Source organism: Variovorax sp. CAN15 (assembly GCF_030462475.1).
Lineage (GTDB): Bacteria > Pseudomonadota > Gammaproteobacteria > Burkholderiales > Burkholderiaceae_C > Variovorax.
In genome coordinates this window covers 1-42910 of the sequence record NZ_JASMRZ010000045.1, presented here as the reverse complement: position 1 = coordinate 42910, position 42910 = coordinate 1, and the positions used below count along the sequence as shown (strand labels likewise).

General features: G+C 68.0%; 39 protein-coding genes and 2 pseudogenes. 33 read left to right on the top strand and 8 right to left on the bottom strand.

Annotated features, from left to right (window positions below; all coding sequences use genetic code 11):
- Positions 1–177 (bottom strand): helix-turn-helix domain-containing protein (locus QMO14_RS22540; RefSeq protein ID WP_301509860.1); only part of this gene is annotated, 177 nt, incomplete at its 3' end.
- A 177-nt stretch (positions 178–354) separates the two neighbouring features.
- Between QMO14_RS22540 and QMO14_RS22535 the strand changes: the two genes are divergently transcribed.
- From QMO14_RS22535 to QMO14_RS22525, 3 genes are all read left to right on the top strand, one after another.
- Positions 355–1047, top strand: a complete 693-nt coding sequence (locus QMO14_RS22535; RefSeq protein ID WP_301509857.1) for an HAD family phosphatase — start codon at positions 355–357, stop codon at positions 1045–1047.
- A gap of 75 nt (positions 1048–1122) precedes the next feature.
- A complete protein-coding gene (locus QMO14_RS22530; protein ID WP_301509856.1) occupies positions 1123–1449 on the top strand; it encodes a thioredoxin family protein in 327 nt (108 codons plus the stop codon).
- 45 nt (positions 1450–1494) lie between these two features.
- Entirely contained in the window at positions 1495–1968 is a 474-nt protein-coding gene (locus tag QMO14_RS22525) for a hypothetical protein (protein ID WP_301509855.1), read from the top strand.
- A 21-nt stretch (positions 1969–1989) separates the two neighbouring features.
- Here QMO14_RS22525 and QMO14_RS22520 read toward each other — a convergent pair whose 3' ends face one another.
- The gene (locus QMO14_RS22520; RefSeq protein ID WP_301509854.1) at positions 1990–3018 is read right to left on the bottom strand and encodes an AraC family transcriptional regulator; all 1029 of its coding nucleotides are present in this window, start codon (positions 3016–3018) and stop codon (positions 1990–1992) included.
- A 141-nt stretch (positions 3019–3159) separates the two neighbouring features.
- Between QMO14_RS22520 and QMO14_RS22515 the strand changes: the two genes are divergently transcribed.
- The 8 genes from QMO14_RS22515 (at position 3160) to yfcF (ending at position 13030) form a co-directional block, all read left to right on the top strand.
- Positions 3160–4332, top strand: coding sequence for an isovaleryl-CoA dehydrogenase (locus QMO14_RS22515; protein ID WP_301509853.1), 1173 nt, complete (start codon positions 3160–3162; stop codon positions 4330–4332).
- Between the two features lie 147 nt (positions 4333–4479).
- Positions 4480–6162, top strand: coding sequence for an AMP-binding protein (locus QMO14_RS22510; RefSeq protein ID WP_301509852.1), 1683 nt, complete (start codon positions 4480–4482; stop codon positions 6160–6162).
- Positions 6159–7781, top strand: a complete 1623-nt coding sequence (locus QMO14_RS22505) for a carboxyl transferase domain-containing protein (protein ID WP_301509851.1) — start codon at positions 6159–6161, stop codon at positions 7779–7781. Before QMO14_RS22510 ends, QMO14_RS22505 begins: the two co-directional genes overlap by 4 nt.
- 10 nt (positions 7782–7791) lie before the next feature.
- On the top strand, positions 7792–8592 hold the full coding sequence (locus QMO14_RS22500; protein ID WP_301509850.1) for an enoyl-CoA hydratase/isomerase family protein: 801 nt from the start codon (positions 7792–7794) through the stop codon (positions 8590–8592).
- A gap of 34 nt (positions 8593–8626) precedes the next feature.
- On the top strand, positions 8627–9301 hold the full coding sequence (locus QMO14_RS22495; RefSeq protein ID WP_301509849.1) for a DUF4126 domain-containing protein: 675 nt from the start codon (positions 8627–8629) through the stop codon (positions 9299–9301).
- Entirely contained in the window at positions 9294–11306 is a 2013-nt protein-coding gene (locus QMO14_RS22490) for an acetyl/propionyl/methylcrotonyl-CoA carboxylase subunit alpha (RefSeq protein WP_301509848.1), read from the top strand. Before QMO14_RS22495 ends, QMO14_RS22490 begins: the two co-directional genes overlap by 8 nt.
- 72 nt (positions 11307–11378) lie before the next feature.
- Positions 11379–12317, top strand: a complete 939-nt coding sequence (locus tag QMO14_RS22485; RefSeq protein ID WP_301509847.1) for a DUF4349 domain-containing protein — start codon at positions 11379–11381, stop codon at positions 12315–12317.
- A gap of 83 nt (positions 12318–12400) precedes the next feature.
- The gene (gene yfcF, locus QMO14_RS22480; protein WP_301509846.1) at positions 12401–13030 is read left to right on the top strand and encodes a glutathione transferase; all 630 of its coding nucleotides are present in this window, start codon (positions 12401–12403) and stop codon (positions 13028–13030) included.
- Positions 13031–13051: 21 nt separating this feature from the next.
- Here the strand turns inward: yfcF and QMO14_RS22475 are convergent, their stop codons facing one another.
- Complete coding sequence (locus QMO14_RS22475) at positions 13052–13366, bottom strand: EthD family reductase (protein WP_301509845.1); 315 nt, start codon at positions 13364–13366, stop codon at positions 13052–13054.
- Positions 13367–13461: 95 nt separating this feature from the next.
- Here QMO14_RS22475 and QMO14_RS22470 point away from each other — a divergent pair, with 95 nt between their 5' ends.
- From QMO14_RS22470 to QMO14_RS22405, 14 genes are all read left to right on the top strand, one after another.
- Entirely contained in the window at positions 13462–14382 is a 921-nt protein-coding gene (locus tag QMO14_RS22470) for a glyoxylate/hydroxypyruvate reductase A (protein WP_301509844.1), read from the top strand.
- 96 nt (positions 14383–14478) lie between these two features.
- Positions 14479–15228, top strand: coding sequence for an IclR family transcriptional regulator (locus QMO14_RS22465; protein ID WP_301509843.1), 750 nt, complete (start codon positions 14479–14481; stop codon positions 15226–15228).
- Positions 15225–15620 (top strand): cupin domain-containing protein, encoded by a 396-nt coding sequence (locus tag QMO14_RS22460; RefSeq protein WP_301509842.1) that lies wholly within the window; start codon positions 15225–15227, stop codon positions 15618–15620. The genes QMO14_RS22465 and QMO14_RS22460 overlap by 4 nt, the downstream gene beginning before the upstream one ends.
- 31 nt (positions 15621–15651) lie before the next feature.
- Complete coding sequence (locus QMO14_RS22455) at positions 15652–16668, top strand: tripartite tricarboxylate transporter substrate binding protein (RefSeq protein WP_301509841.1); 1017 nt, start codon at positions 15652–15654, stop codon at positions 16666–16668.
- 187 nt (positions 16669–16855) lie between these two features.
- Positions 16856–18085: a CaiB/BaiF CoA-transferase family protein gene (locus tag QMO14_RS22450; RefSeq protein WP_301509840.1), complete on the top strand. Its 1230-nt coding sequence runs from the start codon at positions 16856–16858 to the stop codon at positions 18083–18085.
- Positions 18082–19251: an acyl-CoA dehydrogenase family protein gene (locus QMO14_RS22445; RefSeq protein WP_301509839.1), complete on the top strand. Its 1170-nt coding sequence runs from the start codon at positions 18082–18084 to the stop codon at positions 19249–19251. The genes QMO14_RS22450 and QMO14_RS22445 overlap by 4 nt, the downstream gene beginning before the upstream one ends.
- A gap of 17 nt (positions 19252–19268) precedes the next feature.
- On the top strand, positions 19269–19565 hold the full coding sequence (locus QMO14_RS22440; RefSeq protein WP_301509838.1) for an acylphosphatase: 297 nt from the start codon (positions 19269–19271) through the stop codon (positions 19563–19565).
- 129 nt (positions 19566–19694) lie between these two features.
- On the top strand, positions 19695–20615 hold the full coding sequence (locus QMO14_RS22435; protein ID WP_301509837.1) for a hydroxymethylglutaryl-CoA lyase: 921 nt from the start codon (positions 19695–19697) through the stop codon (positions 20613–20615).
- Positions 20616–20649: 34 nt separating this feature from the next.
- Entirely contained in the window at positions 20650–21285 is a 636-nt protein-coding gene (locus tag QMO14_RS22430) for a LysE family transporter (protein WP_301509836.1), read from the top strand.
- Positions 21286–21332: 47 nt separating this feature from the next.
- On the top strand, positions 21333–21821 hold the full coding sequence (locus QMO14_RS22425) for a YbaK/EbsC family protein (protein ID WP_126023736.1): 489 nt from the start codon (positions 21333–21335) through the stop codon (positions 21819–21821).
- A gap of 20 nt (positions 21822–21841) precedes the next feature.
- Positions 21842–22096, top strand: coding sequence for a DUF1289 domain-containing protein (locus tag QMO14_RS22420; protein WP_301509859.1), 255 nt, complete (start codon positions 21842–21844; stop codon positions 22094–22096).
- Positions 22093–22740 (top strand): 2-hydroxychromene-2-carboxylate isomerase, encoded by a 648-nt coding sequence (locus QMO14_RS22415; RefSeq protein WP_301509835.1) that lies wholly within the window; start codon positions 22093–22095, stop codon positions 22738–22740. Before QMO14_RS22420 ends, QMO14_RS22415 begins: the two co-directional genes overlap by 4 nt.
- A 191-nt stretch (positions 22741–22931) precedes the next feature.
- Positions 22932–24626 (top strand): MFS transporter, encoded by a 1695-nt coding sequence (locus tag QMO14_RS22410; RefSeq protein ID WP_301509834.1) that lies wholly within the window; start codon positions 22932–22934, stop codon positions 24624–24626.
- Between the two features lie 197 nt (positions 24627–24823).
- Entirely contained in the window at positions 24824–24973 is a 150-nt protein-coding gene (locus QMO14_RS22405) for a hypothetical protein (RefSeq protein ID WP_295977744.1), read from the top strand.
- A gap of 111 nt (positions 24974–25084) precedes the next feature.
- Here the strand turns inward: QMO14_RS22405 and QMO14_RS22400 are convergent, their stop codons facing one another.
- Together QMO14_RS22400 and QMO14_RS22395 are read right to left on the bottom strand one after the other, a co-directional pair.
- On the bottom strand, positions 25085–26197 hold the full coding sequence (locus QMO14_RS22400; protein WP_301509833.1) for an ABC transporter substrate-binding protein: 1113 nt from the start codon (positions 26195–26197) through the stop codon (positions 25085–25087).
- Between the two features lie 180 nt (positions 26198–26377).
- Entirely contained in the window at positions 26378–27490 is a 1113-nt protein-coding gene (locus tag QMO14_RS22395; protein ID WP_301509832.1) for an ABC transporter substrate-binding protein, read from the bottom strand.
- 186 nt (positions 27491–27676) lie between these two features.
- Here QMO14_RS22395 and uvrA point away from each other — a divergent pair, with 186 nt between their 5' ends.
- The gene (uvrA, locus tag QMO14_RS22390) at positions 27677–33673 is read left to right on the top strand and encodes an excinuclease ABC subunit UvrA (RefSeq protein WP_301509858.1); all 5997 of its coding nucleotides are present in this window, start codon (positions 27677–27679) and stop codon (positions 33671–33673) included.
- A 34-nt stretch (positions 33674–33707) separates the two neighbouring features.
- On the opposite strand, the gene QMO14_RS22385 is transcribed toward uvrA, so the two are convergent.
- Entirely contained in the window at positions 33708–34676 is a 969-nt protein-coding gene (locus QMO14_RS22385; protein ID WP_301509831.1) for a LysR family transcriptional regulator, read from the bottom strand.
- 113 nt (positions 34677–34789) lie between these two features.
- Here QMO14_RS22385 and QMO14_RS22380 point away from each other — a divergent pair, with 113 nt between their 5' ends.
- From QMO14_RS22380 to QMO14_RS22360, 5 genes are all read left to right on the top strand, one after another.
- Positions 34790–35776, top strand: a complete 987-nt coding sequence (locus tag QMO14_RS22380; RefSeq protein ID WP_301509830.1) for a tripartite tricarboxylate transporter substrate binding protein — start codon at positions 34790–34792, stop codon at positions 35774–35776.
- Positions 35777–35787: 11 nt separating this feature from the next.
- Positions 35788–36996 carry an amidohydrolase gene (locus QMO14_RS22375; protein WP_301509829.1) on the top strand — a complete coding sequence of 403 codons (1209 nt, stop codon included), beginning with the start codon at positions 35788–35790 and terminating at the stop codon, positions 36994–36996.
- Between the two features lie 147 nt (positions 36997–37143).
- Entirely contained in the window at positions 37144–38193 is a 1050-nt protein-coding gene (locus QMO14_RS22370) for an ornithine cyclodeaminase (protein WP_301509828.1), read from the top strand.
- A gap of 39 nt (positions 38194–38232) precedes the next feature.
- The gene (locus QMO14_RS22365) at positions 38233–39273 is read left to right on the top strand and encodes a histone deacetylase family protein (RefSeq protein WP_301509827.1); all 1041 of its coding nucleotides are present in this window, start codon (positions 38233–38235) and stop codon (positions 39271–39273) included.
- A 132-nt stretch (positions 39274–39405) separates the two neighbouring features.
- Positions 39406–40383, top strand: a complete 978-nt coding sequence (locus tag QMO14_RS22360) for a tripartite tricarboxylate transporter substrate binding protein (protein ID WP_301509826.1) — start codon at positions 39406–39408, stop codon at positions 40381–40383.
- A gap of 6 nt (positions 40384–40389) precedes the next feature.
- Here the strand turns inward: QMO14_RS22360 and QMO14_RS22355 are convergent, their stop codons facing one another.
- Both QMO14_RS22355 and QMO14_RS22350 read right to left on the bottom strand, forming a co-directional pair.
- Positions 40390–41460 carry a Fic family protein gene (locus tag QMO14_RS22355; RefSeq protein WP_301509825.1) on the bottom strand — a complete coding sequence of 357 codons (1071 nt, stop codon included), beginning with the start codon at positions 41458–41460 and terminating at the stop codon, positions 40390–40392.
- A 106-nt stretch (positions 41461–41566) separates the two neighbouring features.
- Positions 41567–42139 (bottom strand): TetR/AcrR family transcriptional regulator, encoded by a 573-nt coding sequence (locus tag QMO14_RS22350; protein WP_301509824.1) that lies wholly within the window; start codon positions 42137–42139, stop codon positions 41567–41569.
- 90 nt (positions 42140–42229) lie between these two features.
- Here QMO14_RS22350 and QMO14_RS22345 point away from each other — a divergent pair.
- Together QMO14_RS22345 and QMO14_RS22340 are read left to right on the top strand one after the other, a co-directional pair.
- Positions 42230–42820, top strand: a pseudogene (locus QMO14_RS22345) (MFS transporter); the annotation flags it as partial.
- Positions 42820–42910 (top strand): annotated as a pseudogene (locus QMO14_RS22340) (tRNA-dihydrouridine synthase); the annotation flags it as partial. The pseudogenes QMO14_RS22345 and QMO14_RS22340, both read left to right, overlap by 1 nt.

Sequence of the window (42910 nt, the reverse complement as noted above, 5' to 3'; positions counted from 1 at the left end):
TCCCATCGTGCCGAGCTCCGCATCGGATTTGAAACCGTTGCGTCGCAACTCCCGCGTGATCGTGCTGGGAGCACGCCGCAAGGTCCGGGAGATCAATCTGGCGCTGCTGCCCTGCAGCTTCATCGCCATGATCATCCCTCGCTCTTCGGCACTCAGCTGTTCGTAACTCCTGGTCATGCAAGCTCTTCCCTTCAGGATCGAGTGTGTTGCACTTCAGAATTGAAACCGCCCTTACTTTTCTTTGGCGAAGCAAAGAAAAGTAGGTCGGCCGCCGGGCCGAGACCCGGCCCCGGAAAGCAAACCCCAAAAGCCGATTGCTACCATCAAGGCAACCCAAGTCAGACCCCAAAAGCAATGCCCCCTTTCCCCTTCTCAGCAGTCCTATTCGACTGCGACGGCGTCCTGGTCGACTCCGAACCCATCACCAACCGCGTCCTGGCACAGATGCTCGGCGAGCTGGGCTGGCAAATCACCACCGAAGAATCAATGAACACCTTCACAGGCAAAGCCGTGAAGGACGAAGCCGCCCTGATCGAACAAAAGACCGGCTTCAAGATCACCGACGATTGGCTGAAAACCTTCCGCGCCCGCCGCAACGAGGCCCTGGAGCGCGACCTGGTCGCCATTCCGCGTGCACCTGAAGCCATCCGCGAAATCCACGCCAGGCTCAAGGGCCGCATTGCCTGCGCATCGGGTGCCGACCGCCACAAGGTCGAGCTGCAGCTCGCCAAGGTCGGCCTGCTCGACTGTTTCCAGGGCCGCATCTTCAGCGGCCACGAGATGCCGCGCTCCAAGCCGCATCCCGACGTGTATCTCGCGGCCGCCGAGGCGCTGGGCGTGGACCCCAGGCGCTGCGCCATCGTGGAAGACACCGTTACCGGCGCGATGGCCGGCGTGGCGGCGGGCGCGACGGTGTTCGGCTACAGCACGGGCGAGTCGGGCCACAGCGGCCCGGGGCCGTTGCTGAGCGTGGGGGCGGTGAGGGTGTTCAGCGACATGGCCGAATTGCCCGCGCTGCTTGCGGGCTACGGGCTGCAGGCGGCCTGAGTTTCTGTTGGAATGCGGGGAGTCGAGCCAATCCCCAAGTCCCAGGCAGGCAGAAGGAAGGAAGCAAGCAACCCCATGACCTCCGAATACAAAACCGAGCAGCCCGACCGCAGCGAGATCGACGCACTCACCGGCCCCGCCGTGGTCGAGTTCGGCACCAACTGGTGCGGCATCTGCAAGGCCGCCCAGCCGAACATCACCGAGGCATTCGCCCGGTTCCCGAACGTGCGCCGCATCAAGGTGGAAGACGGCAGCGGCCGGCCGCTGGGTCGCTCGTTCAACGTGCGGCTGTGGCCCACGCTGGTGTTCATGCGCGACGGCAAGGAAGTCGCGAAGCTGGTGCGGCCGGAGGACAGCAAGTCCATCGCCGACGCGCTGGCGCTGATCGATCAGCCTGCCTGACCGTCCCGGCATGGTGCTTGCCCATCGGCGCGGCGCTGCAAGCTCATGAACACCGAACTGCATCAACTCGCGAAGGCGGCCGATCTCGACTCGGAAGCGCGGCGGCTGCTGCGGCTGCGTTTCGGCTTCGCATGCGTGCAGCGTGTGCGGCACCTGCTGGAGTCGCCGGAGGCCGTGGAGGGGCTGGACACGCTGGGCGCATTTCTCGAAGGCAAGGCCGGTTCCGCCGCTCTGGCGTTGGCCGAGCAGCGGATGGCCGTGGTGGCGGGGAGCCATCCGGGTTCCCGCTCCATCGACGGAACGGCCCATGCGGCGGTCTCCGCGACCTATGCCGTGTACCAGGCCGTTGCCGGCCGCGCACTGCAGGCTGCGGAGTACGCGGCTTACGCAACCGTCTATGCGTACGGCGCCTACGCGATCACCGATCCCGAAGCTTTCGCCGAGGAGTTCGCGTGGCAGGTTTCGGCGCTCGACGGACTGCTGCGCGAAGAGCATCCACTGTCGGCGCGGGCTGGCTGACCCCGCATCCGAACGCAGCGCCTATTTGTCCCGCTGCCTGAAGTCGCGCGGCGCCTGGCCTGTCCATTGCTGGAACGCGCGCGAGAAGCTCTTCTCGTTGCGAAAGCCCACCGCCAGCGCCACCTGCTTGATCGGCCGCGTGGTGCGGCGCAGCTGGTCGACAGCCATCTCGTGGCGCACTTCGTTCTTCAGCGCCTGAAGCGAGGTGCCTTCCTCGTGCAGTTGCCGATGCAGCGTACGGCCCGACACGTTGAGCAGCGCGGCCAGCGCCTCGGCGGTGGTGGCCTCGCCGGCGCGCGAGCGCAGCAGTTCGCGCACGCGCTGGCCCAGCAGGCGGTCGCGGCGGTACTGCAGGATGGTGAGCGGCAGGGCGCGCTTGAGCATGGCGCGCAGCGCGCGCTCGTCGCGCTGCAGCGGCAGCGCGAGGTAGCGCTCGTCGAAGGCGATGCCCGCCTGCGGCGCGCCGAAGCACACGTCGGGCGTGAACATCAGCGGGTAGGCGTCGGCGTGCGGCGGCGCGGCGAACGGAAAGCTCGCATGGCGCAGCGAGATGCGCGAGTCGATGGCCCAGCACATGTAGCCGTGCACGAAGCGCAGGATGGTCACCAGGCAGAACTCGCGGAAGGCGTCGTCCAGCGCCCGGTGCTCGGCGATGCGCAGCGTGGCCACGCCTGCGGCCACGTCGAGCGACAGGCCGATGTCGTCGGTCAGCAGCCGGTGGTGGCGGCACCAGCGCTTGAGCGCCACGCCCAGGTTGGGCGAGCTCAGCGAGGCGCGGCACAGCATGCCGTAGCTGCCCCAGGGCAGGCGGCGGGTGAACCAGCCCAGGGTTTCGTCGTCGAGTTCCTGCATGGCGTGGCCCGACAGTGCCTCGAACTGCGCGGCCGTCACCCGGGCACCTGGCCGCGCCAGTTCGCGCGGCGTGATCTGTGCCGCCTTCAGTGCCTCCGCCGGGTCCTTGCCGTAGCGTTCGTAGGCCTGCGCGATGGCTCTCACGAAGGCCATCGGCGTGACGGCGCGGGTGGGTCGGAGGAACGACGGAGGAGACATGGCTTGGGCGGCAGGTCGTGGCGCAATTTGCAACCATTGTGGCGCCAATTGAGGCACGGCGAAGCGTAAGCTGCGGACTTTCAAGCAAGCGCCATTCCGCGCGGGTAGCTCTGCGCGCCGACCTCAGAGGAGACAAACCCCATGCACGATCCCGGCCTGAACTTCGACCTGGGCGACACCATCGACTCGCTGCGCAGCGCCATCCAGGACTTCGCCGCCAACGAAATCGCGCCGCGCGCCGCCGACATCGACCGCGACAACCTGTTCCCGCACGACCTCTGGAAGAAGCTCGGCGACCTCGGCCTGCACGGCATGACGGTGAAGGAAGAGTACGGCGGCACCGAACTGGGCTACCTGGCCCACATCGTGGCCATGGAGGAAGTCTCGCGCGCTTCGGCCTCGGTGGGCCTGTCGTACGGCGCGCACTCCAACCTGTGCGTGAACCAGATCCACCGCAACGGCAGCGATGCGCAGAAGAAGAAATACCTGCCCAAGCTGGTGAGCGGCGAGCACGTGGGCGCGCTGGCCATGAGCGAGCCCAACGCCGGCTCCGACGTGGTGAGCATGAAGCTCAAGGCCGAGAAGAAGGACGGCTACTACGTGCTCAACGGCGGCAAGATGTGGATCACCAACGGCGGCGACGCCGACACGCTCGTCATCTACGCCAAGACCGAGCCCGAGATGGGCGCGCGCGGCATGACGGCCTTCATCGTCGAGAAGAACTTCAAGGGCTTCTCGGCCGGCACCAAGCTCGACAAGCTGGGCATGCGCGGTTCCAACACCTATCCGCTGTTCTTCGACAACTGCGAGGTGCCGGAAGAGAACGTGCTCGGCGGCGAAGGCCAGGGCGCGAGGGTGCTGATGAGCGGCCTCGACTACGAGCGCGCCGTGCTCTCGGGCGGCCCGCTGGGCATCATGGCGGCGTGCATGGACGCGGTGCTGCCTTTCATCCACGAGCGCAAGCAGTTCGGCCAGAGCATCGGCGAGTTCCAGCTCATGCAGGGCAAGATCGCCGACATGTACTCGACCTGGCAGGCCACGCGCGCCTACGTGTATGCCGTGGGCAAGGCCTGCGACCGCAATGACCATGCGCGCACCTTCCGCAAGGACGCGGCCGGCGCGATTCTTTATTCGGCGGAGAAGGCGACCTGGATGGCCGGCGAGGCGATCCAGGCGCTGGGCGGCGTGGGCTACACCAAGGAATTCCCGGTCGAGCGGCTGTGGCGCGATGCCAAGCTGTACGAGATCGGCGCGGGCACGAGCGAGATCCGGCGCATGCTGATCGGGCGCGAGCTGTTCGCCGAGACGGCCTAGGCTGTTTTTCTCCCTCCCCCTCTGGGGGAGGGCAGGGGTGGGGGCAAGCGGCGTTCGATGAGACCGTGGGCTGAACAAGCGCCGCTTGCCCCCATCCCAACCTTCCCCCGGAAGGGGAAGGAGCAAGACAAGGAGACAAGGAAGGAAATGAACATGACTGCAGCACTGACCGAGAGCTACGGCAAGGGCGCCACCGACATCCCCCTCATCGAACAACCCATCGGCGACTTCTTCGACGACATGGTCGCCAGGCAGCCCGACCGCGAAGCGCTCATCAGCCGCCACGAAGGCCTGCGCTTCACCTACCGTGAACTGCAGACCGAGTCCAACAAGCTCGCCAGCGCGCTGCTCGGCCTCGGGCTGAAGGCCGGCGACCGTGTCGGCATCTGGTCGCACAACAACGTGCCGTGGGTGCTGATGCAGATCGCCACCGCCAAGGTCGGCCTGATCCTCGTCAACATCAACCCGGCCTACCGCACCTCCGAGCTTGAATACGCGCTCAACAAGGTCGGCTGCAAGGCGCTGGTGACGATGGCGCAGTTCAAGACCAGCGACTACCTCGGCATGCTGCGCGAGCTGGGCCCGGCGAAGCTGCCTCAGCTGGCCCACACCTTCTGGATCGACGCGAAGCCGGGCGAGGGCGCCGAGCAGCCGGGCATGCGCCGCTTTTCGCAGCTGCTCGCAAGCGGCGACGCCAACGACCCGCGTGTCGCGCAGGTGCAGAAGACGCTGAAGGCCACCGACCCGATCAACATCCAGTTCACCAGCGGTACCACCGGCTTTCCCAAGGGCGCGACCCTCACGCACCGCAACATCCTGAACAACGGCTTCTTCATCGGCGAGTGCATGAAGCTCACGCCGGCCGACAGGCTGTGCATCCCGGTGCCGCTGTACCACTGCTTCGGCATGGTGCTGGGCAACCTGGCCTGCCTCACGCACGGCTCGGCCATCGTGTATCCGAACGACGGCTTCGATCCGCTCACCGTGCTGGAGACGGTGCAGGCCGAGAAGTGCACCGGCCTGCACGGCGTGCCGACGATGTTCATCGCCGAGCTCGACCATCCGCGCTTCAGGGAGTTCGACCTGTCGACGCTGCGCACCGGCATCATGGCCGGCTCGCCGTGCCCCATCGAGGTGATGAAGCGCGTGGTCAGCGAGATGCACCTGAGCGAGATCACCATCGCCTACGGCATGACCGAGACCAGCCCCGTGAGCTGCCAGAGCAGCACCGACACGCCGCTGGACCGCCGCGTGTCGACCGTTGGAACGGTGCAGCCGCACCTCGAAGTGAAGATCGTCGACCCCGAGACCGGCGCCGTGATGCCGCCGGGCAAGTCGGGCGAGCTCTGCACGCGCGGCTATTCGGTGATGCACGGCTACTGGGACGACGAGGCCAAGACCCGCGAGGCCATTGACCCGGAGCACTGGATGCACACGGGTGACCTCGCCACCATGGACGCCGAGGGCTACGTCAACATCGTCGGGCGAATCAAGGACATGGTGATCCGCGGCGGCGAGAACATCTACCCGCGCGAGATCGAGGAGTTCCTGTACCGCCATCCGAAGGTGCAGGACGTGCAGGTGGTCGGCCTGCCCGACCGCAAGTACGGCGAGGAGCTGTGCGCCTGGATCATCGTCAAGCCCGGCCAGAGCGCCACCGAAGAAGAAGTGCGCGAGTTCTGCAAGGGCCAGATCGCGCACTACAAGGTGCCGAAGTACATCCGCTTCGTCGCCGAGTTCCCGATGACGGTGACCGGCAAGATCCAGAAATTCAAGATCCGCGACGCCATGACCGAGCAACTCGGCCTGAGCCAGGAAAAGACAGCATGAGCCAACTCGAAACCAAACTCAACGCCCGCTCGGCGGACTTCCAGGCCAATGCCGCCGCCATGCGCGCGCTGGTCGATGACCTGCGCACGCAGTTCGCGAAGGTAGAGCAGGGCGGCGGCGAGGCCGCGCGTGCCAAGCACGCCGCACGCGGCAAGCTGCTGCCGCGCGACCGTGTGGCCGAGCTGCTGGACCCGGGCACGCCCTTCCTCGAGATCGCGCCGTTGGCCGCGCATGCGATGTACCTCGACGGCAAGGGCGCGGAGTCGGCACCGGGCGCCGGCATCATCACCGGCATCGGCCGGGTGAACGGCGTGGACTGCATGATCGTGTGCAACGACGCCACGGTGAAGGGCGGCACCTACTACCCGATGACGGTGAAGAAGCACCTGCGCGCGCAGGAGATCGCCGAGCAGAACCGCCTGCCGTGCATCTACCTGGTTGACTCGGGCGGCGCCAACCTGCCGAACCAGGACGAGGTGTTTCCCGACCGCGAGCACTTCGGCCGCATCTTCTATAACCAGGCCAACATGAGCGCACAGGGCATTCCGCAGATCGCGGTGGTCATGGGCTCGTGCACGGCCGGCGGCGCGTACGTGCCGGCGATGAGCGACGAGTCGATCATCGTGAAGAACCAGGGCACCATCTTCCTGGGCGGCCCGCCGCTGGTGAAGGCGGCAACCGGCGAAGTGGTGACAGCGGAAGACCTGGGCGGCGGCGACGTGCACACGCGCCTGTCGGGCGTGGCCGACCACCTCGCGCAGAACGACCTGCATGCGCTGGCGCTCGCGCGCTCGGCGGTGGCCAACCTCAATGCGAAGGCGGCCGAGACTCCGGCCGAGGCCGAGGTGCGCGAGCCCGCGTACCCGCGCGAGGAGCTCTACGGCGTGATCCCCACCGACACGCGCAAGCCCTTCGACGTGCGCGAGATCATCGCGCGCGTCGTCGACGGCAGCGAGTTCCACGAGTTCAAGGCGCGCTTCGGCGCCACGCTGGTGTGCGGCTTCGCCGAGATCGAGGGCATGCCGGTGGGCATCGTGGCCAACAACGGCATCCTCTTCTCCGAGTCGGCGCAGAAGGGCGCGCACTTCATCGAGCTGTGTTGCCAGCGCAAGATTCCGCTGGTATTCCTGCAGAACATCACCGGTTTCATGGTGGGCCGCAAGTACGAGAACGAGGGCATCGCGCGCCACGGCGCCAAGATGGTGACGGCCGTGGCCACGGCCAACGTGCCCAAGTTCACGATCATCATCGGCGGCAGCTTCGGCGCCGGCAACTACGGCATGTGCGGCCGCGCGTACAGCCCGCGCTTCCTCTGGATGTGGCCCAACGCGCGCATCAGCGTGATGGGAGGCGAGCAGGCCGCGAGCGTGCTTGCCACAGTGAAGCGCGACGGCATCGAGCTCAAGGGCGGCAGCTGGAGCAAGGAAGAGGAAGAAGCCTTCAAGGCGCCGATCCGCCAGCAGTACGAAGACCAGGGCCACCCCTACTACGCCACGGCGCGGCTGTGGGACGACGGCATCATCGATCCGGCCGACACGCGCCGCGTGCTGGCGCTGGGCCTCGCGGCCGCGCGCAACGCGCCGGTGCCGGAGCCGAAGTTCGGCATCTTCCGGATGTGAGGAAGCTGGCATGAGCGAATACACCAAGCTGCAGTTGGGCTTCGACGGCCCCATTGCCCGCATCTGGCTCGACCAGCCCGATGCGCGCAACGCCTTCGACGACATCGTCATCGCCGAACTCACGCGCGCCTTCACCGAAGTCGGCGCGGCGCCGCAGGTCAAGGCGATCGTGCTGGGCGCGAACGGCCCGGCCTTCTGCGCGGGCGCGAACCTCAACTGGATGCGCCGCATGGCCGACTACACGCGCGACGAGAACGTCGCCGACGCGGGCAAGCTGGCCGAGATGCTGCGCACCATCGCCGAGTGCCCCAAGCCCACCATCGCACGCGTGCAGGGTGACGTGTACGCGGGCGGCATGGGACTGGTGGCGGCCTGCGACATGGCGGTGAGCGTCGACACCGCCTGGTATTGCCTGAGCGAAGTGAAGATCGGCCTCGTGCCCGCGACCATCAGCCCCTACGTGCTGCGCGCGATGGGCACGCGCGCCTCGCAGCGCTACTTCCTCACGGCCGAACGCTTCACCGCGGCCGAAGCGCATCGCATCGGCTTCGTGCATGAAGTGGTGGCCGCCGACGCGCTCGACGCCAAGGTCGACGAGCTGCTGAAGGCGCTGACAGGCGCCAGCCCGGCTGCGGTGCGCGCCTGCAAGAAGCTGATCGCCGACGTGGCGGGCCGCGAGATCGACGATGCGCTGATTGCGCAGACCGTCGAAGGCATCGCCGACATCCGTGCCAGCGACGAGGGGCGCGAAGGCGTGCAGGCCTTCCTGCAGAAGCGCAAGCCTTCTTGGCTGGACGCCGGCAAGACCTGATCGAGATCGATCGCCCACGCCAGGAGATCACACGATGAACACCAGCCTCGACATGCCGCAGCTGCTCGCGCTCGCCGCCGCCATCGGCTGGGCCAGCGGCGTGCGGCTCTACCTGGTCGTGCTGCTGACCGGCCTGGCCGGCTACTTCGGCTGGGTGCCGCTTCCGGGCGGGCTGCAGATGCTGGCGCATCCGGTGGTGATCGCGGCCAGCGGCTTCATGGTGTTCATCGAGTTCTTCGCCGACAAGATTCCGGGGCTCGATTCGCTGTGGGACGTGGTGCACACGGCCATCCGCATTCCGGCGGGCGCGGCGCTCGCGGCCAGCGTGTTCGGCGTGGACCATGGCGTGATGGCCATCGTCGCGGCGCTGCTGGGCGGCAGCTTCGCGGCCACGGCGCATGCGGCCAAGGCCACGACGCGCGCGGCCATCAACACCTCGCCCGAACCGTTCTCGAATGTCGGCGCCTCGCTGGTGGAAGACACGATGGTGCCCGCGGGGCTGTGGCTCGCGGTGGCGCACCCTTTCGTCTTTCTCGTGCTCTTCGTGCTGGTGCTTGTGGCGAGCGTGTGGCTCATCCGCAAGAGCTGGCGCTTCCTCAAGGCGCTGTTCGCCCGCGTGGCCCGCATCTTCAGCGGCCGGCCCGATCCGGGCGTGGTGCCTGCGTTTCAACTGAAAAAGAATCCTCCGGGAGACACTCCGAATGTTTAAGAAGATCCTGATCGCCAACCGTGGCGAGATCGCATGCCGCGTTGCAGCTACGGCACGCCGCATGGCCATCCGCACGGTCGCTGTGTATTCCGACGCCGACGCGCATGCCAACCACGTGCGCACCTGCGACGAGTCGGTGCACCTGGGCGGCAGCGCGCCGAAAGACAGCTACCTGCGCTGGGAAAAGATCCTCGAAGCCGCCAAGGCCACCGGCGCCGAGGCAGTGCACCCGGGCTACGGTTTCCTGAGCGAGAACGAGGAGTTCGCGCAGGCCTGCGCCGACGCCGGGCTGGTCTTCATCGGACCGCCGCCCTCGGCCATCAAGGCGATGGGCCTGAAGGCCGAGTCGAAGCAGCTGATGGAAAAGGCCGGCGTGCCGCTGGTGCCGGGCTACCACGGCCATGACCAGAGCCCGCAGCTGCTGCAGCGCGAGGCCGACCGCATCGGCTACCCGGTGCTCATCAAGGCCAGCGCCGGCGGCGGCGGCAAGGGCATGCGCGCGGTCGACAAGGCCGAGGACTTCGCCGCCGCGCTCGCCTCGTGCCAGCGCGAAGCCATCAACAGCTTCGGCGACGACGCGGTGCTGATCGAGAAGTACGTGCAGCGCCCGCGCCACATCGAGATCCAGGTGTTCGGCGACACGCACGGCAACTACGTCTACCTGTTCGAGCGCGACTGCTCGGTGCAGCGGCGCCACCAGAAGGTGCTCGAAGAGGCTCCCGCGCCGGGCATGACGGAGGCGATGCGCAAGCAGATGGGCGAGGCCGCTGTCGCTGCTGCGCGTGCCGTGAACTACGTGGGCGCGGGTACCGTCGAGTTCATCGTCGAGCAGCGAGAGGGCGGCGAGATGAATTTCTTCTTCATGGAGATGAATACGCGGCTGCAGGTGGAGCATCCGGTGACCGAGGCCATCACGGGTCAGGATCTCGTCGAATGGCAATTGCGCGTGGCCTCGGGCGAGGCGCTGCCGGCGAAGCAGTCTGAACTGCAGATCCACGGCCACGCCATCGAGGCGCGCATCTGCGCCGAGAACCCCGACAACAACTTTCTGCCTGCCACCGGCACGCTGCGCGTGTACCGCAAGCCGCAAGCCACCGCCTTCCAGCGCAGCCGCGTGCGCATCGACGACGGTGTGCGCGAGGGCGGCGAGATCTCGCCCTTCTACGACTCGATGATCGCCAAGCTCATCGTGCACGGCAGCACGCGCGAGGAAGCGCTGGCCCGGCTCGATGCTGCGCTGGCGCAGGTGCAGATCGTGGGCGTGGCCACCAACGTGCAGTTCCTGCGCGGCATCCTGGCGACGCAGTCGTTCTCGAAGGCCAATCTCGACACAGCGCTGATCGAGCGCGAGCGTGCCGTGCTGTTCGACCGCGAACCCCTGGGGCTGCCGCTGGCTGCCGCCGCCGCGATCACGCGCACGCTGATCACCGAGTGGCCCTCGAAGATGCCCGATCCTTTCGCGCGGCGCGATGGCTGGCGTTCGCTGGGCGAGTACCGGCGCCACTTCGACTTCGAGTTCCGCGGTGCCGAGCAGACCGCGCTGCTGACCTACAAGCGCGATGGGGGCCTCTGGCTCGAGGCCGGTGGCGCCGCGGGCCCGCTGGTCATCGGCCAGTTCCCGAGCGGTGAGTTCGAGGTGGAATTCGCCGGCAGCCGCCAGACGCTCGATGTGCATCTCGACGGCGCCGTGGCCCATGTCTTCGCCTCGAAGGGCGCGACGAAGATCACCGCCATCGACCGGCTGGCCCATGCCGGCGACACGCACGCCGAGGGCGGCCGCCTCACCGCGCCGATGCCGGGCAAGGTGGTGTCGTTCGCGGTCAAGGCCGGCGACAAGGTCAGCCGTGGCCAGCCGCTGGCGGTGATGGAGGCCATGAAGATGGAGCACACCATCGCCGCGCCGGCCGACGGCACGGTGGAGGAGCTGATGTTCGCGCCGGGCGAGCAGGTGGCCGAGGGCGACGAGCTGCTGCGGATGAGCGCCGCAGCCGCTGCGGCAGCCTGAAAAAAAGTTAACCCCGTTGCGGGCGCACGCCCGTATGAGCTGCGGTAGTCAACATCCAGGGGAACTCCTTCCATGACGTATCGCATGCCCACTTTCTCCGTCCGCCGCCATGCGGGCATTGCCCTGCTGGCCCTGGCCGCGGCTCTTTCACTGGCCGGCTGCGGCCGCAGCGGCGAGGAAAAGCGGGCGGCCGCCGTGCTCTCCGAGCCGGCCCCGCCGCCCGCGCCCATGCAGGCCGCAAGCGGCTACGCAGGGGGCGCGGACATGCGGATGCGGTCGGCCGAGGCGGCCACCGATCAGTCCCGGAACAGCCAGGACACGCCCCTACAGCGCTTCCTGGCCGTGCGCCAGGAGCTGAACGTCGAGGTGCCCGCCGACCAGCTCGCCGATGCCTGGGGCAAGGTGCGCGACCTGTGCGGCACGCTGAAGTGCGAGCTGCTGTCGTCCTCCCTGCTGCGCGAGACGCCGCAGCAGCCCGGCAACGCCATGCTGGAGATGCGCGTGGAGCCCGCCGACGTCGAGAAGCTGCTCGGCGGCCTGGCGGGCGTGGCCAGCGTGGTTTCGCACACCACCACCAGCGAGGACAAGACCGCCGAGGTCATCGACGTCGAGGCCCGCATCAGGAATCGCACCGAGTTCCGCGACAGCCTGCGCGCGATGCTGCGCGACACCGTCACCAAGCGAACCATGACCGACCTGCTGGCCATCCAGCGCACCTTGTCCGACACGCAGGCCGAGCTCGACGCCATCGCCACGCAGCGCAAGGTGCTGGCGCAGCAGACCAGCAAGCAGCACATCCAGATCCAGTTCACGGCCAAGCGCGCGCTGGTGAGCAGCGGCGACGGCTACAGCCCGATGCGCAATGCGCTGCGCAATGCCGGTTCGGTGCTGGCGGAGAGCGTGGGCTCGCTCATCACCTTCGTCGCGGCGGTGCTGCCGTGGCTGCTGCTGGTGGTGCTGCCGCTGGGATGGCTGACGCGCGTGCTGTGGCGCCGTCGTCGCGCCAACTAAGACTAAGTCAGTAAGATCGCGCACCTACCGCTTCAAGGCCTTTTGTTTTAAGGCGCCCATTTCGCGCAGGAGCCTTCTTCCCGATGCCGGACCCGCTACGCCTCTATGTGGACGCCCAGTTCGCCAGCCCCTACGCCATGTCCGTTTACGTGGCGCTGCACGAGAAACAACTGGACTTCCACATCTCCCCCGTCGACCTGGGTGCGCTGGAGCACCGGGCGGCCGGCTTCTCGCAGCTGTCGCTGACCCAGCGCGTGCCGACGCTGGTGCACGGCGATTTCGCGCTTTCCGAATCGTCTGCCATCACCGAGTACATCGACGAGACCTTCGCCGGCACGGCACTGTATCCGCGTGAACCCAGGGTCCGCGCACGTGCGCGCCAGTTGCAGGCCTGGCTTCGCAGCGACCTGATGCCGGTCCGGCAGGAGCGCTCGACGGAGGTGATCTTCTACGGCCCGGCCGGAGCGCCGCTGTCCGCGGCCGCCCACCGTGCGGCCAAGACGCTATTCCAGGTCGCGCAGGCGCTGCTGCCCGACGGTGCCGAGAACCTGTTCGGGGATTGGTCGATCGCCGACGTCGACCTGGCCCTGATGATCAACCGCCTGGTCATGAACGGCGATGCCGTGCCTCAGCGACTGTCCTCCTACGCCGATAGGCAGTGGCAGCGGCCCTCGGTGCAGCGCTGGGTGGCGCTGGAGCGGCCGCCGCGCTGAGGCGGCGAGGGGCTGCCTCGGTCAGCCCACCACCACTTCGCTGATCTGCGTCAGCGGCACGATGTCGGTGTAGTTCTTCACGTCGTCCCTGACCTCCTTCTGGTGCGGGCCGAAGGCCTTCTGGAAGGACTCGACCGATTCGGCGAACACGTGGCACATGGCGACGTAGGCGGGCGCGGAGCCCGGCGCGCCGCCGGACAGGCCTTTGTCGATGGTGTACGAGAGGCAGGCATCGCCCATGCGGGCCTTGAGCAGGGGCATGTGCTTGTCGCGGTAGTAGTCGTGATCGAACCGTGCGCCCGGGGTGTGGGGGTACATCACGCTGAACTTGATCATTCCAAGAGTCTCCTGAGGTGGACGTTCGAGGATAGGAGATGGCCAGTGCCCGCACAAGCCGACGGCGACGCGGGCGCGACCTAAGATGCGTGCCCATGCGAATCACCGTCTACCTCACCGACAACCGCCCAGACCCCTGGATCGATGGCCTGAAGGCCGAACTCCCCGATGCCGTCATCGAAGCCTGGAAGCCCGGCGCGCCGCAGGCCGACCATGCCGTGGTGTGGGCGCCGCCGCAGGAGTTTCTCGACGAGCAGCCGAAGCTGCGCGGCATCTTCAACATCGGCGCGGGGGTCGACGCGCTGCTCAAGCTCAAGGTGCCGGCGCACACGCGCATCGTGCGGCTCGACGACGCGGGCATGTCGGTCCAGATGGCCGAGTACGTCTGCCACACGCTGATTCGCCACTTCCGCGAGTTCGACGCCTACGAGGCCGATGCGCGCGAGGGCAAGTGGAGCTACCGCAAACCGAAGCTTCGGCGCGACTTCCCGGTCGGCATCATGGGCCTGGGCGTGCTCGGCGAGCGCGTGGCGAAGGCCGTGGCGCAGTTCGAGTTCCCGGTGCTGGGCTGGAGCCGTTCGCCCAAGGAGATCGAGGGCGTGCGCGTCTTCAGCGGCGAGGCGCAGTTCGACGAGTTCCTGTCGTCCACGCGCGTGCTGGTCAACCTGTTGCCGCTGACCGAGGCGACGCACGGCATCCTCAACCGCGACACGCTGGGCAAGCTGCGGCCCGAGGGCTATCTCATCAGCATCGCGCGCGGCGGCCACCTAGTGGAAGACGACCTGATCCCGCTGCTGGACGCCGGCCGGCTCGCGGGCGCGACGCTGGACGTGTTTCAGGTCGAGCCGCTGCCTTCCGACCACGCCTTCTGGCGCCACCCGAAGATCACCGTGACGCCGCATGGCTCGGCGCGCACGCTGCGCGAGGAGTCCATCGCGCAGATCGCCGGAAAGATCCGCGCGATGGAGCAGGGGCTGCCGATCGCCGGCGTGGTCGATCCGGCGCGCGGCTACTGACGACGGGGGCGCGTCCTCCCTCCGGGCCCGCCGGAGTGCATCGCGGGCAGGGGAAACCCTGAAACACTGATTTTTCACAAGTATGAAAATCTTTTCATGACTGTGAAAACTGCGTTTCGGGTGATCGAGATCGTCGAACTCTTCGCCCGGGAGAAGCAACCGCTGGCTCTTTCGGAGATGGCGCGCCTGCTCGACATGCCGGTGTCGAGCTGCCTGGGCCTGATCCGCACGCTCGAGGAGCAGGGCTACATGTACGAGACCGGCCGCCGCCAGGGCTACTACCCCACCGGCCGGCTCCTCGCTATGGCGCAGGTCATTGCCGCCCACGACCCGGTGCTCGACCGGGTGAAGGCCACGCTCGAGGAACTGCGCGACGCGGCGCGCGAGACGGTGGTCTTCGGCAAGTTCCGCGACGCGGGGCAGGTGGTGTACCTGGAAGTGCTGAGCGCGCCGCAGAGCATCCGCTACACGGCCGAGTCGGGCGAGACGCGCCCGGCCTACGCCAACTCCATCGGCCGCGCGCTGCTCTCGACGCTCGCCCCCGACGAGCGCCGCCGGCTGCTCGAAGGCGCGACTCTCGCGCCGCTGACCGACGCCACGCTCACCACCGCCGACGCCATCGAGGCCGAGCTGCAACGCTCCGCCACGCGCGGCTGGTTCGGCAACCTCGGCGAGAGCATTCCCGACCTGATCGGCCTGGCCTGGCCGCTGCGCATCGGCGGCGAGGCCTACGCCATCTCCGTCGCTGGCCCGCGCTACCGCATGGAGGCGCGGATCGAGGAGATCGCCGCGATGCTGCGTTCCGCCTGCCTCGCCATCGAACCCAAGAACGAAAGCCCCCGATGACAACGACCACGGCAGCCCCCCGCTATTTCGTCCGCGAGGCCGAGATCGCCGGCTACCACCCCGCCAACCACACCGGCACGCTGAACAAGCGCCTGATCGGTCCCGAGACCGTGGGCGCCAGGCAGCTCGAAGTGCTGGTCGGCCACATCCAGAAGGGCAAGGGCGCGCTGCCGCATGCGCACCCGGGCATCGAGCAGGTCTGCTACATGCTCGAAGGCCGCGCGGTCGCCGAGGTGGGCGGCCAGCGGCAGGAGCTGCACCCGGGCGACAGCTGCTTCTTTCCCGCCGACGCGATGCACACCTTCACCGTGGTGAGCGACGAGCCGGTGCGCGTGCTGGTGATCTACAGCCCGCCCTACGAGGAATCGCCGGAGCGCGTGATCCGGCCCTGAGAACCGACAGCACAACAACCGGAGACAAACCATGCAGACAACGAAGAACGCGACCGTGCAACCGGCCGCGATGGCGAACCGTCGCCGTTTCATTTCCATCGGCGCCGCCGCGGGCCTCGCGGGCGCCATGCCCTGGGCCTTCGCGCAGGACGGCTACCCGAAGCAGCCCATACGCATCGTCGTGCCCTTCGCCGCCGGCAGCGGCACCGACGCGGTGGCGCGCATCGCGGGGCAGATGCTCGGCGATGCGCTGAAGGCCTCGGTCATCATCGACAACAGGGCGGGCGCCAACGGCGTGATCGCGGCCGAGTACGTCGCCAAGGCGGCGGCCGACGGCTACACGCTGTTCATGACGACCAACACCACGCATTCGGCCAACCCGAGCCTGATGAAGTCGCTGCCCTACGACCCGGTGAAAGACTTCGCGCCCGTCAGCCGCATGGGCAACCTGCCCTTCATGCTGGTGGTGAACAACGACCTGCCAGTGAAGAGCGTGGCCGAGCTGCTGGCCTGGGGCCGCGCGCATCCCGGCAAGCTGACCTACGCGAGCGGCAACAGCACCGGCATCGTGAGCGGCGCCACGCTCTCGCGCATGAGCGGCGTGCCGATGCTGCACGTGCCCTACAAGAGCACGCCGCCGGCCATCGCCGACCTGATCGGCGGGCAGGTGTCGATGATGGTGGTCGACCTCGCCGCGGGCCTGGCCACGGTGAAGGCCGGCAAGATGCGCGCGATCGCCGTCACCACGCAGGAGCGCACCAAGCTCTTTCCCGAGCTGCCGCCGCTGGCCGACACGCCCGAGCTCAAGGGCTTCGACATCACCTCCTGGAACGGTGTGTTCGCGCCGGCCGGCACGCCGCGCGACATCGTGCTCAAGCTCAACAAGGTGCTGGCCGACATGGCCAACGGGCCGGTCTTCCGCGAGCGCGTGGCGAAGCTGGGCTTCGATGCCTTCGGCAGCACGCCCGAGGAGCTGGGCGCCTTCACCGTGTCGGAGCTGGCGAAGTGGAAGAAGCTGATCCAGGCCGCGGGGATACAGCCCGAATGAAGCTGCGCGCCGCGGTCCTCACCCTCACCCCAACCCTCTCCCGCCAGCGGGAGAGGGGGCAAGACAAGGGCTGCATGACACCCTCTCCCCCCGGGGAGAGGGTGGGGGTGAGGGCGAACCGCGCCTCCATCGCGCGCCCTGCTTGCCCCCATCCCGGCCTTCGCCCAGCGGGGGAAGGAGCGAAGACATGAACTCCTCCGGACCTCTCCAAGGCATCCGCATCCTCGACCTCACGGCCGTGGTGATGGGCCCCTACGCCACGCAGACGCTCGGCGACCTCGGCGCCGACGTCATCAAGGTCGAGCCGCCCGGCGGCGACAACCTGCGCGCCGTCGGCCCGATGCGCAACCCGGGCATGGGCGCGATGTCGATGCACCTCAACCGCAACAAGCGCTCCATCGCGCTCGACCTCAAGCAGCCCGAGGGCCGCGAGGCCTGCCTGCGGCTGGCGGCGGGCTGCGATGCGCTGATCTACAACACGCGGCCGCAGGCGATGGCGCGGCTGGGGCTCGGTCATGAAGCCGTGGCTGCGGTCAACCCGAAGATCGTCTACCTCGGCGCCTTCGGCTATGGCGAGCAGGGGCCCTATGCCGGCAAGCCCGCCTACGACGACCTCATCCAGGGTGCAGCGGGCGTCGCCTCGCTGTTCGCGCAGCAAAGCGGCGGCGCGCCGCGCTACGCACCCGTCACGCTGGCCGACCGCGCCGTGGGCCTGCAAGCCGCCATCGCATTGCTCGCCGCCGTGCTGCATGCCCAGCGCACCGGCAAGGGCCAGGCCGTCGAAGTGCCCATGTTCGAAGCCCTGTCGCAGTTCGTCATGGGCGACCACCTCGGCGGCCACAGCTTCGAGCCGCCGCTCGGCCCCACCGGCTATGCGCGCCTGCTCGCGCCGCATCGCAAGCCCTACGCCACGGCCGACGGCTACCTCAGCGTGCTCATCTACAACGACAAGCACTGGCAGGCCTTCTTCGACGTGATCGGCCGGCCCGAGCTGCGCGGCTCGCCGATGTTCGGCACGCACACCGCGCGCGCCGCGAACATCGGCGCGGTCTACGCCTTCGTGGCCGAGGTGATGGCCACGCGCACCAGCGACGAATGGTTTGCCGCGCTCAATGCCGCGGACATTCCCGTCGCGCGGCTGCACACCACCGACAGCCTGCTCGACGACCCGCACCTGCGCGCCGTCGGTTTCTACCCCGAGCTCGACCATCCCACGGAGGGCCGTATCCGCACCCTCGCGCCGGTCGGCCGCTACAGCGCCACGCCCACCGCCATCCGCCGCCCCACTCCGCGCATCGGCGAGCAGAGCGTGGAGTTGCTGCGCGAAGCGGGCTACGGCGACGAGGCCATCCAACGCATGCTCGAAAGCGGCGTCACGCTGCAACCGGACTCATTGAAGAAAGACGGCGAAGAATGAATTTCTCCCTGAACGAAGACCAGCGCTCGCTGGTCGCCGCCATCGAACGCCTCTGCGAGGACTTTCCCATCGACTACTGGCGCGACCACGACGACCGCGCCGTGTTCCCGCACGAGTTCCACCGCGCCGTGGCCGAGAGCGGCTGGCTCGGCATCGCCATGCCCGAGGCGCAGGGCGGCGCGGGGCTGGGCATCACCGAGGCGGCGCTGATGATGCGGGCCATCAGCGCATCGGGCGCCGGCATGTCGGGCGCATCGTCGGTGCACATGAACATCTTCGGGCTCAACCCGGTGGTGGTGTTCGGCAGCGAGGAACAGCGCCAGCGCTTCCTGCCGCCGCTGATCGCGGGTACCGAGAAGGCCTGCTTCGCCGTGACCGAGCCCGACGCGGGGCTCGACACCACCAGCCTCAAGACGCAGGCTGTGCGCAGGCCCGGGGGCGGCTATGTGCTGCACGGGCGCAAGATCTGGATCTCGACCGCGCAGGTGGCCGACCGCATGCTGATCCTCACGCGCACCACGCCGCTCGACCAGGTGAAGAAGCCCACGCAGGGCCTCACGCTGTTCTACACGCCGCTGGACCGCAGCAAGGTCGAGGTGCGCGAGATCCACAAGCTGGGCCGCGCGGCGGTGGACTCCAACATGCTCTTCATCGACGGGCTCGCAGTGCCGGAAGAAGACCGCATCGGCGAGGAAGGCCGGGGCTTCGAATACATCCTGCACGGCCTCAACCCCGAGCGCATATTGATCGCGGCGGAGGCCATCGGCATCGGCCGCGCGGCGCTGCGCATCGCCTCGCAGTACGCGCAGGAGCGCGTCGTGTTCGGCCGGCCCATCGGCCAGAACCAGGGCGTGGCGCATCCGCTGGCGCGCGCCTGGGCCAACCTGGAGGCGGCCGACCTGATGATGCTGAAGGCCGCCACGTTCTACGACGCGGGCGAGCCCTGCGGCATCGAGGCCAACGCCGCCAAGTACCTCGCGGCCGAGGCGGCGCACGATGCCTGCCAGAACGCGGTGCTCACGCTCGGCGGCATGGGCTACGCGAAGGAATACCATGTGGAGCGGCTGCTGCGCGAGAGCTACATCCCGCGCATCGCGCCCGTCAGCCCGCAGATGATCCTGAACTTCATCGCCGAGAAGGCGCTGGGGCTGCCCAAGTCGTATTGACTTCTCTCTCTCAAGTCATGAGCACCGTCACCCGCCATCTCTCCATCCGAGGCCTCGTGCAGGGCGTGGGCTATCGCTGGTCGATGGTGCAGGCGGCGAAGCGGATCGGCCTGCGAGGCTGGGTGCGCAACCGGCGCGACGGCAGCGTGGAAGCGCTTGCGGCCGGCGAGGCTTCCGCGGTGGAAGCGCTGATCCGCTGGGCGCGCCAGGGGCCGGAAGGCGCGCGCGTCGATGCGGTCGACGTTGGCGAGCCGACTGGTGCCATCGCGGCGCAGGTTGTGCCCGATGGCTTCGAGCAAAGGGAAACGGCCTAGGCTGGCGCCATTTGCAACCTCGCAGGCGCGCATTGCTACCTTCCCCGGCTTCCGTACCAGGCAGGGGATTTCCATGTGGCCGACAATCCAGGGCGGTCTTCCATCCTCCAGCGATACAAGAGACATCCCATGAAACTCCCCACCAAAGTCCAGCTCGTCGACGTCGGCCCGCGCGACGGCCTGCAGAACGAAAAGCAGCCCGTTTCCGCCGAAGTGAAGATCGGCCTCGTGCACCGCCTGCAGGACGCGGGCCTGAAGGAGATCGAGGTCACCAGCTTCGTGAGCCCCAAGTGGGTGCCGCAGATGGCCGACAACGCCGAAGTGATGCACGGCATCCGGCGCAAGCCCGGCGTGCGCTATTCGGTGCTCACGCCCAACATGAAGGGCTTCGAGGCGGCCATCGCCGCGCCGCGCGAGGAGTGGCCCGACGAGATCGTGGTGTTCGGCGCCGCGAGCGAGGCCTTCAGCCAGAAGAACATCAACTGCTCCATCGCCGAGAGCATCGAGCGCTTCGCACCCGTGGTCGCCGCTGCGCTCGAGAAGGGCATCCATGTGCGCGGCGCGATGTCGTGCACGGTCGGCTGCCCCTATGAAGGCGAGATCGCGCCGGCCAAGGTCGGCTACCTTGCGCAACTGATGAAGGGCATCGGCGTGCAGCGCGTGGACGTGGCCGACACCATCGGCGTGGGCACGCCGCGCAAGGTGCAGGCGGCAATGGAAGCCACGCTGGCGCACTTCGATGTCGACGCCATTTCCGGCCACTTCCACGACACCTACGGGCAGGCGCTCGCCAACACGCTGGCGGCGCTCGAGCTGGGCGTGTGGAACTTCCAGTCGTCCTCGGCCGGCCTGGGCGGCTGCCCCTATGCCAAGGGCGCGACCGGCAACGTGGCGACGGAAGACGTGGTCTACATGCTGCACGGCATGGGCATCGAGACCGGCATCGACCTCGACAGGCTGATCGACGCGGGTGTCTACATCAGCGAGGCGCTGGGCCGCGAGCCGAACTCGCGCGCCTCCAAGGCCATCCGCACCAAGCGGGCCGGCTGAATCGCTGAATTGAACAGGTAGACGGGAGTAGTCGGTGGATCTGCATGTGTGGCTTGCATTCCTGGTGGCCAGTTGCGTCATCGCGGTGTMGCCCGGTTCGGGCGCGGTGCTCAGCATGAGCCATGGGCTCAGCTACGGCGTGCGGCGCACCACCGCGACCATCGTGGGGCTGCAGCTGGGGCTCGCGGTGATCCTGCTGGTGGCCGGCCTCGGCGTGGGCGCGGTGCTCACCGCCTCGGCCAGCGCGTTCCTGGTGGTCAAGGTGGTGGGGGCGTGCTATCTGCTGTGGCTGGGCTGGCGCCAGTGGCGCGCACCCGTCGCGAAGATCGAGGGCGACGCGACGGAGGCGACCGAGCCCGACCTCACGGCGCCGCAGCGGGTGCTGCGCGGCTTCCTCACCAACGTGACGAATCCCAAGGGCATCGTCTTCATGGCCGCCGTGCTGCCGCAGTTCATCCAGCCGACGCGGCCCCTGTGGCTGCAGCTGCTGGTGCTGCTGGCCACGACGGTGATGGTCGACGTGACCGTGATGCACGGCTATGCCTGGCTGGCCGCGCGGCTGCAGGGCATGCTGCGCAGCGTGCGGGCACGGCGGGCGCAGAACCGCGTCTTCGGCGGCGTGCTGATGGCCATGGGCGCGATGCTGTTCCTGTTCAAGCGCAGCGCCTGACGGGGCCGGCCTTCACCGCCCCGCAGCCTGATAGATTCGAAGCCACCATGTGCGGATCCGAACTCCATAACCTCCCCGAAGGCGTCCAGCGCGTTTCCCGCGCCCTGCAGGATGCCGGCCACCCCCATTCCCCACGCATGCTCGACGACGCCTGCCGCACCGCGCAGCAGGCTGCCGACGCGCTCGGCATCGCGGTCGGGCAGATCGCCAAGAGCATCATCTTCAGGCGCAAGAGCGACGAGTCGGCGGTGCTGGTCATCACATCGGGCGACAAGCGCGTGGACGAGAAGAAGGTCGACGCGCTGGTCGGGAAGACCGGCCGCGCCGATGCCGACTTCGTGAAGTCGCGCACCGGCTTCACCATCGGCGGCGTCTCGCCCGTGGGCCACCTGACGCCGCCCGTGGTGCTGATCGACCGCGAGCTCTTCCGCTTCGAGGAAATCTGGGCCGCCGCCGGCCATCCGCATGCCGTGTTCCAGCTGCGCCCGCACGACCTCGAGAAGCTCACCGGCGCGCCGGTGGCCGACGTGGTGTGAATTTCGCCGAAGCGGAAACGCTGGCCGGCCGCGCGGTGGCCGTGCAGGCCGTGGAGGAGGACGTTCCCTCGCCATGCTGCTCGGTGTGCCGCATGGACCGCCTGAGCGGCTTCTGCGAAGGCTGCCTGCGCACCATCCCCGAGATCGCGGGCTGGAGCAAGATGGAAGACGAGACCCGGCGCCACGTGTGGCGGGCGATAGAGTTGCGGGCCAGGGCCGGCATCTGGCGCATGCCCGAAACGAATGCAGGGAACGAAGGAGAAAGCAGCGCATGAAGCACATCGACTTCCATCTCGACTTCATCTCGCCCTACGCGCACCTCGCCTTCGAGCACCTGCCCGAGGCGCTCGAAGGCCTCAGCTACAGCGTGGCCTACAAGCCGGTGCTGCTGGGCGCTCTGCTCAAGCAGCACGGCCAGCTCGGCCCGGCGGAGATCCCGTCGAAGCGCAGCTGGACCTACCGCCACGTGCTCTGGCTGGGCCACACGCACGGCATCGAGATCCGGATGCCCGCTTCGCATCCCTACAACCCGCTGGCGCACCTGCGGCTGGCGGTGTCCACGAGCGACGACGGCAGCATCAGCCGCCTCGTGGCCGAGACCATCTTCCGCCATGTGTGGCGCGGCGGCGAGGAAGCCGGCGACCCCGCGCGCCTTGCCGCGCTCACCGCGCAGCTCAAGCCGAAGCGCGACGCGAACAGCGACGAGAGCAAGGCCCTGCTGAAGCGCAACACCGACGAAGCCCTGCGGCAGGGCGTGTTCGGCACCCCGGCCTACGTGGTCGACGGCCGCCTGTTCTGGGGCTTCGACGGCCTGCGGATGCTGCGCGCCTACCTGGCGGGCGACGACTGGTTCGACGGCCCGGACTGGGCTTCTGCCGACCAGCGACCGGCCCTGCTGCGCAGCGGCAAGCCGGCCTGAGGACAAACCCGCGATAGGCGGGAAAGAGGCTCGATTTCTTACAAGCTGAAACGTGCCGCGCGGGTTTCACCCTAGAACGTAAGCGCCGGTTCAGTTTCGCGAAAGGATCGGGTCAGTCGCGTCTCCAAGAATGCCTTCACGGTCCCGGATACCGGGTGCCGCAATGAACGCATACACACAGGAGACGACCAATGGCAGCCGCACTAGATTCGAGGGGAGTGCCGCATCCGGCCCCCCGGCCCATGTCCTCGGAGGAGAAGAAAGTCATCTTCGCGTCCTCGCTGGGCACCGTGTTCGAGTGGTACGACTTCTACCTCTACGGTTCGCTGGCCGCGATCATCGCCAAGCAGTTCTTCAGCGGCCTGGATGCGGGCGCGGCCTTCATCTTCGCGCTGCTGGCGTTCGCCGCCGGCTTCCTGGTGCGTCCGTTCGGCGCCATCGTGTTCGGCCGACTGGGCGACATGATCGGACGCAAATACACCTTCCTGGTCACGATCCTGATCATGGGTCTGTCGACCTTCATCGTCGGCCTGCTGCCGAGCTACGCGACCATCGGCGTCGCGGCGCCGGTGATCCTGATCGCGCTGCGCATGCTGCAGGGCCTCGCGCTCGGCGGCGAGTACGGCGGTGCCGCCACCTACGTGGCCGAGCACTCGCCGCACGGCAAGCGCGGCGCCTACACCTCGTGGATCCAGACCACCGCCACGCTCGGCCTGTTCCTGAGCTTGCTGGTGATCCTGGGTGTGCGCGAGTTCATGGGCGAAGCGGTCTTCAACGACTGGGGCTGGCGCATTCCGTTCCTGGTGTCGATCCTGCTGCTGGGCATCTCGGTGTGGATCCGCCTGACGCTGTCCGAGTCGCCCGCCTTCCAGAAGATGAAGGCCGAGGGCAAGACCTCCAAGGCGCCGCTGGCCGAGTCCTTCGGCCAGTGGAAGAACCTGAAGATCGTGATCCTGGCGCTGGTGGGCCTGACGGCCGGCCAGGCGGTGGTCTGGTATTCGGGCCAGTTCTATGCGCTCTTCTTCCTGACGGCGCAGCTCAAGGTCGACGCCACGACCGCCAACCTGATGATCGCCGCCGCGCTGCTGCTGGGCACGCCGTTCTTCGTGGTGTTCGGCACGCTTTCGGACAAGATCGGCCGCAAGCCGATCATCATGGCCGGCTGCCTGCTGGCGGTGGTCACCTACTTCCCGGTCTTCAAGATGCTGACCGAAGCCGCCAACCCCGACCTGGCCCGTGCTCAGGCCACGGCCGGCGTGACGGTGACGGCCGACCCGGCCACCTGCTCGTTCCAGGGCAATCCGGTGGCGCGCGAGATCGACTTCAAGAGCTCCTGCGACATCGCCAAGCGCTACCTCGTGCAGAACTCGGTGAGCTATGAGAACGTGGCCGGCGCGCCGGGTTCGAAGGCCGTCGTGAAGATCGGCGACAAGTCGGTCGAGGCGCCCATCGGCAACGTCGTGAACTCCAAGTTCGACGAGAACTCGGTCAAGGAAATCGCCGCCTTCAAGAAGGGCGTGGCCGAAGACCTGAAGATCGCGGGCTATCCGGCCAAGGCCGACCCCGCCAAGATCAACAAGGTGCTGAGCATCGTGCTGCTGTTCTGGCTGGTGCTGCTGGTCACCATGGTCTACGGCCCGATCGCAGCGATGCTGGTGGAACTCTTCCCCACGCGCATCCGCTACACCTCGATGAGCCTGCCGTACCACATCGGCAACGGCTGGTTCGGCGGCCTGCTGCCGACCACCGCCTTCGCCATCGTGGCTTCCACCGGCAACATGTACAACGGCCTGTGGTATCCGATCATCATCGCCGGCATGACGCTCGTGGTGGGCACGCTGTTCATCCGCGAAACCAAGGACGTGGACATCTACGCCAATGATTGACTGACCCCCAGGCTTCGCGCACTTCGTGCGCTTTCGCCAACCCCCTCTCCGGGGGGGGCAACACCTGCGGCCCGGCAAAGCCGGTTCCGCGGTGTTCCCCGCGAAATACCGGAATCCTTCTACCTGCCTGTTGAACAAAGAGGCTTCATGCCGACCGCATGAGGCCTTTTTCTTGAACCATCCAGGAGACAAAACCCATGTGGAAACTCGCCGTCGGCTTCGTCATCTTCGCCGCCATTGCCCTGTACGTGATCTCGAAGGCCGGTGACAAGGTCGACATGTCGGGCGAGAAGCATGGTGGGGACACCACCACGCACGAACCCGCGCCCGCCGCCGCGCCGAAGTAACGCCAGGGGGCATGCCGGAACACTGCGGAACCGGCTTTGCCGGGCCGCAGGTGTTGCCCCCGGTAGGGGGTTGGCGCAGCGACACGAAGTGCGCGAAGCCTGGGGGCGAGCCTACCTTTTGAACTTGCCGTCGCTCACGATCGAGAGATCGACGTAGTCGATGCCCGTGTGGTCGGTCGGCGAGTAGCTGATGTCGAGCCCGCCGCCCACGTCGTACTGGAAGCTGTTGAGCGTGGCGATCAGCTTCGCTCGCGTGGGCTTGGGGCCCGTGCGGCGCAGCGCCTCCACCATCACCTTCGTGGCGACGAAGCCTTCCAGCAGCGCGGGCGAGAGCTCGTTCTGGCCCTTGGCCTTGGCCAGCGCCAGTGCTTCCTTGATGAGCGGATGGCCGAAGGCGCGCTCGTAGGGCAGCACCTGCGTGACGATCACGCCCGCGCTGGCCGAGCCCAGTTCCCTGATGAAGCCCGAGGCCGCGTTGTTCGACAGCGTGATGATCTGCGCCGCCGAGCCCGCCGCCCGCAGCGCCTTGATGCCGTCGGTCACGGCCGTGCCCGAGCCGATCCACAGTACCGCCTGTGCGTTGGCCTTGGTGAGCTGCGGCACGATGGCCGTGTAGTCGGGCTTGCTGCGATCTGCCAGGGCCACCACGGCCGGCTTCAGGTTGGCCTTCTCGAAACCCTTGTTCGCGCCTTCCATCGCGTCCTTGCCGAATGAGTCGTCCGCCTGCACGACGGCGATGCGCTGGATGCCGGTGGTCTGCAGGTGTTGCACCGCCTTCTCGGCCTCGCGCTGGTAGGTGGAGCGCACGTTGAAGATGTTCTTCTGCACCGGCTTGTGCAGCGCCATCGCGCCGGTGGAGGGGCCGACCAGCGCCACGCCGTGCTTGTCGAGCAGCGGGATCACCGCGAGCGTGTTGGGCGTGCCGCGATTGAGCAGCAGCGCGACGACCTTCTTGTCCTCGATGAGCACGCGCGTGTTCTCCAGCGAGCGCTTGGCGTCGAGGCCGTCGTCCATGCGGATGACTTCGATCTGCTCGCCGTTGATGCCGCCCTGGGCGTTGACCTGGTCGATGACCAGCTGCGAGCCCATGATGGTTTCCTTGACGCTGGCCGCCACCGGGCCCGAGAGGTCGGCCGATTGGCCGATCAGGATCTGGGCCGATGCGCCCGCCGCCGCCATGGCAAGGAACAGCGCAGCGGCGCAGGACGTGAACGTCTTCTTCATCGAGCAGAGCCTTTCCAGGAAGCGATCGCTTGTGTCAGAAACTGTGTAATGTGTTGCCGAACGTCACGTATCGCTAGCTCACGCAAACCCTGTCAAACCAAGGTTTCCAGCGCCCGGAAAAAAAGCGGCCCGCCGGGCAGGCCGGCGGGCCGTTCAACTCGCCCCTTTCGGGGCGGGGACTCAACGCTTGAAGCGACCGTCGCTGATGATCGACAGGTCCGCGAAATCGATGCCGCTGTGGTCGGTGGACGAATAGCTCACTTCGAGCCCTCCGCCCAGGTCGTAGCCGCGCAGGCCTTCGAGCGCCGCCACCACCTTTGCCCGGGTCGGCTTGGGGCCGGCGCGGCGCAGCGCCTCCACCAGCACCTTGGCCGAGGCAAAGCCTTCGAGCGCGGCCGGCGACAGCTCCGACTGGCCCTTGGCCTGCGCCAGAGCCAGGGCTTCCTTAACCATCGGATGGCCCAGCGAGCGCTCGTTCGGAAACACCTGCGTCACGATCACGCCGCGGCTTGCCTCGCCCAGTTGCTTGATGAAGCCCGACGAGGCGTTGTTCGACAGCGTGACCACCTGCGCCGCCGAGCCCGCGGCGCGCAGCGCCTTGATGCCGTCGACCACGGCCACGCCGGAGCCGATCCACACCACCGCCTGCGCGTCGGCGCCCTTGATGGCCGGCACGATGGTCTTGTAGTCGGGCTTGTCGCGGTCGGCCGGGATGGTCACGGTCGGCTTCGTCTTGCCCTTGGCGAAGCCGGTCATCGCGCCTTCGAGCGCGTCGGCGCCGAAGGAGTCGGTCACGTACACCACGGCGATGCGCGTGAGGCCGATGGTCAGCAGGTGCTGCACCGCTTTTTCGGCTTCGCGCTGGTATGTGGAGCGCACGTTGAACACGTGCTTCTGCAGCGGCTTGTGCAGCACCATCGCGCCGGTGGAGGGGCCGATGAGCGCAACGTCGTTCTTGTCGAGCCAGGGAATGATCGCCTGCGAGTGCGGCGTGCCGCGGCTCATGAAGAGCGCCAGCACCTTCTTCTCCTCGATCAGCACGCGCGCGTTCTCGCTGGCTCGCTTCACGTCGAAGCCGTCGTCCATGCGCAGCACTTCGATCTTCTCGCCGTGGATGCCGCCCTGCGCGTTGACCGAGTCGATCACCAGGTTCGCGCCGCCGATGGTCTCGTTCACGCTCGCGGCCACCGAGCCGGTCATGCCGGCGGTCTGGCCGATCAGGATCTGGGCCGACGCGCCGAGAGTGCTGAAGGCCAGCAGGGCGGTGGCGCAGAGCATGCGCGTTTTCGTCATGGAGTCCTTTCGAAGCATCGCCGGCTACCGGTCCGGCGGATATGAAAACAAATGTGGTATTTGTTTCTAAAAGTGTTCTGAACTCCATCCGGACAAACCCCTGCGCGGCCACCTACCTTGTGAGCTAGTGCGCAAATCCGTCATGGAGCACTCCCTAGAATGTTTGCCCCACCCCCCAAGGCACTCATGACACAGGGCTCCATCCGGATTCGCGGCGCGCGCCAGCACAACCTCCAGAACCTCGATCTCGACATCCGCACCGGCGAGATGACGGTGGTCACCGGGCCCAGCGGCTCGGGCAAGTCGAGCCTCGTTTTCGACACCCTCTATGCCGAAGGCCAGCGGCGCTACGTGGAGACCTTCTCCGCCTACGCGCGCCAGTTCCTGGACCGCATGGACAAGCCGGCCGTCGACAAGGTGGAGGGCGTGCCGCCCGCCATCGCCATCGACCAGACCAACCCGGTGCGCTCCTCGCGCTCCACGGTCGGCACGATGACCGAGCTGAACGATCACCTGAAGCTGCTCTTCGCGCGCGCGGCCAACCTGTTCGACCGCGAGACCGCGCTGCCGGTGCGCCACGACTCGCCCGACAGCATCTATGCGCAGATCGTCGAGCGCGCCGCCGCGGCGGGCGACCCGCGGCTGGTCGTCACCTTTCCGGTCGAACTGCCCGCGAGCACCACGGCCGAGGAGGTCACGCAGTGGCTTTCGGCCAGCGGCTTCACGCGCGTGCAGTCCGAGCGCGAGGTGGCCACGCCCACCGGTCCGCGCAAGGTGCTCGACGTGGTGGCCGACCGCTTCCGCGCATCGGGCGCCGAGCGCTCGCGCGTGGTCGAGGCCATCGAAGTGGCGCTCAAGCGCGGCAGCGGCCGCGTCACCGTGCATGCCACCGGCTCGGAAGGGCCGGCCCCCTCGGGGGGCAGCGAACCACACGGAGTGGGGAGCGTGGGGGCAACGTCTGCGCCGACGGACGTGTGGAAGTTCTCCACCGGCCTGCATTGCCCCGAAAGCGACATCCGCTACGCCGACCCCATCCCGTCGATGTTCTCGTTCAACTCGGCCGTGGGCGCCTGCGACACCTGCCGCGGCTTCGGCCGCGTGATCGGCGTCGACCTGGGCCTGGTGATTCCGAACGACAAGCTCACGCTGCGCGCGGGTGCCATCAAGACCATCCAGACGCCCGCCTGGAAGGAGGCGCAGGACGACCTCATGCGCCACGCCGAAACCGCCGGCATCCCGCGCGACACGCCCTGGAACAAGCTCACCGAAGAGCAGAAGCACTGGGTGATCGAAGGCACGCCCAACTACAAGGAAGGCAACTGGAACAAGCAGTGGTACGGCGTGCGCCGCTTCTTCGGCTACCTGGAGAGCAAGGCGTACAAGATGCACATCCGCGTGCTCTTGTCGAAGTACCGCAGCTACACGCCGTGCCCCACCTGCAGCGGTGCGCGGCTGAAGCTCGACAGCCTCATTTGGCGCATCGGCAGCAAGGAAGACGCCGACGCGGTGCTGCCGCCCGGGAAGCGCTTCATGCCGACCGGCGCGAAGTGGACCCGCGCGCAGCTGGAGGCGCTGCCGGGGCTGTGCCTGCATGACCTGATGCTGCTGCCCATCGAGAGGCTGCGGAGGTTCTTCGACCGCATGGGCCAGGGAATGGCTCCCTCCCCCGCTGGGGGAGGGCAGGGGTGGGGGCAGGCGGCCTCCGCAAAAGCCGTGGCGGTGGTGGAGGCCGAGAGCCCCCATCCCAACCTTCCCCCAGCGGGGGAAGGAGCAAGACAGGGCGAAGCGCAGGCGCTGAAGCTGCTGTTCGAAGAAATCACCACCCGCCTGCGCTACCTCCACGACGTCGGCATCGGCTACCTCACGCTCGACCGCCAGAGCCGCACGCTCTCCGGCGGCGAAGTGCAGCGCATCAACCTCACCACCGCACTCGGCACTTCGCTGGTCAACACGCTGTTCGTGCTCGACGAGCCCAGCATCGGCCTGCATCCGCGCGACATGAACCGCATCACCGAAGCCATGCTGCGCCTGCGCGATGCCGGCAACACGCTGGTGGTGGTCGAGCACGACCCGGCCGTGATGCTGGCCGCCGACCGCGTGATCGACATGGGCCCCGGCCCCGGCGCGCGCGGCGGGCAGATCGTGTTCGACGGCACCACCGACCAGCTGCGCGACGCCGACACGCTCACCGGCCAGTACCTGGGCGGGCGCAAGAAGATCGGCATGGGCTTCAAGCGGCTGGTGAGCGAGAACACGCACCGGCTCATCCTCGAAGGCGTGCGCGAGCACAACCTGAAGAACGTGACGGTCGAGTTTCCGCTGGCGCGGCTGGTGTGCGTCACCGGCGTCAGCGGCTCGGGCAAGTCCACGCTGATCCAGGACGTGCTGGCGCCCGCGCTCATGCGCCACTTCGGCAAGGCCACCGAAACGCCCGGCGCGCACGACCGCATGCTCGGCGCCGATCACCTCGGCGACGTGGTGTTCGTCGACCAGTCGCCCATCGGCAAGACCGCGCGCTCCAACCCCGCGAGCTACGTGGGCGCGTGGGATGCCATCCGCGAAATCTTCGCGACGGCGGCGCTGTCGCGCCAGCGCGGCTACACCGCAAGCAAGTTCAGCTTCAACTCCGGCGACGGGCGCTGCCCGACCTGCGGCGGCTCGGGCTTCGAGCACGTCGAGATGCAGTTCCTGTCCGACGTGTACCTGCGCTGCCCCGACTGCGACGGCAAGCGCTACCGCCCCGAGATCCTCGAAGTGCGCGTGGAGCGCAAGGGCAAGAGCTACAACGTGGCCGACGTGCTCGACCTCACCGTGGCCGAGGCCGCGGCGGTGTTCGAGGCCGACCGCGACGTGCTGCGCGTGCTGCAGCCCATCTCCGACGTGGGCCTGGACTACGTCAAGCTCGGCCAGCCCGTGCCCACGCTGAGCGGCGGCGAGGCGCAGCGCCTGAAGCTCGCGGGCTTCCTGGCCGAGGCCGCGAAGAACGCGACCGCCAGCAAGCAGTCGGTGGCGCGCAAGGGCACGCTCTTCCTGTTCGACGAGCCGACCACCGGCCTGCACTTCGACGACATCGCGCGGCTGATGCGCGCGCTGCGCAAGCTGCTGGACGCGGGGCATTCGCTGATCGTGATCGAGCACAACCTCGACGTCATTCGCGCCAGCGACTGGCTCATCGACCTCGGCCCCGAAGGCGGCGAAGGCGGCGGCCAGGTGGTGGCCGAAGGCACGCCCGAGCAGCTGCGCGAGAACCGCGCCTCGCTCACCGGCGCCGCGCTGGCCGACTACGAGCTGGCCATCGGCCCCGAGGCCTACAAGGTGGCCGAGCGCGCCGCGCGCCGCTACATCGCCAACGCGAAGACGGCGCCGGGCAGCAACGCCATCGAGATCGTCAACGCGCGCGAGCACAACCTGAAGAACCTGAGCGTGGACATTCCGCGCGGCAAGTTCAGCGTGGTGACCGGCGTGAGCGGCTCAGGCAAGTCGACGCTCGCGTTCGACATTCTCTTCAACGAAGGCCAGCGCCGGTACCTCGAATCGCTCAACGCCTATGCGCGCAGCATCGTGCAGCCTGCGGGCCGGCCCGAGGTGGACGCGGTGTACGGCATTCCACCGACCGTGGCCATCGAGCAGCGCCTGTCGCGCGGCGGCCGCAAGAGCACGGTGGGCACCACCACCGAGGTGTGGCACTTCCTGCGGCTGCTGTACGTGAAGCTGGGCATCCAGCACTGCATTCACGACGGCGCCGCCGTGCAGCCGCAGACGCCCGACAGCATCGCCGCGCAGCTGATGCGCAACTTCAAGGGCCAGCACATCGGCCTGCTCGCGCCGCTGGTGAGCAACCGCAAGGGTGTGTACACCGAGCTGGCCGACTGGGCGCGCCCGCGCGGCTTCACCCACCTGCGCGTGGACGGCGACTTCCTGCCGACCACCGGCTTCCCGCGCATCGACCGCTTCAAGGAGCACAGCATCGAGCTGCCGGTGGCCAGCCTGGACGTGCTGCCCTCGAATGAGAGCGAGCTGCGCGCGGCGCTGACCAAGGCGCTCGAACACGGCAAGGGCGTGGTGCACGTGCTCAGCGATCTCGACGGCCTGCGCGCCGCGATGATGGCGGGCGTGTCCGCCGCGGGCATCGGCCGCGTGAACGTGTTCTCCACGCTGCGCGCCTGCCCGGTGTGCAGCACCAGCTATGCCGAGCTCGACCCGCGCCTGTTCAGCTACAACAGCAAGCACGGCTGGTGCCCCGATTGCGTGGGCACGGGCGTCAAGCTCAGCAAGGACCAGCGCAAGGTGTTCGACGACTCCGTGCTGGCCGACGACAACAAGGGCCGCGAGCAGACATTCGCCGAGCCCGAGGTGGAAGACCTGGCCGACGTGGCCTGCCCGACCTGCGAAGGTACGCGCCTGAATGCCACGGCGCGCGCCGTGAGCTTCGGCACCGCGGCCGACGGCACGGGCGGCATCGGCATCACCGAACTCGCGCGCATGAGCGTGACCGAGGTGCGCCAGTGGTTCGAGGGGCTGTCGCTCAGCGGCCGGGAAGCCGAGATCGCGCGCGACCTCGTGCCCGAGATCAAGAGCCGGCTCGAATTCCTCGAAGAAGTGGGCCTTGGCTACCTCACGCTCGACCGTGGCGCGCCCACGCTTTCGGGCGGCGAGGCGCAGCGCATCCGCCTGGCGGCGCAGCTCGGCAGCAACCTGCAGGGCGTGTGCTACGTGCTCGACGAGCCGACCATCGGCCTGCACGCGCGTGACAACCAGATCCTGCTGAACGCGCTGCACAAGCTCGGCGACAAGGGCAACACGCTGGTGGTGGTGGAGCATGACGAGGACACCATCCGCCGCGCCGACCACATCATCGACATCGGCCCGAGCGCCGGCAAGCGCGGCGGCCGGCTGGTGGCCGAGGGCTCGGTGGCCGACATCCAGAAGGCCGGCGATTCGCAGACCGGCCGCTACCTGCGCGATGCCATCCGGCATCCGCTGCACGAACGGCGCGCGGTTTCTCTCCCTCCCCCTCTGGGGGAGGGCRGGGGKGGGGGCACAGCGGCCTCGAACAAGGCCGCGGCGCATGCAAACGCCGCCAGCCCCCACTCCAACCCTCCCCCAGCAGGGGAGGGAGCCGATGCATGGCTCACCGTGCACGGCGCCGACCTGCACAACCTGCAGGACGTGACCGCCACGCTGCCGCTGCACCGCCTGGTGGTGGTCACCGGCGTCAGCGGCTCGGGCAAGTCGACGCTCGCGCGCGACGTGCTGCTGGCCAACGTTCAGGCCATCGTGACGCAGCGCATGACCAAGGCCGGCCGCGACGCCGACGCCGCTGGCAAGCGCCCCGCGTGGGCCGGCTGCCGCAAGGTCGAGGGCTACGAGACCATCGACCGCGTGCTCGAGGTCGACCAGACGCCCATCGGCAAGACGCCGCGCAGCTGCCCGGCCACCTACATCGGCTTCTGGGACACCATCCGCAAGCTCTTTGCCGACACGCTCGAAGCCAAGGCGCGCGGCTACGGCCCGGCGCGCTTCAGCTTCAACACCGGCGAAGGCCGCTGCCCGGGCTGCGAGGGCGCGGGCGTGCGCACCATCGAGATGAGCTTCCTGCCCGACGTGAAGGTGCCCTGCGAGGTCTGCCACGGCGCGCGCTTCAACCCCGAGACGCTGGCCGTGAGCTGGCGCGGCAAGAGCATCGGCGACGTGCTGAAGATGGAAGTCGACGAGGCCGTCGAGTTCTTCGCGAGCATGCCCAACATCGCGCATCCGCTGCAGTTGCTGAAGGACGTGGGCCTGGGCTACCTCACGCTGGGGCAGCCCTCGCCCACACTGTCGGGCGGCGAGGCGCAGCGCATCAAGCTGGTGACCGAACTCAGCAAGGTGCGCGACGACATCACCCGCCGCGGCCAGAAGCCGCCGCACACGCTGTACGTGCTCGACGAGCCGACCGTGGGCCTGCACATGGCCGACGTCGAGAAGCTGATCCACGTGCTGCACCGGCTGGTGAACGGCGGCCACAGCGTGGTGGTGATCGAGCATGACCTCGACCTGATCGCCGAGGCCGACTGGATCCTCGACCTCGGGCCCGAGGGCGGCAGCGCCGGCGGACGCATCGTCGCGGCGGCACCGCCGGAAGAGGTGGTGCGGTTGGGCACGCACACGGGCGTGGCGCTCAAGCCGGTGCTGGCGCGCTGAGCGGCCTGAATGCCGCCCGGGCGGTCCGCGCGGATCAGGCGGTCCAGGCGGCGGCTTCCTGGCTCGCCGCCTCGCGCAGTGCCGCCAGGCAGGCGGCGACCGCCGGGCTGTCGTTCTCCGGGCTCTGCAGCACGCCGAGGCCCTCGAAATCTCCGCCGAACTCGTAGGGCACGCGTGCGACCAGGCCCCACTCCACGAAGGGCGCGATGACGCTGCGCGGCACCAGCGTCAGCACGCGGTGGCTGCGCAGCAGTTCGAGCACCAGCGGCAGCGAGGTGGTCGAGATCGGATGCAGCTCGGGTCTCGGCGCATCGGGCGGGTCGAACAGCGCATCGAAGACGCTGCGCACGCCGATGCCCTGGACAGGCTCCATCCAGCGCGCGGCGCGCAGATCGGCCAGCGTCGGCTGGGCCTTGCGCACGAGCGGATGGCGGCGGCCCGCCGCGATCCAGGGCACGTCCGGCGCAAGCCGCTCGAAGGTGCAGGGCGCGGGCAGCTCGCGCGGCCGGCGGCACAGCGCCATGTCCACGCGGCCGGACATCACGTCGGCCAGCAACTGATCGCCGGGCGCCTCCAGCACCTCGATGCGCAGGGCCGGGTAGTGGGCCGCGAACGACGGCAGCACCCGGCACAGCAGCCCGGAGACGCCGGCCGTGATCGCGCCCACGCGCAGCACGCCGCCCGCGCCGGCCTGCAGCGCGTGCACCGTGTCGGTCGATGCGCGCAAGGCGCTCAGCGTATTGCGCGCCATCGGGACCACCGCGCGGCCCGCGGCCGTGAGCCGCATGCCCCGCACGTGGCGCTCGAACAACGGCGCGGCGAGCAGGCCTTCGATGTCCGCCAGCGCCTGCGTGGCGGCGGGCTGGCTCATGCCGATCTGCTCGGCCGCGCGCCGCACGCTGCCCGAATCGGCAACGGCCACCAGCAGCTGCAGGTGCCGCAGGCGCGCCTTCGCGACCAGCCGGGCGTAGAGGACGGAGGAGGCTGGCGTCGCGTTGGACATGGCGGCTCTGGGGTATCGGGTTTGCTTATCGCGGAGGCCGCGAATCTATTGGAAGCCTGTCGACCGCGTCAACATAATCCGCCCACTTTCGTCTTACGCGGATCCTCGACTCCATGCAATTTCCACGTCGTCGGCTCGCCGCTATCTCGGCGGCCCTGCTGGGTTTCCTGGCGCTTCCCGTCATCGCGCAGGACGGCTATCCGCAGCGCCCGGTCAAGCTGATCGTGCCTTTCGCGCCCGGCGGCTCGACCGACATCGTGGCCCGCCTGGTGGCCGAGCGGATGCAGGCCGCGCTGGGCCAGCCGGTGGTCGTGGACAACCGCGCGGGCGGCGGCGGGATGATCGGCTCCGAAGCCGTCGCCCGCGCCGACCCCGACGGCTACACCGTGGGCATCGGCACCGTGAGCACGCTGACGGTGAACCCGGTACTGCTGAAGGCGAACCGCGTCGATCCCCTGAAGGACCTCGTGCCGATCACCATGCTGGCGACCGTCCCGTCGGTGTTCATGGTCCATCCCTCGTTCCCCGGGCGCAGTTTCGAGCAGGTGGTGGCCGAGGTGCGCGCCAGGCCTGACACCTACAACGTCGGCTCTTCGGGCCCCGGTTCCATCAGCCACCTGCTGATCGAGGCGATGAACACCGATCTCAGGTTCAAGCTGCGCCACGTACCGTACCGCGGGATGGGGCCGGCACTGACTGCGGCGCTGGCGGGCGAGACGCAGGTGTCGATCGACCAGTACCCCTCGTCGGCTTCGCACGTCAGGAGCGGCAAGCTGCTGCCCTTCGCCGTCGGCGCCTCGAAGCGGCTGGAGGCGCTGCCTTCCGTACCCACGCTGAAGGAACTCGGCCAGCCGGATCTCAACGAGCTTGCGATGACCTGGTTCGGCCTGGTGGCGCCGGCGAAGACGCCGCCAGCCATCCAGAAGAAGCTGCACGACGCGGCCGTGGCCGCGCTGCGCGATCCGGCGCTGGTCGCGCGCCTGAAGGATGCAGGGGCGGATGCGGTCGGCGGTTCCGCCGACGCCTTCCGCTCGCAGATCGAGAGCGGGCTGGCGCGCAACCGCCGCATCGCCCAGGCCGCCGGCATCGGCCCTGAATGAGCGGGCGCATCATGAACGTATTCAGCAGCCGTTTCTCCCTCGCCGGCATCGCCGAGACCATCGACTTGAAATCGCAGCGCCAGCACGCGGAGGTCGTCGCATGGCGGCGCCACCTGCACCGCCATCCCGAGCTGTCGTTCAAGGAGGTGGACACCGCCAACTTCCTCGAACGCGAGCTCGCAGCCGTCGAAGGGCTGAAAGTCAGCCGCCCCACGCCGACCAGCCTGCTCGCGCGGCTGGCCGGCGGCCGGAAGGGGGGCACGCTGGCGATGCGCGCGGACATCGACGCGCTGCCCGTGCAGGACCAGAAGCGCTGCGACTACGCTTCGGGCAATCCCAACGTCATGCACGCCTGCGGCCATGACGGCCACGCGGCGATGCTGCTCGGCGCGGCGCGCATCCTCGCGGGCCTGCGCGCCCAGGTGCCGGGCGAGGTGCGCTTCTTCTTCCAGCACGCCGAGGAGCAGCATCCGGGCGGCGCCCAGCAGATGGTGGATGCGGGCGTGATGAAGGGCGTCGACAAGGTGATCTCGGCGCACGTGATGTCCACGCTGGACACCGGCAGCATCGCGGTGCTCGACGGCCCGGCGCTGGCCAGCTCCGACCGCTTCGTGCTGCGCGTGCGCGGCCGCGGCGGCCATGCGGCCAACCCCGACCGCTGCATCGACCCGATCATGATCGGCGCGCAGATCGTCGGCAACCTGCAGGCCGTGGTCTCGCGCAACGCCGATCCGCACGAGGCGGTGATCCTTTCGGTCACCCGCTTCGACGGCGGCACCGCGTTCAACGTGATTCCGGACACGGTCGAACTGTGGGGCTCGGTGCGCTGCTTCAGCGAGCATGTGCGCGAACTGGTACCGGCGCTCGTGGAGCGCATCGCCAACGGCGTGGCGGGTGCGCACGGCGCGAGTTGCGAGCTGGAGTACATCCGCGGCTACAGCCCGGTGGTCAACGATACGGCGGTGGCCTCCCGGATGCGCGCGGTGGTGGAGCAGGGCATCGCGACCGCGGTGCTGCAGTCCATCAAGCCGCTGCCGAACAGCGAGGACTTCAGTGCCTTCCTGAAGCACGCGCCGGGTGCCTATGTGCTGATCGGTGCGCGCAGCGCCGCCAAGGGCATCGTGCATCCGCATCACCATCCGCATTTCGACTTCGACGAAGACGCCCTGCTGCACGGCGTGCAGCTGTTCGCGAATGCGCCTTTCCACCTCAACGCATAGGCCTTTGGAGAGTGTCGCCAAGGTCGTGCAAAGCGGCGCACAATGGCTCTCGACCCTTGGCGCAGGCGCATCCTGAATCAGCCATGGTGGAGTGAACACGCGATGGGATGAAGCGCCGCGGCACAGGGCTACACAAGGAGCCATGCCATGACCCGCTTCATCGATGTCTACAACCTGGTCCGCCTGGTGGACGAGACCGGTGTTCCGCAGTTCCTCACCGCGCTCGCCGACGCGCTGCGCGACGACTTCATGCGGTGGCGCGAGTTCGACAAGAAGGCCCGCGTGGCCAGCCATTCGCATCTCGGCGTGATCGAGCTGATGCCGGTGGCCGACGATGGCGCCTATGCCTTCAAGTACGTCAACGGTCATCCGCACAACACGCAGGTCGGGCTGCCGACCGTCATGGCCTTCGGCGTGCTCGCCGAAGTCGACACGGGCTACCCCGTGCTGCTTTCCGAACTCACGCTCACCACCGCGCTGCGCACGGCGGCCACTTCGGCGATGGCGGCCATGGCGCTGGCCCGGCCCGATTCGCGCAGCCTCGCGCTGATCGGCAACGGCTCGCAGAGCGAGTTCCAGGCGCTGGCCTTCCATGCGCTGCTGGGCATCGAGGAAGTGCGCGTGTACGACACCGACCCGCACGCCACCGACAAGCTGGTGCGCCACCTGTCGGCCTGCACGCCGCTGGACATCGTGCGCGCCCGCTCGGTGGCCGAGGCGGTGCGCGGCGCCGACATCGTCACCACCGTCACCGCCTACCAGGGGCGCGCGACGGTGCTCACGCCCGAGATGATCGAGCTGGGCATGCACATCAACGCGGTGGGCGGCGACTCGCCCGGCAAGACCGAACTGCACCCCGGCGTGCTCGGCAAGGCGCGCGTGTTCGTCGAGTACGAGCCGCAGACCCGCGTCGAGGGCGAGATCCAGCAGGTGGGGGCCGACTTTCCGGTGCAGGAGCTCTGGCGCGTGCTGCTCGGCGAGGCGCCCGGGCGCGAGAGCCCGACGCAGGTCACGCTGTTCGACTCGGTGGGCTTCGCGCTGGAGGACTACACCGCGCTGCGCTACATCCAGCGCATCGCCACCGAGCGCGGCATCGGCCGGCAGATCGCACTGGTGCCGGAGCTCGACGACCCGAAGGACCTGTTCGGGCTCACCGCCTCGGGCAGGCGCCGGGCGGCGCTGCGGCGTGCGGCATGATGGGCGGTTTCGCCACAGCCGCTCCTGCCGTACATCTCCATGCTCACCATCTACAACGACCTGCACGCTCTTCACCAAGGCAAAGTCGAGATGTTCCGCGGCGAGCTCGTGCCGTGCTTCGAGGTGCCCGCCCGCGTCGATCATGTGAGGCATGAGCTGGAGCGCCGGAACATCGGCCCGCTGCAGGCGCCCGACGCCTTCGACGAGGCGCTGCTGGCCAAGGTGCATGCGCCGCGCTACCTGGACTTCATCGCCCACGCATGGGACGAGTGGGTGGCGCAGGACCCGGCCAACGCGACGCGCGACGCGCTGCCCTCGTACTGGCCCACGCGCGGCATGCGCAGCGACGTGCTGCCGAAGAGCTTTCCGGCGCGCCTGGGGCTGTTCTCGTTCGATGCGGGCACGCCGCTGACGGCCGGCAGCTGGACGGCGGCGCGCCATGGCGCGGCCTGCGCGTGGACTGCCACGCAGCGCGTCATCGGGGGCGAGCGCGCGGCCTTCGCGCTCACGCGGCCGCCGGGCCATCATGCGGGCGCCGATTTCTTCGGCGGCTACTGCTTCATCAACAACGCCGCCATCGCCGCGCAGGCGCTGCGCGACGCGGGCGTGGAGCGCGTTGCCGTGCTCGACGTCGACTACCACCACGGCAACGGCACGCAAGCCATCTTCTACGAGCGCGACGACGTGCACTTCGCGAGCCTGCACGGCGATCCGCTGACCGACTACCCCTACTACCTGGGCCATGCCGACGAGCGCGGTGCCGGGCGGGGCGAGGGCTTCAACCAAAACCTGCCGTTGCCGCGCGGCACCGACTTCACCGCATGGCGCGCCGCGCTGAAGACCGCGCTGGCCCGCATCGCCGAGGTGAAGGCCGGCGCGCTGGTGGTCTCGCTGGGCGTCGACACCTTCGAGGGTGATTCGATCTCGGGCTTCAGGCTCAGGAGCGACGACTACCTGCGCATGGGCGAGGACCTCGCGCGCGCCGGGCTGCCGACGGTGTTCGTGTTCGAGGGCGGCTATGCGGTGGCGGAGGTGGGCGTCAACGCGGTGAACGTGATCGAAGGGTTCTCGCACGCCTAGCAGCTGACGCGCAGGCGACTCGGAGGCCGGAATTCGCCCCGGTTTCCCACGGAAATCAGGGCAGCCCCGATTGCCTTCGCCGGTGCGGCCGGGCCAAATCGTCGCTTTTCCCAAGTCAGGATCCAGTCAGCCATGCTCCGCCGCTCCACCTTCCTCCGTACCGCCGCCGCACTCGCCGCATCCGGCGGCCTCGCCCTTCCGATGGCGGCGCTCGCGCAGGCCTTTCCCGCCAAGCCCATCAAGCTGGTGATCGCCTTCCCGGCGGGCGGCCCGACCGACATCACCATGCGCCAGCTCGCGGAGAACGCGAGCAAGATCCTCGGCCAGCCGGTGATCATCGACAACAAGCCCGGCGCCGGCGGCACGCTGCCCGCGCAGGCGCTGCAGACCGCGCAGCCCGACGGCTACACCGTCGCGCAGATCCCGCTGGGCGTGTTCCGCCTGGGCTACACCACCAAGATCAACTGGGACCCGCTCAAGGACATCACGTACGTCATCAACGTCACCGGCTACGCCTTCGGCATCGTCGTGCCGGCCGACAGCCCCTTCAAGACCTGGGCCGACTTCGTCGCGTACGCCAAGGCCAACCCCGGCAAGCTCACCTACGGCTCCACCGGGACGCTGACCAGCCCGCACCTGACCACCGAGATCGTCGCGCAGAAGGCCGGCATCCAGCTGCAGCACGTGCCCTACAAGGGCAGCGCCGACCTGATGCTCGCGGTGGTCAGCGGCCAGCTGATGGCGGCGGCCGACAGCACCGGCTTCGCGCCGCAGGTCGAGGCTGGCAAGCTGCGCGTGCTCAACACCTGGGGCGAGAAGCGCCTGGCCAAGTTCCCCGACGCGCCCACGCTGAAGGAACTGGGCTACGACGTGGTGCAGAACTCGCCCTTCGGCATCGGCGCGCCCAGGGGCACRCCGCCCGAGGTGGTGAAGAAGCTGCACGACGCCTTCAAGCAGGCGATGGAGGAGCCGAGCTACGTAGCCTCGCTGGGCCGCTACGACATGCTGCCGAACTACATGAGCTCGGCGACTTACACCAAGTTCGCGCAGGAGACGGTGGTGCGGGAGAAGGCGATCATCGACAAGCTGGGCCTGGCGAAGGAGAAGTGAGTCGACCTACTTGCTGCCTCGCAGGATGGCGGCGAGCGCTATGTTGACGTAGTAGTTGCTGCGCCCGAACTTCTGCTTCTGAACGAAGCCGCCTTCGACCAGCGCGTCGAGATATTTGGTCGCGGTAAGGCGTGAGACCTGCAAGTCCTGTTGCACGAATTCGATCTTCGTGTACGGGTGCATGAAGAGGTTGTTGATCAGATCCTGGCTGTAGAACTTGTAGCTCTCGCGAATGCGGTGCTTGTAGTCGAACAACGCCGACTTGATCGCGTTGATCGTTCCGATGGTCTGACTTGCGGTTTGCTCCACGGCCTCGAGCAGGTAGAGCACCCATTCTTCCCATGCGTCGTGGTCTCGCACCGCCTGCAGCAAACGGTAGTAGTCGGCCTTCGTCTGCACGATGTGGCTGCTCAGATAGAGCACGGGGATATCGAGCAGCCGTTCTTTCACGAGATAGAGCACGTTGAGAATCCGTCCTGTGCGGCCGTTGCCGTCGTAGAACGGGTGAATGCTCTCGAACTGATGATGGATCAGCGCCATCTTGATCAAGGGATCGACGGTGAACAGATCGGCCTCGTTGACGAAGCGTTCCAACGCGCGCATCAATGCCACGATCTCACCGGGATCCTGCGGCGGCGTGTAGACAGTTCGGCCGGCAGCATCTTTCAATGCGGTGCCCGGCAGCTTTCGAAATCCCGCGTTGTTTCTTTCGAGCTCGAACTGGATCTGAAGGATGTGGTTCGACGTGATCAGCCCGCTTTCGCGAACCTGTTCGAAGCCCACGCGCAGCGCTTGCCGGTATCGCAGCACTTCCTTGGCTGCGGGGTTTGCAAAGGCCTCCGGCAACACGTCGTCCTTGAACAGCTCGTCGTGAGTCGTAACGATGTTCTCGATCTCGGAACTGTCTTTGGCCTCCTGGAGGCCCAGTGTGTTGATCAAGATCCCTTGATTGGGGATGGCGGCTGCAATGCCCTTGAGTTCAGCCAGCCTGCGGCTCGCGGTGGCGAGTCTTTTCAGAATTGCAGCCGTGTCGAAACGTGCGGGGTCCAGCTGATCGAGGGGAGCAAGGGTGTGCATGGAAATCAAGGATTTCTATACATGTTATGCCTGATATGTATAGAAAATTGAAATTTCTATACATGTGAACGGCTGCAGCTCGGGAAAAGCCAGAAAACTGCACAAGTCAGCAATTCAGACCGATTGCGAACAGTTCGTCCACCAGCCGGGACGCCAGTTCCGGCTGCACCGCATCTCCCCCGAACACCAGCCGGAACACGATCGGCGCGATCAGGTGATCGATCACCTGCTGCGGCTCGGGCGCGGATTCGCCACGGGCGCGGGCCTGCTCGACCAGGGTGAGCGCTTCCCTGCGGCGGTTGCGCAGGCAGTCGGTGTCGGAGTCGCCGTTGGCCAGCGCGGCCGCGGCTTTCAGCAGAGAGGTGTTGCACGGCCTGGACAGGTGCTCGATGAGTTCGCGCGCCCAGGCTTCAAGGTCGGCGCGCAGGGTGCCGGTGTCCGGCAACGGGCGGTTCGGGTCGAGCCGATGGGTGGCGGTTTCGGCCAGCAGGCCCTGCAGGTCGCCCCAGCGGCGGTAGATGCTGGAGGCGCTGACGCCCGCGCGCTCGGCCACCGCCGGCACCGTGACGCGCTCCCGTCCCTGTTCCGCCACCAGTTCTTCGAGGGCGGTGCGCACCAGTGCTTGCACCTGGGCACTGCGGCCGCCGGGGCGCTTGTTGGGGAGGGCTGTGTCGGTCATGGTGATGGACTTTAACGCAAAGATATTTGCTTTAGTGGATTCGCAGCTCTAGAATCACAAAAGCAAAAAAAGTTGCGTTAAGGATCAGCCATGCCGTCCTCCTGCCCCGAACTCGCTTCCGCCACCGCCGACATCGCAGCCCGCTCCAGGCCCTGGCGCCTGCCCCAGCGCACTGCCTTCCCGTTGCTGGCGGCGGTGCTGTTCGCCTTCTTCTTCGCTGCGGCCGCGCCTTCGCCGCTGTTCGTGGTGTTCCAGCACGCCTGGCACTTCTCGTCGTCGCTGCTCACGGTGGCCTTCGCGGTCTATGCGATCGCGCTGCTGCTCTCGCTGCTGGTGGCCGGGTCGCTCTCGGACCACATCGGGCGGCGCCCGGTGGTGCTGTCGGCGCTGGTGCTGCAGGCGGTGGCGATGGGGCTCTTCCTGCTCGCTGACGGCATCGGCGGGCTGATCGTCGCGCGCGTGGTGCAGGGCATTGCCACCGGCATCGCGAGCGGCGCGCTGAGCGCGGCGGTGGTCGAGGCGGCGCCGGCTGCGCGCAAGCGGCTGGGCGCGCTGATCACGAGCGTGTCGCCGCTCGCCGGCCTTGCGGTGGGCGCGCTGCTCACGGGCATGGCGGTGAAGTTCTCGGTGCAGCCGGTGATGCTGGTGTTCGGGGTGCTGGCCGCGGTGTTCACGCTGGGCGCGGCGCGCAGATCATCGACATCAACATGGGCTGCCCGGCCAAGAAGGTCTGCAACAAGTGGGCTGGCTCGGCGCTGATGCGCGACGAGC

Excerpts from the sequence above, each read along its gene's own strand:
- QMO14_RS22535 (WP_301509857.1), top strand. The coding sequence starts at position 355 with ATGCCCCCTTTCCCCTTCTCAGCAGTCCTATTCGACTGCGACGGCGTC.
- QMO14_RS22530 (WP_301509856.1), top strand. The coding sequence starts at position 1,123 with ATGACCTCCGAATACAAAACCGAGCAGCCCGACCGCAGCGAGATCGAC.
- QMO14_RS22525 (WP_301509855.1), top strand. The coding sequence starts at position 1,495 with ATGAACACCGAACTGCATCAACTCGCGAAGGCGGCCGATCTCGACTCG.
- QMO14_RS22520 (WP_301509854.1), bottom strand. The coding sequence starts at position 3,018 with ATGTCTCCTCCGTCGTTCCTCCGACCCACCCGCGCCGTCACGCCGATG.
- QMO14_RS22515 (WP_301509853.1), top strand. The coding sequence starts at position 3,160 with ATGCACGATCCCGGCCTGAACTTCGACCTGGGCGACACCATCGACTCG.
- QMO14_RS22510 (WP_301509852.1), top strand. The coding sequence starts at position 4,480 with ATGAACATGACTGCAGCACTGACCGAGAGCTACGGCAAGGGCGCCACC.
- QMO14_RS22505 (WP_301509851.1), top strand. The coding sequence starts at position 6,159 with ATGAGCCAACTCGAAACCAAACTCAACGCCCGCTCGGCGGACTTCCAG.
- QMO14_RS22500 (WP_301509850.1), top strand. The coding sequence starts at position 7,792 with ATGAGCGAATACACCAAGCTGCAGTTGGGCTTCGACGGCCCCATTGCC.
- QMO14_RS22495 (WP_301509849.1), top strand. The coding sequence starts at position 8,627 with ATGAACACCAGCCTCGACATGCCGCAGCTGCTCGCGCTCGCCGCCGCC.
- QMO14_RS22490 (WP_301509848.1), top strand. The coding sequence starts at position 9,294 with ATGTTTAAGAAGATCCTGATCGCCAACCGTGGCGAGATCGCATGCCGC.
- QMO14_RS22485 (WP_301509847.1), top strand. The coding sequence starts at position 11,379 with ATGACGTATCGCATGCCCACTTTCTCCGTCCGCCGCCATGCGGGCATT.
- yfcF (WP_301509846.1), top strand. The coding sequence starts at position 12,401 with ATGCCGGACCCGCTACGCCTCTATGTGGACGCCCAGTTCGCCAGCCCC.
- QMO14_RS22475 (WP_301509845.1), bottom strand. The coding sequence starts at position 13,366 with ATGATCAAGTTCAGCGTGATGTACCCCCACACCCCGGGCGCACGGTTC.
- QMO14_RS22470 (WP_301509844.1), top strand. The coding sequence starts at position 13,462 with ATGCGAATCACCGTCTACCTCACCGACAACCGCCCAGACCCCTGGATC.
- QMO14_RS22465 (WP_301509843.1), top strand. The coding sequence starts at position 14,479 with ATGACTGTGAAAACTGCGTTTCGGGTGATCGAGATCGTCGAACTCTTC.
- QMO14_RS22460 (WP_301509842.1), top strand. The coding sequence starts at position 15,225 with ATGACAACGACCACGGCAGCCCCCCGCTATTTCGTCCGCGAGGCCGAG.
- QMO14_RS22455 (WP_301509841.1), top strand. The coding sequence starts at position 15,652 with ATGCAGACAACGAAGAACGCGACCGTGCAACCGGCCGCGATGGCGAAC.
- QMO14_RS22450 (WP_301509840.1), top strand. The coding sequence starts at position 16,856 with ATGAACTCCTCCGGACCTCTCCAAGGCATCCGCATCCTCGACCTCACG.
- QMO14_RS22445 (WP_301509839.1), top strand. The coding sequence starts at position 18,082 with ATGAATTTCTCCCTGAACGAAGACCAGCGCTCGCTGGTCGCCGCCATC.
- QMO14_RS22440 (WP_301509838.1), top strand. The coding sequence starts at position 19,269 with ATGAGCACCGTCACCCGCCATCTCTCCATCCGAGGCCTCGTGCAGGGC.
- QMO14_RS22435 (WP_301509837.1), top strand. The coding sequence starts at position 19,695 with ATGAAACTCCCCACCAAAGTCCAGCTCGTCGACGTCGGCCCGCGCGAC.
- QMO14_RS22425 (WP_126023736.1), top strand. The coding sequence starts at position 21,333 with ATGTGCGGATCCGAACTCCATAACCTCCCCGAAGGCGTCCAGCGCGTT.
- QMO14_RS22415 (WP_301509835.1), top strand. The coding sequence starts at position 22,093 with ATGAAGCACATCGACTTCCATCTCGACTTCATCTCGCCCTACGCGCAC.
- QMO14_RS22410 (WP_301509834.1), top strand. The coding sequence starts at position 22,932 with ATGGCAGCCGCACTAGATTCGAGGGGAGTGCCGCATCCGGCCCCCCGG.
- QMO14_RS22405 (WP_295977744.1), top strand. The coding sequence starts at position 24,824 with ATGTGGAAACTCGCCGTCGGCTTCGTCATCTTCGCCGCCATTGCCCTG.
- QMO14_RS22400 (WP_301509833.1), bottom strand. The coding sequence starts at position 26,197 with ATGAAGAAGACGTTCACGTCCTGCGCCGCTGCGCTGTTCCTTGCCATG.
- QMO14_RS22395 (WP_301509832.1), bottom strand. The coding sequence starts at position 27,490 with ATGACGAAAACGCGCATGCTCTGCGCCACCGCCCTGCTGGCCTTCAGC.
- QMO14_RS22385 (WP_301509831.1), bottom strand. The coding sequence starts at position 34,676 with ATGTCCAACGCGACGCCAGCCTCCTCCGTCCTCTACGCCCGGCTGGTC.
- QMO14_RS22380 (WP_301509830.1), top strand. The coding sequence starts at position 34,790 with ATGCAATTTCCACGTCGTCGGCTCGCCGCTATCTCGGCGGCCCTGCTG.
- QMO14_RS22375 (WP_301509829.1), top strand. The coding sequence starts at position 35,788 with ATGAACGTATTCAGCAGCCGTTTCTCCCTCGCCGGCATCGCCGAGACC.
- QMO14_RS22370 (WP_301509828.1), top strand. The coding sequence starts at position 37,144 with ATGACCCGCTTCATCGATGTCTACAACCTGGTCCGCCTGGTGGACGAG.
- QMO14_RS22365 (WP_301509827.1), top strand. The coding sequence starts at position 38,233 with ATGCTCACCATCTACAACGACCTGCACGCTCTTCACCAAGGCAAAGTC.
- QMO14_RS22355 (WP_301509825.1), bottom strand. The coding sequence starts at position 41,460 with ATGCACACCCTTGCTCCCCTCGATCAGCTGGACCCCGCACGTTTCGAC.
- QMO14_RS22350 (WP_301509824.1), bottom strand. The coding sequence starts at position 42,139 with ATGACCGACACAGCCCTCCCCAACAAGCGCCCCGGCGGCCGCAGTGCC.